Source organism: Comamonas sp. MYb69, assembly GCF_037479315.1.
Classification (GTDB): domain Bacteria; phylum Pseudomonadota; class Gammaproteobacteria; order Burkholderiales; family Burkholderiaceae_C; genus Comamonas.
In genome coordinates this window covers 1-55,622 of the sequence record NZ_JBBGZG010000020.1, presented here as the reverse complement: position 1 = coordinate 55,622, position 55,622 = coordinate 1, and the positions used below count along the sequence as shown (strand labels likewise).

Annotated in this window: 56 protein-coding genes (1 of these 56 running past the window's edge); 23 read left to right on the top strand and 33 right to left on the bottom strand. The window is 64.7% G+C overall.

What is annotated here, in order from left to right; all coding sequences use genetic code 11:
* Window positions 1–702, bottom strand: partial view of an IclR family transcriptional regulator gene (locus WH303_RS22095; protein WP_116926261.1) — the 5' portion only. It extends 81 nt beyond the left edge of the window; 702 of the gene's 783 nt are visible here — the first part of the coding sequence; its start codon is at window positions 700–702; its stop codon lies off the left edge, out of view.
* Window positions 703–845: 143 nt separating this feature from the next.
* Here WH303_RS22095 and WH303_RS22090 point away from each other — a divergent pair, with 143 nt between their 5' ends.
* Both WH303_RS22090 and WH303_RS22085 read left to right on the top strand, forming a co-directional pair.
* Entirely contained in the window at window positions 846–1,244 is a 399-nt protein-coding gene (locus WH303_RS22090; RefSeq protein WP_339521113.1) for a hypothetical protein, read from the top strand.
* A complete protein-coding gene (locus tag WH303_RS22085; RefSeq protein WP_021025043.1) occupies window positions 1,244–1,576 on the top strand; it encodes a YnfA family protein in 333 nt (110 codons plus the stop codon). The genes WH303_RS22090 and WH303_RS22085 overlap by 1 nt, the downstream gene beginning before the upstream one ends.
* Before the next feature lie 18 nt (window positions 1,577–1,594).
* On the opposite strand, the gene WH303_RS22080 is transcribed toward WH303_RS22085, so the two are convergent.
* The 4 genes from WH303_RS22080 to WH303_RS22065 all read right to left on the bottom strand — a co-directional run bounded on the left by WH303_RS22080 (window position 1,595) and on the right by WH303_RS22065 (window position 5,105).
* The gene (locus WH303_RS22080) at window positions 1,595–2,725 is read right to left on the bottom strand and encodes a 3-deoxy-7-phosphoheptulonate synthase (protein WP_339521112.1); all 1,131 of its coding nucleotides are present in this window, start codon (window positions 2,723–2,725) and stop codon (window positions 1,595–1,597) included.
* 73 nt (window positions 2,726–2,798) lie between these two features.
* On the bottom strand, window positions 2,799–3,116 hold the full coding sequence (locus tag WH303_RS22075) for a DMT family transporter (RefSeq protein ID WP_027010449.1): 318 nt from the start codon (window positions 3,114–3,116) through the stop codon (window positions 2,799–2,801).
* A gap of 220 nt (window positions 3,117–3,336) precedes the next feature.
* A complete protein-coding gene (locus WH303_RS22070; RefSeq protein WP_339521111.1) occupies window positions 3,337–3,831 on the bottom strand; it encodes a putative toxin-antitoxin system toxin component, PIN family in 495 nt (164 codons plus the stop codon).
* Window positions 3,828–5,105, bottom strand: coding sequence for a THUMP domain-containing class I SAM-dependent RNA methyltransferase (locus tag WH303_RS22065; protein ID WP_312986201.1), 1,278 nt, complete (start codon window positions 5,103–5,105; stop codon window positions 3,828–3,830). The genes WH303_RS22070 and WH303_RS22065 overlap by 4 nt, the downstream gene beginning before the upstream one ends.
* 197 nt (window positions 5,106–5,302) lie before the next feature.
* On the opposite strand from WH303_RS22065, the gene WH303_RS22060 reads away from it, so the two are divergent.
* Together WH303_RS22060 and WH303_RS22055 are read left to right on the top strand one after the other, a co-directional pair.
* A complete protein-coding gene (locus tag WH303_RS22060; RefSeq protein ID WP_021025048.1) occupies window positions 5,303–6,055 on the top strand; it encodes a hypothetical protein in 753 nt (250 codons plus the stop codon).
* 147 nt (window positions 6,056–6,202) lie between these two features.
* On the top strand, window positions 6,203–7,117 hold the full coding sequence (locus tag WH303_RS22055; protein WP_027010450.1) for an aspartyl/asparaginyl beta-hydroxylase domain-containing protein: 915 nt from the start codon (window positions 6,203–6,205) through the stop codon (window positions 7,115–7,117).
* 73 nt (window positions 7,118–7,190) lie between these two features.
* On the opposite strand, the gene WH303_RS22050 is transcribed toward WH303_RS22055, so the two are convergent.
* The 8 genes from WH303_RS22050 to WH303_RS22015 all read right to left on the bottom strand — a co-directional run bounded on the left by WH303_RS22050 (window position 7,191) and on the right by WH303_RS22015 (window position 15,043).
* Window positions 7,191–8,798, bottom strand: a complete 1,608-nt coding sequence (locus WH303_RS22050; protein WP_339521110.1) for an RNA polymerase factor sigma-54 — start codon at window positions 8,796–8,798, stop codon at window positions 7,191–7,193.
* Between the two features lie 105 nt (window positions 8,799–8,903).
* The gene (gene lptB, locus WH303_RS22045; protein ID WP_116926389.1) at window positions 8,904–9,680 is read right to left on the bottom strand and encodes an LPS export ABC transporter ATP-binding protein; all 777 of its coding nucleotides are present in this window, start codon (window positions 9,678–9,680) and stop codon (window positions 8,904–8,906) included.
* A 23-nt stretch (window positions 9,681–9,703) separates the two neighbouring features.
* Window positions 9,704–10,372 (bottom strand): lipopolysaccharide transport periplasmic protein LptA, encoded by a 669-nt coding sequence (lptA, locus tag WH303_RS22040; RefSeq protein ID WP_021025052.1) that lies wholly within the window; start codon window positions 10,370–10,372, stop codon window positions 9,704–9,706.
* Window positions 10,373–10,482: 110 nt separating this feature from the next.
* Window positions 10,483–11,127 (bottom strand): thiol:disulfide interchange protein DsbA/DsbL, encoded by a 645-nt coding sequence (locus WH303_RS22035; protein WP_021025053.1) that lies wholly within the window; start codon window positions 11,125–11,127, stop codon window positions 10,483–10,485.
* 56 nt (window positions 11,128–11,183) lie between these two features.
* Window positions 11,184–11,888, bottom strand: coding sequence for an SPOR domain-containing protein (locus WH303_RS22030; protein ID WP_021025054.1), 705 nt, complete (start codon window positions 11,886–11,888; stop codon window positions 11,184–11,186).
* Window positions 11,889–11,914: 26 nt separating this feature from the next.
* On the bottom strand, window positions 11,915–13,624 hold the full coding sequence (gene argS, locus WH303_RS22025; protein WP_339521109.1) for an arginine--tRNA ligase: 1,710 nt from the start codon (window positions 13,622–13,624) through the stop codon (window positions 11,915–11,917).
* A gap of 41 nt (window positions 13,625–13,665) precedes the next feature.
* Window positions 13,666–14,112 carry a DUF2214 family protein gene (locus WH303_RS22020; protein WP_021025056.1) on the bottom strand — a complete coding sequence of 149 codons (447 nt, stop codon included), beginning with the start codon at window positions 14,110–14,112 and terminating at the stop codon, window positions 13,666–13,668.
* A gap of 4 nt (window positions 14,113–14,116) precedes the next feature.
* A complete protein-coding gene (locus WH303_RS22015) occupies window positions 14,117–15,043 on the bottom strand; it encodes a LysR family transcriptional regulator (RefSeq protein WP_021025057.1) in 927 nt (308 codons plus the stop codon).
* A 168-nt stretch (window positions 15,044–15,211) separates the two neighbouring features.
* Here WH303_RS22015 and WH303_RS22010 point away from each other — a divergent pair, with 168 nt between their 5' ends.
* Window positions 15,212–16,462, top strand: coding sequence for a sensor histidine kinase (locus WH303_RS22010; protein WP_339521108.1), 1,251 nt, complete (start codon window positions 15,212–15,214; stop codon window positions 16,460–16,462).
* 96 nt (window positions 16,463–16,558) lie between these two features.
* A complete protein-coding gene (locus WH303_RS22005) occupies window positions 16,559–17,245 on the top strand; it encodes a response regulator transcription factor (protein WP_339521107.1) in 687 nt (228 codons plus the stop codon).
* A gap of 83 nt (window positions 17,246–17,328) precedes the next feature.
* On the opposite strand, the gene WH303_RS22000 is transcribed toward WH303_RS22005, so the two are convergent.
* Together WH303_RS22000 and WH303_RS21995 are read right to left on the bottom strand one after the other, a co-directional pair.
* On the bottom strand, window positions 17,329–17,688 hold the full coding sequence (locus tag WH303_RS22000; RefSeq protein ID WP_027010452.1) for a hypothetical protein: 360 nt from the start codon (window positions 17,686–17,688) through the stop codon (window positions 17,329–17,331).
* A 345-nt stretch (window positions 17,689–18,033) separates the two neighbouring features.
* A complete protein-coding gene (locus WH303_RS21995) occupies window positions 18,034–18,393 on the bottom strand; it encodes a hypothetical protein (RefSeq protein WP_021025061.1) in 360 nt (119 codons plus the stop codon).
* Window positions 18,394–18,789: 396 nt separating this feature from the next.
* Between WH303_RS21995 and WH303_RS21990 the strand changes: the two genes are divergently transcribed.
* From WH303_RS21990 to WH303_RS21955, 8 genes are all read left to right on the top strand, one after another.
* Entirely contained in the window at window positions 18,790–20,982 is a 2,193-nt protein-coding gene (locus WH303_RS21990) for a malate synthase G (RefSeq protein ID WP_339521106.1), read from the top strand.
* 432 nt (window positions 20,983–21,414) lie between these two features.
* Window positions 21,415–21,828 (top strand): hypothetical protein, encoded by a 414-nt coding sequence (locus WH303_RS21985; protein ID WP_148293011.1) that lies wholly within the window; start codon window positions 21,415–21,417, stop codon window positions 21,826–21,828.
* 117 nt (window positions 21,829–21,945) lie between these two features.
* The gene (locus WH303_RS21980; protein ID WP_021025064.1) at window positions 21,946–22,245 is read left to right on the top strand and encodes a hypothetical protein; all 300 of its coding nucleotides are present in this window, start codon (window positions 21,946–21,948) and stop codon (window positions 22,243–22,245) included.
* 166 nt (window positions 22,246–22,411) lie between these two features.
* Window positions 22,412–22,747, top strand: coding sequence for a hypothetical protein (locus WH303_RS21975; protein WP_021025065.1), 336 nt, complete (start codon window positions 22,412–22,414; stop codon window positions 22,745–22,747).
* A gap of 117 nt (window positions 22,748–22,864) precedes the next feature.
* Window positions 22,865–24,541, top strand: coding sequence for a DUF4384 domain-containing protein (locus tag WH303_RS21970; protein WP_339521105.1), 1,677 nt, complete (start codon window positions 22,865–22,867; stop codon window positions 24,539–24,541).
* Complete coding sequence (locus WH303_RS21965; RefSeq protein ID WP_339521104.1) at window positions 24,538–25,782, top strand: tetratricopeptide repeat protein; 1,245 nt, start codon at window positions 24,538–24,540, stop codon at window positions 25,780–25,782. Before WH303_RS21970 ends, WH303_RS21965 begins: the two co-directional genes overlap by 4 nt.
* Window positions 25,783–25,799: 17 nt before the next feature.
* The gene (locus tag WH303_RS21960) at window positions 25,800–26,369 is read left to right on the top strand and encodes a pentapeptide repeat-containing protein (RefSeq protein ID WP_339521103.1); all 570 of its coding nucleotides are present in this window, start codon (window positions 25,800–25,802) and stop codon (window positions 26,367–26,369) included.
* A 60-nt stretch (window positions 26,370–26,429) separates the two neighbouring features.
* A complete protein-coding gene (locus tag WH303_RS21955; protein WP_339521102.1) occupies window positions 26,430–27,272 on the top strand; it encodes a ChaN family lipoprotein in 843 nt (280 codons plus the stop codon).
* Between the two features lie 19 nt (window positions 27,273–27,291).
* Here WH303_RS21955 and garD read toward each other — a convergent pair whose 3' ends face one another.
* The 10 genes from garD to WH303_RS21905 all read right to left on the bottom strand — a co-directional run bounded on the left by garD (window position 27,292) and on the right by WH303_RS21905 (window position 38,225).
* Entirely contained in the window at window positions 27,292–28,863 is a 1,572-nt protein-coding gene (gene garD, locus WH303_RS21950; RefSeq protein WP_339521101.1) for a galactarate dehydratase, read from the bottom strand.
* Window positions 28,864–28,964: 101 nt separating this feature from the next.
* Complete coding sequence (locus WH303_RS21945) at window positions 28,965–29,966, bottom strand: Bug family tripartite tricarboxylate transporter substrate binding protein (RefSeq protein WP_339521100.1); 1,002 nt, start codon at window positions 29,964–29,966, stop codon at window positions 28,965–28,967.
* Window positions 29,967–30,017: 51 nt separating this feature from the next.
* Window positions 30,018–31,313 carry a glucarate dehydratase family protein gene (locus WH303_RS21940; protein WP_339521099.1) on the bottom strand — a complete coding sequence of 432 codons (1,296 nt, stop codon included), beginning with the start codon at window positions 31,311–31,313 and terminating at the stop codon, window positions 30,018–30,020.
* A 55-nt stretch (window positions 31,314–31,368) separates the two neighbouring features.
* Window positions 31,369–32,664 (bottom strand): TRAP transporter large permease, encoded by a 1,296-nt coding sequence (locus tag WH303_RS21935; RefSeq protein ID WP_116926236.1) that lies wholly within the window; start codon window positions 32,662–32,664, stop codon window positions 31,369–31,371.
* Window positions 32,665–32,674: 10 nt separating this feature from the next.
* Complete coding sequence (locus WH303_RS21930; protein ID WP_312528680.1) at window positions 32,675–33,157, bottom strand: TRAP transporter small permease; 483 nt, start codon at window positions 33,155–33,157, stop codon at window positions 32,675–32,677.
* 101 nt (window positions 33,158–33,258) lie between these two features.
* Window positions 33,259–34,224 (bottom strand): TRAP transporter substrate-binding protein, encoded by a 966-nt coding sequence (locus tag WH303_RS21925; RefSeq protein ID WP_339521098.1) that lies wholly within the window; start codon window positions 34,222–34,224, stop codon window positions 33,259–33,261.
* A gap of 80 nt (window positions 34,225–34,304) precedes the next feature.
* The gene (locus WH303_RS21920; RefSeq protein ID WP_339521097.1) at window positions 34,305–35,213 is read right to left on the bottom strand and encodes an SMP-30/gluconolactonase/LRE family protein; all 909 of its coding nucleotides are present in this window, start codon (window positions 35,211–35,213) and stop codon (window positions 34,305–34,307) included.
* Complete coding sequence (locus tag WH303_RS21915) at window positions 35,210–36,043, bottom strand: NAD-dependent epimerase/dehydratase family protein (RefSeq protein WP_312989389.1); 834 nt, start codon at window positions 36,041–36,043, stop codon at window positions 35,210–35,212. The genes WH303_RS21920 and WH303_RS21915 overlap by 4 nt, the downstream gene beginning before the upstream one ends.
* A gap of 52 nt (window positions 36,044–36,095) precedes the next feature.
* Window positions 36,096–37,259, bottom strand: coding sequence for a pyridoxal phosphate-dependent aminotransferase (locus tag WH303_RS21910; protein WP_339521096.1), 1,164 nt, complete (start codon window positions 37,257–37,259; stop codon window positions 36,096–36,098).
* A gap of 72 nt (window positions 37,260–37,331) precedes the next feature.
* Window positions 37,332–38,225 carry an amino acid ABC transporter substrate-binding protein gene (locus tag WH303_RS21905; protein WP_339521095.1) on the bottom strand — a complete coding sequence of 298 codons (894 nt, stop codon included), beginning with the start codon at window positions 38,223–38,225 and terminating at the stop codon, window positions 37,332–37,334.
* A 608-nt stretch (window positions 38,226–38,833) separates the two neighbouring features.
* Between WH303_RS21905 and WH303_RS21900 the strand changes: the two genes are divergently transcribed.
* The 9 genes from WH303_RS21900 to WH303_RS21860 all read left to right on the top strand — a co-directional run bounded on the left by WH303_RS21900 (window position 38,834) and on the right by WH303_RS21860 (window position 48,113).
* Window positions 38,834–39,616, top strand: a complete 783-nt coding sequence (locus WH303_RS21900) for a FadR/GntR family transcriptional regulator (protein WP_339521141.1) — start codon at window positions 38,834–38,836, stop codon at window positions 39,614–39,616.
* 241 nt (window positions 39,617–39,857) lie between these two features.
* A complete protein-coding gene (locus tag WH303_RS21895) occupies window positions 39,858–40,835 on the top strand; it encodes a Bug family tripartite tricarboxylate transporter substrate binding protein (protein ID WP_133855934.1) in 978 nt (325 codons plus the stop codon).
* Window positions 40,836–40,896: 61 nt separating this feature from the next.
* Window positions 40,897–41,805, top strand: coding sequence for a 5-dehydro-4-deoxyglucarate dehydratase (gene kdgD, locus WH303_RS21890; protein ID WP_027010435.1), 909 nt, complete (start codon window positions 40,897–40,899; stop codon window positions 41,803–41,805).
* Window positions 41,806–41,890: 85 nt separating this feature from the next.
* A complete protein-coding gene (locus WH303_RS21885) occupies window positions 41,891–42,877 on the top strand; it encodes a 2-hydroxyacid dehydrogenase (protein WP_339521094.1) in 987 nt (328 codons plus the stop codon).
* 69 nt (window positions 42,878–42,946) lie between these two features.
* On the top strand, window positions 42,947–44,395 hold the full coding sequence (locus WH303_RS21880) for an aldehyde dehydrogenase family protein (RefSeq protein ID WP_339521093.1): 1,449 nt from the start codon (window positions 42,947–42,949) through the stop codon (window positions 44,393–44,395).
* A gap of 108 nt (window positions 44,396–44,503) precedes the next feature.
* Window positions 44,504–45,478 (top strand): DHH family phosphoesterase, encoded by a 975-nt coding sequence (locus tag WH303_RS21875; RefSeq protein WP_339521092.1) that lies wholly within the window; start codon window positions 44,504–44,506, stop codon window positions 45,476–45,478.
* Window positions 45,475–45,717, top strand: coding sequence for a cysteine-rich CWC family protein (locus WH303_RS21870; protein ID WP_339521091.1), 243 nt, complete (start codon window positions 45,475–45,477; stop codon window positions 45,715–45,717). Before WH303_RS21875 ends, WH303_RS21870 begins: the two co-directional genes overlap by 4 nt.
* A 105-nt stretch (window positions 45,718–45,822) precedes the next feature.
* Window positions 45,823–47,289, top strand: coding sequence for a DHA2 family efflux MFS transporter permease subunit (locus WH303_RS21865; RefSeq protein ID WP_339521090.1), 1,467 nt, complete (start codon window positions 45,823–45,825; stop codon window positions 47,287–47,289).
* 56 nt (window positions 47,290–47,345) lie between these two features.
* On the top strand, window positions 47,346–48,113 hold the full coding sequence (locus tag WH303_RS21860) for a class II glutamine amidotransferase (RefSeq protein WP_339521089.1): 768 nt from the start codon (window positions 47,346–47,348) through the stop codon (window positions 48,111–48,113).
* Between the two features lie 66 nt (window positions 48,114–48,179).
* Here WH303_RS21860 and WH303_RS21855 read toward each other — a convergent pair whose 3' ends face one another.
* The 8 genes from WH303_RS21855 to WH303_RS21820 all read right to left on the bottom strand — a co-directional run bounded on the left by WH303_RS21855 (window position 48,180) and on the right by WH303_RS21820 (window position 55,469).
* Complete coding sequence (locus WH303_RS21855) at window positions 48,180–49,310, bottom strand: acyl-CoA dehydrogenase family protein (protein ID WP_021024988.1); 1,131 nt, start codon at window positions 49,308–49,310, stop codon at window positions 48,180–48,182.
* A 49-nt stretch (window positions 49,311–49,359) separates the two neighbouring features.
* On the bottom strand, window positions 49,360–50,028 hold the full coding sequence (locus WH303_RS21850) for an SDR family oxidoreductase (RefSeq protein ID WP_339521088.1): 669 nt from the start codon (window positions 50,026–50,028) through the stop codon (window positions 49,360–49,362).
* A gap of 26 nt (window positions 50,029–50,054) precedes the next feature.
* The gene (locus WH303_RS21845) at window positions 50,055–50,678 is read right to left on the bottom strand and encodes an MSMEG_1061 family FMN-dependent PPOX-type flavoprotein (RefSeq protein WP_021024986.1); all 624 of its coding nucleotides are present in this window, start codon (window positions 50,676–50,678) and stop codon (window positions 50,055–50,057) included.
* Window positions 50,675–51,775 carry a hypothetical protein gene (locus WH303_RS21840; RefSeq protein WP_339521087.1) on the bottom strand — a complete coding sequence of 367 codons (1,101 nt, stop codon included), beginning with the start codon at window positions 51,773–51,775 and terminating at the stop codon, window positions 50,675–50,677. Before WH303_RS21840 ends, WH303_RS21845 begins: the two co-directional genes overlap by 4 nt.
* 27 nt (window positions 51,776–51,802) lie before the next feature.
* Window positions 51,803–52,984, bottom strand: a complete 1,182-nt coding sequence (locus tag WH303_RS21835; protein WP_339521086.1) for an acetyl-CoA C-acyltransferase — start codon at window positions 52,982–52,984, stop codon at window positions 51,803–51,805.
* Window positions 52,985–53,083: 99 nt separating this feature from the next.
* The gene (gene can / locus WH303_RS21830) at window positions 53,084–53,746 is read right to left on the bottom strand and encodes a carbonate dehydratase (protein WP_021024983.1); all 663 of its coding nucleotides are present in this window, start codon (window positions 53,744–53,746) and stop codon (window positions 53,084–53,086) included.
* 48 nt (window positions 53,747–53,794) lie between these two features.
* Window positions 53,795–54,976 (bottom strand): isovaleryl-CoA dehydrogenase, encoded by a 1,182-nt coding sequence (locus WH303_RS21825; protein ID WP_021024982.1) that lies wholly within the window; start codon window positions 54,974–54,976, stop codon window positions 53,795–53,797.
* A gap of 97 nt (window positions 54,977–55,073) precedes the next feature.
* On the bottom strand, window positions 55,074–55,469 hold the full coding sequence (locus tag WH303_RS21820) for a MerR family transcriptional regulator (protein ID WP_021024981.1): 396 nt from the start codon (window positions 55,467–55,469) through the stop codon (window positions 55,074–55,076).
* Window positions 55,470–55,622: the final 153 nt, after the last annotated feature.

Below are 55,622 nucleotides of genomic sequence, written 5' to 3'. Positions count from 1 at the left end.
CTCGCGGCTCTTGGGGTTGTAGGTGGGGACCGAGGCGCCAAACACCCAGCGCTCGCCATCGATAGGCTGCGACAGCGGCACGGCGATCGACAGAATCTCGCGGTGCAGATCGCCATGGCTGCGGCAAAAGCCGTGCAAGGCCAGGTCCTGGCGCGCATCGTCCAGGCGCTCGCGCAGCAGCGCAGCACGCTCGGGCGCGCGGCCATCGAGTTCGTCCAGATAGGCCTGGCGCTCGGCTTCGCTCTGGCCCAGCAGGTAGGCGCGGCCAGTGGCAGTGCGCACCAAGGACACGGCCACGCCGATCTCTGGCGTGAAGACCTTGTTGTCCATGCCATTGGCCAGCTCGGCCAGCACCAGGCGCCGGCCTTCGCCGACGGCCAGCTGGATCTGGCCGCCCATGTAGTTGGCCAGCTCCTGCATCTGCGGGCGGGCAAACTGGCGCACCGTCATGCGCGAGAGCAGCGGCGAGGCCAGGTTCAGCACGCCAATGCCCAGCACGTATTTGGACAGGCGCTCCGAATAGCGCAGCAGGCCCAGCTCGCACAGGGTCTCGGTCAGGCGGAACAAGGTCGGTTTGGGCAAACCCGTCAGGTCCATCAGCTCTTTGCCACTGAGTTCTTGCTGCTTGTTGTTAAAGCACTGCAAAATACTGACGCCGCGCACCAAGGCGCTGACTAGTTTTCCATCCGCTTCAGAATTCATATTTCAGTATATAAGTTACTTATTACGAGACTAATGTCTCAATTTATGAAATTCTAATCGGGATTGATCCGCTATGGGCAGCTTGCATGCCCGCTTGCTGCCCCCAGCCGCCTACGTGGCGGTTATCTGCAACACTCCCACCGATGAGCCTGAACCAATACGGCATGCCCTCGCGCGTACCCGCCATTGCCGAAATCGGCCGCCTGCTGGCCGAGCAGCAGCTGTCTGCCGCTGAGCAGCAGCGGGCGCTGGATCTGCTGGTGCAAGACCATGCCGATCTGGACGAGGTCGAAAGCCAAGCCGCGCTCTGGGCGATTGCCCAGCTGGGGCGCAGCGAGGCCGCATGCGCAGCGCTGCTGGCCTGCGCCGATACCTGGTTGCACAGCGCCGAGCTGGCGTCCTCTTTTCTGGATGGCTATAGCCAGGTCTGCGGCAACCGCATCGTGCCCGCTGCAGCGCCGGCCTTTGCCCAGCTGCAGCAACTGGCGCAGTACGACGCTGAACTGGCCGCCCGCCTGCCTCTGTTTGAGAAAGCCCCTTGATGTCCCTGCTGACCACCACCGCCTTGTTTGTGCTGACGGCGATTGCCGAGATTGTGGGCTGCTACCTGCCCTATCTCTGGCTCAAGGACAAGGCGCCGGCCTGGGTGCTGTTGCCAGCGGCGCTGGCGCTGCTGGCCTTTGTCTGGCTGCTGAGCCTGCACCCGACCGCATCGGGCCGGGTCTATGCCGCGTATGGCGGGGTCTATGTGACGACGGCGATTGCCTGGCTGTGGCTGGTCGACGGCATCCGCCCCAGCAGCTGGGACATCGCCGGCGTGCTGCTGTGCCTGGCCGGCATGGGCGTGATCATGCTGGGCGCGGCGCAGCGTTAAACCTGCGCCTGCCTTGTTTTAGCCTTGGTTGGCAGCGCGGCGCGCCTGCACCGCTTGCGCCAGCTGGGCCAGCACCGGCACGGTCTGCTCCATGCTGATGCAGGCATCGGTGAGCGAGACGCCATAGGCCAGCGGCTGGCCTTCAACGATGTCCTGGCGGCCTTCGTGGATATGGCTCTCGATCATCACGCCGGTGATGCGGCGGTCGCCCCCTGCCACCTGCTGGGCCACATCGGCGGCCGCCTCGATCTGGCGGCGGTGCTGCTTGCTGCTGTTGGCATGCGACAGGTCGATCATCACCTGCTCGTGCAGGCCGGCCTTGGCCAGCACCTCGCAGGCGGCCTGCACATCGGCCGCGCTGTAGTTGGGCTGCTTGCCGCCGCGCAGGATGATGTGGCAGTCCTGGTTGCCCCGGGTCTCGAAGATGGCGCTCTGGCCCATCTTGGTCATGCCCATGAAGGCATGCTCGGACTGCGCCGCCAAAATCGCGTCGCTCGCCACCTTGACGCCGCCATCGGTGCCGTTCTTGAAGCCCACCGGGCAGGACAGGCCGCTGGCCAGCTGGCGGTGGCTCTGGCTCTCGGTGGTGCGCGCGCCAATGGCGCCCCAGCTGACCAGGTCGCTGATGAACTGCGGCGACAGCAGGTCCAGAAACTCGGTGCCGGCTGGCAGGCCCAGCGCCAGAATATCGAGCAGCAGGCGGCGCGCCAGCTCCAGCCCCTCGTTGACGGCAAAGCTGCCATCGAGGTGCGGGTCGTTGATATAGCCCTTCCAGCCCACCGTCGTGCGCGGCTTCTCAAAATACACGCGCATCACCACCAGCAGGTCATCCTTCAAAGCCTCGGCCTGCACCTTGAGCTGGCGGGCATAGTCCATCGCCAGGTCATGGTCGTGGATGGAGCAAGGGCCCACCACGACGACCAGGCGGTCGTCCTGGCCGTGCAGGATCTTGGAGATGGCCGCGCGGCTCGATTCCACCAGCTGGTAGGCCTCGTCGGTGATCGGCAGCCACTCCTCGAGCAGGGCGGGCGTGATCAGCGGCCGCACCACCTTGATGCGGGTGTCATCGATGCGGGTCTTGTCAACCGTGGAAAGCCGGGACGGGGACTTGCGAGGCACGGTGCCTGCAGCGGTAGAGGAATCGGTCATCCCGCTATTGTCGCAGGGCCTGCAAACACGTTCACAGGCCTAAGGCATCCCCGCTGCAGCCGCCCGCAGGCCATTAGGAAGAGGACAGCTTCATCAGTACCAGACCGCTGACGATCAGCAAGGCCGCTACCACACGCATCGGCGTCAGCGCCTCGCCCAGCACGGTGATGCCCACGATAAAGGCACCCACGGCGCCAATGCCCGTCCAGATGGTGTAGGCCGTGCCCAGCGGCAGGCTGCGCATCGCGACCGACAGCAGGCCAAAGCTGGCGATCATCGCCACCAGCGTGATCGCGCTGTATTTGATGTTAGTAAAACCATGGGACTGCTTCATCGTGAACGCCCACACCACCTCCAGCACACCGGCAACCAGCAAATACACCCAGGCCATATCGAACTCCTTGAACAAACGGAATATTGGAATGGCCAGGCCGTCCTGGCGGAGGTGCGCGCCGCTGCTGCAGCGCCATGCAGGGCCGTCCCTGCGCAATGGGTCCCATGATAGCGATGCGCGCCCAGACGGGCTGCACAGGCCGCGCATCGCCCGCCAGGCCATGGGTGGTTGGGGCGCAACAGTTGAAGCCGCGTCCGCCCTGTGCTGGCGCGGGCGCTCAGGCCAGCGCTTGGGCCTCGGCAGGCTCCATCTGCAGCAGGTTGCCCACGGTGGCGCCATAGTAGGTGGCCACCCTTTTGCGCTGCTTGAGCACCGCCTTGTCCTTGCTCACCAGCAAGGCCTGGTGCTGGCTGGCCAGGTCCAGAAAATGCTGGTCGTCCGGGTCGGTGCAGCTAAAGCGGATCTTGGGCGCGGCATCGACATACTGCACGGCCGCATCGAAGGCGGCCATCACACCCTCGGGTGTCTTGCCGTAGAAGCTCACGCGCGGAGCGATCTGGCTGTAGTGCAGCACGCGTTCGAGCTCGATGCGCTGGGCCTCATCGGCAATCCAGCGCAGCGCGCCTTGGGCCACCAGCGTGCGGATCGGCGGGATATGCGGGTCATCAAAGATCAGCATGTCGAGCACCACATTGGTGTCCAGCACCACCGGCCGGGGCAGTGGTCCAGTGTAGCCTTCATTGCACGATGGCCACTTGAGCACCACCTTCATGGTTGACCGCCTGGCGCGGGCTGCTCTCCCCGGGGCTTGAGCGCCCCCTTGATCATGTCAAAGCGGAACAAGCGGCACTCGATGGGGCCATTCCACATGGGGGTGCGGCGCGATTCCTTGAGGCGCATCTTGCCGGGCAGTTTAAGGTCAGGCGTCAGCATCCAGGCGCTCCAGCCGCTGTAGTTCTTTTTCCAGTGGCTGGCCAGCTGGGTGAAGAACTCGCCGCCATCTTCGGTCTGCGCCGTCTCGCGCCCTGCGCGCTCGACATGGCCCATGCGCTCGGCCGCATTGCGGCCCGCAGAGCCCGCCGCCGCGATACGCTCGCCGTACGGCGGGTTGAGCAGCATCATGCCGGGCTGCTCGCAGGGGGGCATGCGCTGCAACGCATCGCCGCCGCGCAGCTCGATGGTCTCGGCCACACCGGCGCGCTCGGCATTGCGCTGGGCAAAATCGACCATGCGGAACGAGATGTCCGAGCCATAGATGCCCACGGGGCTCTGGGGCAGGATCTGGCGCTCGGCCTCGTCCAGCATCGCTTCCCAGACATGGCGCTGGAAGGGCACGAGCTTTTCAAACGCAAAGCGGCGCAGAATGCCGGCCGGGATCTTGCGCGCGATCTGGGCCGCTTCAATCAGCACCGTGCCGCTGCCGCAGCAGGGGTCGTAGAGCGGCTGCGGGTCGTCACCGTGCGGGTCCCAGCCGCTCGCGGCAATCATCGCCGCGGCCAGCGTTTCCTTGAGCGGCGCATCGCCCTTGTCCTCGCGCCAGCCGCGCTTGAACAGCGCCTCGCCCGAGGTGTCGATATAGATGGTGGCGCCATCGGTGGTCAGGTGCAGGTGCACGCGCACATCGGGGTGGTGCGTCTCCACACTGGGGCGCACGCCGTGGCGCCGCTCGCGGAAGCGGTCGGCAATCGCATCCTTGACGCGCAGCGCGGCAAAGTTCAGGCTGGTCAGCGGGCTGTGCTGGGAGGTGACCTCGATCTTGAAGGTCTCCTTGGGCGAGAACCAGATCTCCCAGGCCACCTCGCTGGCGGCGCGGTAAAGGTCGTTCTCGTTGCGGTACATGCTGTGCGAGAGCTCGACCAGCACGCGCTGGGCCAGGCGGCTGTGCAGGTTCAGCAGCAGCGCATCGCGCCACATGCCGCGCAGCATGACGCCGCCGCGCGCCACCAGGAGGTCCTGGCCGCTGGCGCCGGTGATGGCATGGACTTCGTCCGCCAAAAGGCCCTCGACGCCGGCGGCGCAGGGCAAAAACAAATGCAGTTGGTTCATAAGCAGGGGGGCAAGCATACGCGCTTGCCCCATTGTCTGCCAAGCGCACGGGAATGTGGACTGTGCCAGTGGCATTCGCCAGCCCGGCTCCCATAGCGCAGGCGTAACGGGTGGCTGGCTGCTATAGTCTGGCCCCAGAGCGGGCCGCAGCCCTCGGTGCAGCCGCCCTTCCCCTCCATCACTCAGAGAGAATGCGGATGCCCTACCTCGGAGCCGGCGTACACGTCATCATTGCGCTGTTTTTTGCGGTCCACGCCGTGCGCAGCGGCCAGAACAACTACTGGCTGTTTGTGCTGCTGGCCTTCCCCTTCCTGGGCAGCGTGGTGTATTTCTTTGCCATCTACCTGCCCAACTCGCGCCTGCAGCGCCATGCCCGCAGCCTGGCGAGCAATGCCGTCAAGGCGCTGGACCCGACCCGCGAAGTGCGCGAAGCCCAGGCCGCCTACGACTACAGCCCCACCGCGCAGAACCAGATCCGCCTGGCCCAGGCCCTGCTGGCCAATGGCCAGGCCGAGCAGGCCTTTGGCCACTTCGAGGCCAGCATGAAGGGCCCGTTTGCCAACGACCTCGATATCCGCTGGGGCGCCGCGCAAGCGGCCTACCAGGCCGGCCATCCGCAGCAGGCGCTGCAGCAGCTGCGCGTGATTGCCCAGGCCGATGTGCATTTCCGCGCCGAGGCCGTGGGCCTGCTGGTGGCCAAGGCCTATGCCCAGCTGGGCGACCAGGCGATGGCGCGCAAGAGCTTTGACTTTGCGCGCCAGCACTCGGGCAGCTTTGATGTGATGGCCGAATACGCGATCTGGGCCGCAGGCCAAGGCGACTGGCAGACCGCCAATGCGCTGCAGGCCGAGCTGAACAAGGCGATGACGCACTGGAGCGGCCAGCAGCGCCAGCTCAACCGCGAGATGCTGCAGCGCCTCAAGACCGCCTTTGCCGCCCAGCCCAGGTAAGCCCACCCGGCCTGCCGTTGACAAAACCGCAATAGGCCTGCTGGCAGCAGGCCATCCCACCGCCCCGCAGCCCTTGCCGCGCGCCAGTTTGCGCTTGCGCAGACCGCCGCCACAGCGCAGTCGCTAAAATCGCTGTCTATGGCAAAAATCATCGTTCTGGCCCTGGTGCTGCTTTTCTTTGGCTGCGGCCTCTACATGCACCTGCGCGGCAAGGTGCGGCACAAGCTGCTGCGCCAGCTGTTTGACCACTCCACCTTCACGGCGCCGTTCAATGTGTTCATGCTGATGTTCAGCAAGGTACCGCGCACGCCCTACCTGCCCACCAGCACCTTCCCCGACCTGGCCCCCTTGCAGGCCCACTGGCGCGAGATCCGCGAAGAGGCCATCGGCCTGCACCAGGCCATGCAGATCAAGGCGGCGGCCAACAACGACGATGCGGGCTTCAACTCCTTCTTCAAGACCGGCTGGAAGCGCTTCTACCTGAAGTGGTATGGCCAGGCCCACCCATCTGCGATGGAGCTCTGCCCCAAGACCACGGCGCTGGTGCAGTCCATCCCCGGCATCAAGGCGGCCATGTTTGCCGAGCTGCCGCCCGGCGCCAAGCTCAACCTGCACCGCGACCCCTATGCCGGCTCGCTGCGCTACCACCTGGCTGTGCTGGCGCCCAATGACGACCGCTGCATGATCGAGGTCGATGGCACGCCCTACAGCTGGCGCGAGGGCGAAGGCGTGATCTTTGACGAGACCTTCATGCACTGGGCCGAGAACCGCTCCGAAGGCAACCGCATCGTGCTGTTCTGCGATGTCGAGCGCCCGATGACCAATGGCTTTGCACAGTGGCTCAACCGCTGGCTGGGCACGCATGTGGTGGCTGCTGCCAGCTCGCCCAACAACGAAGGCGATCCGCGCGGCTTCATCAGCCGCATCTTCAAGATCTCGTTCTACATGGGCCAGTACCGCCGCCGCTTCAAGGCCTGGAACAAGACGGCCTACAAGTTCACCAAGTTCGGCCTGATGCTCGCCGCTCTGGCCTTGTTCATCTGGTGGCTGTGGCCGAAGTAAATCGGCAGCTTCCACAAGCGAAAACCGCAGTGCCCAGGCAGCTGCGGTTTTTTTATGGTGGCTGAGACTTTGGCTACAGCGCCTTGCGCAAGCTGGCGGGCGGGATGCGCATGGCCTCGCGGTACTTGGCCACCGTGCGGCGCGCGCATTCAATGCCCTGGGCCTGCAGCAGATCGGCGATCTTTGCATCCGACAGCGGCTTCTTGGCGCTTTCCTCATCCAGCAGCTGCTTGATCAGCGCCTTGACGGCCGTGCTCGACGCACTGCCCCCGGTCTCGGTGCCCAGGCCCGAGCCAAAGAAGTACTTGAGCTCAAACGTGCCCTGCGGCGTGGCCATGTACTTGGCCGTGGTCACGCGGCTGATGGTGGATTCGTGCAGGCCCAGCTCATCGGCAATCTCGCGCAGCACCATGGGGCGCATCGCCAGCTCGCCATGCACAAAGAAATTGCGCTGGCGTTCGACGATGGCCTGCGAGACGCGCAAGATGGTGTCAAAGCGCTGCTGGATGTTCTTGATGAACCAGCGCGCCTCCTGCAGCCGCTGCTGCAGCGCGCCATGGCCTTCGCTGCCCTTGTGGCTGCGCAAGGCATTGGCGTAGACATCCTGCACGCGCAGGCGCGGCATCACCTCGGCATTGAGCTGCACGCTGAAACCGGGCACCGGCAGGCCGCGCTCATTGCTGGGTCGCACGATGACATCGGGGATGATGGTGTTGCGGTCCACATCGGCATAGGGCCGGCCGGGGCGGGGTTCGAGCTTGGCGATCAGCGCCAGCGCGCTGCGCACCGCCGCCTCGTTGCAACCGGTCAGCTGCACCAGCTTGCGCACATCACGGCGCGCCAGCAGATCAAGGGACTCCTGGCAGACCAGCAAGGCGGTCTCCAGCGCCAGCGCATCGGCCTCGGGCGTGTCCGAGCCCTCTTCATCCAACAGGCGCTGCTGGGCCTTGATCTGCAGCTGCATGCACTCGGACAGGTTGCGCGCGCCCACACCAATCGGATCCAGGCTTTGCAGCAAGCGCAGCGCCACGGTCAGGTGGTGCAGCAGCGCCTCGTAGCGCTCGGGGTCCGAAGCATCGCCAAAGCTTTGCGCGAGCTCGGCCAGCGTTTCTTCGAGGTAGCCGTCGTCGTTCAGCGATTCGATCAGAAAGTAGAGCGCGGCCCGGTCTTCCTGGCACAGGCGCAGCGACAAGGCCTGGCGGTGCAGCACATCCTGCAGGCTCAGGTGCTCGCTGCGCCGGTCGGACATCGGCGTCTCGTCGTCGTCATCGCCTGCGCTGGAGCGGGCGGGCAGATCGCCGCCCCACTCTTCCCAGTCCGATGCCGAATCGCCGGTAGCGGCCTCGGCATCGACGCCGGTTTCCTTGCCCGCAGCAAAATCCAGCGGCAGGTCGGAGGTTCCGGGCTCGAAATCGCTGCTGTTGCTGGTGTCGGCGCTGGCAGCAGTATCGGCAGCCTTGTCGGCTGCTTCTGCAGCTTCGGCAGATTCAGCGGCTTCTTTACCGGCTTCGGCCTCGGGGGCCTCATCGCCCTCGCGCTCCAGAAACGGGTTTTCGTCGAGCATCTGCTCGACTTCCTGCGTCAGCTCCTGCGTGGACAGCTGCAGCAGGCGGATCGACTGCTGCAGCTGGGGCGTCAGGGTCAGGTTCTGCGATACGCGCAGCGACAGCGACGGCATCATGGCTGCGCCTTTGCAGCGGCTGCGGCAGTTGGCAACAGATCAGCCCTACCGGGCCCGCAGCGCAGGTCGGTAGCTTGGCTGGCACGCCCGCCAAGGCGTGCGGTGTCACATACGGAAATGTTCACCCAGATACACCCTCCGGACCTCTGCGTTCTCCACAATCTCTTGCGGCGTCCCGGCGGCCAGCACCTTGCCATCGCTGATGATGCAGGCATGGTCACAGATACCCAGGGTTTCGCGCACATTGTGGTCGGTGATCAGCACACCAATGCCGCGCTCCTTGAGGAAGGCGACAATGCGCTGGATCTCGATCACGGCGATGGGGTCGATGCCGGCGAAGGGCTCATCGAGCAAGATGAAACGGGGCTGGGTGGCCAGCGCACGGGCGATCTCGACGCGGCGGCGCTCGCCCCCGGACAGCGCCACCGACGGTGACTCGCGCAGGTGCTCGACCCGCAGCTCCTGCAGCAGCGCGGTGAGCTGGCGCTCGACCTCGGCACGCGAGAGCGGCTTGCCATGCTCATCCTTTTGCAGCTCCAGCACGGCGCGCACATTGTCCTGCACGCTGAGCTTGCGAAAGATCGAGGCTTCCTGCGGCAGGTAGGACAGGCCCAGCTGCGAGCGCTGGTGGATCGGCATATTGGCTACCGACTGCCCATCGATGCGGATATCCCCGCCATCGCTGCGTACCAGGCCCACGATCATGTAGAACGAGGTGGTCTTGCCCGCGCCATTAGGGCCGAGCAAACCCACCACTTCGCCCTTGCGCACCGACAGCGATACATCCTTGACCACCTTGCGGCTGCCGTAGGACTTCTCCAGGTGCAAGACCTCCAGCTGGCTGCGGTGGTCGCTGTTGGCGACCCGGGCATTGACGGAAATGGTCGACGAGTTTTCTGCCACGGTTACTTGGCTCCGTCGTTCAGTTGGGTGCTGGGGCGCAATGGCGTCTTGTCATCGGCAGCGGGCTTGGCCGGGGCGCTGGCCTTGTCGTCCGCCTTGCCGTCGGCCTTGGGCGTCAGGATCACGCGCACGCGGTCCTTCTTGGGCGCGCCGGGCTTGGGATCGGCCGCCGCCTGGGCACCCTTCTGGCCGGAGACAGTGAAGGTGTCGCTCAGGTTGTTGTAGACGATCAGCGGGCCACTGACCTGGTCGGTCAACGTGGTCTCGCGGTAGCGGCGCAGCTCGCCGCGGCGCTCAAAGTGCACGGTGTCGTCGCGGCCGTTATAGGTGATGACCTCGCCTTCGCCTTCGACGAACTCGTCGGGCGCGCCAGGGGCGGAATCCCGCTTTTGGCGGAAGAACGCGAGCTTGCCCGGCGCAGCGGTGACCACGCCGTGCTGGAAGCCGTCGCGGTCCTGGCTCACGGTCAGCTGCGCGCCACGGATGATGATGGTGCCCTTGGTCACCACCACATTGCCCGTGAAGACACTGGTCTGCTTGAGTTCATCGTGGCGGCCATCGTCCGCCTCGATGTTCATGGGCTTGGTGCGGTCTGCACGCTCGGCGTGCGACAGCAGCGGCACGGCCAGGGCCACTGCCACCAACAAAGTGTTAAAAATACGGTGTCTCATAAGGCATGAATCTTGCTCTGCCCCATTGTAGCCATGCTGGAGCGTTGGGCCGTTTTTGGCACAAAAAAGCCCGCGCGTGCGGGCTTTGTCTAAAGCGTTGGGGAGGCCGCTCAGCCTTGTGCCGCCAGGAACTCTACCACTTGCAGCACGTTGCTCATCGAGCCGGCACGGGTGCCGTCGGTGTAGTACTTGCCCGCCACGCCCAGCGATGGAACGCCTTCGACGCCGTAGGACTCTTGCAGCTGGGTGGCCTTGCGCACCTGGCCTGCGACGCTGAAGGAGTTGTAGGCTTCCTTGAACTTGGCCAGGTCCACGCCGTTCTTGTCCATCCAGGCAAAGATCTCGTCGTCCTTGTTCAGGCGTTGGCGCTCCACGTGGATGGCACGGAAAACCTTGACATGCACGTCAGGGATCAGGCCCATCGACTCCAGCGCAAAGTAGATCTTTTGCTGGGGCACAAAGGTGTTGTTGAAGGCCACGGGCACGCGGCGGATCTGCAGGTTCTTGGGGGCAGTCTTGGCCCAGGCTTCAAACTGCGGCTCGAAGGCATTGCAGTGGGGGCAGCTGTACCAGAAGAATTCGATCACCTCGACCTTGCCAGCGGGCGCATCGGGGGTGACGGGCTTGGCCAGCTTCAGGTAGTCCTTGCCTTCCTTGAACTTGGCCTGTGCGTTGGCGCCAGTAGCGAAAGGCAGGCTCAGCGCGGAAGCGGCAGTAGCGGAAGCCGCCAAAGTGGAAAACTCACGACGTTTCATGTTTTGTTAACTCCAGTGACAAGTTGCGGTTAGGAGTGTCCTGCACCGCCAAAAGTTCAACGCTGTACGCGGACGATTTGCGCATCCACGCCGGCGCCATCGAGCTTGCCTTTGAGGCCATCGGCATCATCGCGCTTGTTGAATGGGCCCACGCGCACCCGGTAAACCGTGCGGCCATTGACTTCGCGCTCGCTCACACGCGCTTCCCAGCCCATCATCGCCAGCTTGGCGCGTTGTGCATCGCCATCGGACTGGCTGCGAAAAGCGCCTGCCTGCACAAAGTACTGGAAGCCGTCGGTGCCATCGGCACTGCGCGACTTGGCCAGATCGCCCAGCGGATCGGCGCCCTGGCCGGCCTTGGGGTCGAGCTTGGCAACCTGGGTCTTGTCCGCTGGCTTGTCGGCGGGCTTGGCTGGATCGGGCAGCACCACCTCGGGCTTGGCGGGCTTGTTTTCCACCGGCGGGGTGGCGTTGTCAGCCACGGTGCGCGGCGGCTCTGGCACCACCACGCCCTGCGCGGCCGGCGCCACAGCCGCTGGCGCTCGCGCGGGGTTCTTGCCATAGAGCGGCGAGTTCGGGTCCCAGTTCTGGTTGCGCTGCGCCTCGGCCTTGTCCTTGGCCTCGCCCTTGACGCCACCTTTGTTGACAAACGGCACCGGCACATTGGTGACGTACACGGCCACGGCCAAGGCCGCGCCCACGCCCACCAGCAGCCCCAGGATCAGGCCCAGGATGGTTCCACCACGTTGATGTCGTCGCATTGCAGTTATTACCTTTGTTCGCAAAATCACATGCGCTCTGGTGCACTCACACCCAGCACGGCCAGGCCATTGCGCAGCACCTGCGCGACCGCTGCCACGAGTGCCAGACGGGCCAGTTTGGTGGCTTCGTCATCCACCAAGATACGCTCTGCATCATAGTAGCTGTGGTAGGCCGAGGCCAGGTCACGCAGATAGAACGTAACATCGTGCGGCGCATTGCCAGCGGCGGCGTTGCTCAGCATCTCGGGGTACTGGGCCAGCATCTGCATCAGCGCCTGGGCCTGCGGGCCTTGCAGCGCGCCCAGGTCAATGCCGCTCAGCGCAGGCAGGCCAGCGCCGCCCTGCTCCTGCCAGCCGCGCAGCACCGAGCAGATGCGCGCATGGGCGTACTGCACGTAGAACACCGGGTTGTCGTTGTTCTGGGCCACGGCCAGGTCGACATCGAAGGTGTACTCGGTATCGGGCTTGCGCGAGAGCAGGAAAAAGCGCACCGCATCCTTGCTGGTCCACTCGATCAGGTCGCGCAAGGTGACATAGCTGCCGGCGCGCTTGCTGATCTTGACTTCTTCACCACCGCGCACCACGCGCACCATGGTGTGCAGCACATAGTCCGGGTAGCCCTGGGGGATGCCGACATTGACCGCCTGCAGACCGGCGCGCACGCGGGCGATGGTGCCGTGGTGGTCCGTGCCCTGGATGTTGACGGCCTTGCCGTAGCCGCGCAGGAACTTCTGCGTGTGGTAGGCCACATCGGGCAGGAAGTAGGTGTAGGTGCCATCGGACTTGCGCATCACGCGGTCCTTGTCGTCACCGAAGTCGGTGGTGCGCAGCCACAGCGCGCCATCCTGCTCATAGGTGTGGCCGCTGGCGATCAGGCGCTTGACGGTTTCTTCCACATGGCCGTTCTGGTACAGGCTCGATTCGAGGTAGTACTCGTCAAACTTGAGGTTGAAGGCCTGCAGGTCCTTGTCCTGCTCGTTGCGCAGGTAGGCCACCGCAAAGTTGCGGATGTTGTCGTAGTCCTCGACATCGCCATTGGCGGTGAACGCACGGTCGTCGGCCTCGATGGTCTGCTTGGCGAGGAAGGCCTGGGCAATGTCGCCAATGTAGTCGCCGTTGTAGAAGTTCTTGGCCAGCGGGTTCTCGCTGTCGGTGGGCCAGCAGTCGTCACCGGGCTTGAAGCCCTTGGCACGCAGCTGGGTGCTCTTGGTCAAGGTGTCGATCTGCACGCCCGCGTCGTTGTAGTAGAACTCGCGGTGCACGGACCAGCCCTGGCTGCCGTAGAGGTTGCAGATCGCATCGCCCAGCGCGGCCTGGCGGCCGTGGCCCACGTGCAGCGGACCAGTGGGGTTGGCCGAGACAAACTCTACGATGATCTTTTCATCGCGCTGGGGCTGCATGCCAAAGCGCTCGCCCTGGGCCAGCACTTCCTGCACCACCTGCTGCTTGACAGCGGGCTTGAGGCGCAGGTTCAAAAAGCCGGGGCCGGCGATCTCTACCGCATCCACCCATTGCGCAAAGGCGGGCGTGGCCTCCAGTGCAGCCTTGAGCTGCTCGCCCAGTGCGCGGGGGTTGGCCTTGAGCGGCTTGGCCAGCTGCATCGCGGCGGTCACGGCATAGTCGCCGTGGGCGGCCACCTTGGGCGTTTCAAAGGCCGCACGGCTACCTGCGCCAGGCGACAATTTCTCGAGCTCGGCAGCAAGCACTGCGAGCAAATCTTTTTTGACTTGCAACATATTTGAAACTTAGACGAAGCAGTTACCAGCGCCAGGCCGGTTTACCAGCCCCGGGCATAAAACACGGCGACGGCGGCGATCACGGGAATCAGATGGGCTTGCCACATGACCCATTTACGCGTGGCGCGCACCTCGGCGTCCCCGGGCAAAGCGCCATTGTCGCGCAATTGCCGTAACCAGCGGCGGAACACGGCTGTCGGCTTGAACGACAGCACCACGCCGACGACGACCAAGGTCATCTTCAGGTGAAACAGCGGCTGGCTGACATACCAGGTCACGCCCTTGGCGCCCAGAAACAGGCGCAGCAGGCCGGTGGCCAGCACCGCCAGCGCAGCAAAGGCGTAGATCAGATCGAGGCGCGCCAGGCGCTGCACCACGGCCCCATTCATCCACTCGGCGCGGCACAGCGCCGCCTCGCTGGAGAGAAAAACCACCATGGTCAACAAGGCCAGCAGGTGCAGGCAGGCCAGAACAGCTTCCAAAGTCATCGTGTTACTCCATCTTTTTCCAGAAATCGGCTCGTTCGTAGTGCTGCTTGACGAAATCGATCCACAAGCGCACCCGCAGCGGCAGGTGCTTGCGCTGCTGGAACATCACATAGATGCCGTTGGGCGGCGCGGCAAAGTCCTCCAGCACCTCGACCAGGCGGCCGGCGGCAATCTCGGACTCGACCTCCCAGGTACTGCGCCAGGCAATGCCCCAGCCTTGCTGGCACCAGTCGTGCAGCACCTGGCCGTCCGAGCAATCGAGCGGGCCGCCGGGCTTGAGGTAGACCACCTCGCTGGCGCCAGTGGCTGCCGGCATGCGAAACGCCCAGCCCCGCGTCTGCGAGGCCTCGCTCGACAAGGTCAGGCAGTCATGCTGGCTCAGCTCGCTGGGGTGGCGGGGAATGCCGCGGCGGCGCAGGTACTCGGGCGTGGCCACGCACAGGCGCCGGTTGTCCGCCACGCGCACGCTGACCAGCGAGGAGTCGGGCAGGTCGCCCACGCGGATCGCGCAGTCATAGCCCTCACCGGCCAGGTCGACCAGGCGGTCGCTCAGGTTCAGCGAGATCGTCACGTCGGGGTGGCGCGCATGGTAGAGCGGCAGCAGCGGCGCCACATGGCGGCGCCCAAAGCCGGCCGGCGCGGTCACGCGCAGATGGCCTGTGGCCTTGATGCCGCCGGCGCTGACGCTGGCCTCGACACTGGCCAGCTCGGCCAGCAGGCGCTGGCAGTCTTCCAGAAAGGCCGCGCCCTCGTAGGTCAGGGTGAGCTTGCGGGTGGTGCGCACCAGCAGCTTGACGCCCAGGCGCTCCTCCAGCGCATCGAGCCTGCGGCCCATGATGGCCGGGGCCACGCCTTCGGCCTTGGCAGCGGCCGTGAGGCTGCCGCGCGAGGCGATGGCGACAAATGATTCGAGCTGCTTGAGGCGATCCATACCAGACAGAACACAGAAAATACGCAAAGCCCGCTGGCCGCCGCTTGTGCGACGCGCTGGCAGGGCCACAGCCTATTATCATCGGGGCTCCGGCCTGGCGGGCGCATGAAAGCGCACATCCCGCTGCGACATCATTGACAGCCGCTCTTTTCCTGCGCCCCCGCTCCTATGCCGCCAGCTTCAACGCCGCCCACCAGCACCCCCTCCAGCGCCGACGCCCTCTGGTACGCCCCCGCCCAGCTACTGCGCCTGTTTGGCAGCAGCCCCGTCGCCATGGCCTACTGGGGCCGTGACCAGCGCCTGCGCCTGGCCACGCCGCAGTGGTGCGAATGGTTTGGCGTGCCCACCACCGGCATCGTCGGCCAACTGCTCGACGAAGCGCTGCCCCCCGACTTTGCCCAGCAGCACCACGACGCGCTGCAGGCCGCCGCCCAGGGCATGCGCCAGCAGTTCGACACGCGCAAGACCAATGCCCGTGGCCAGGTCGCCTGGCGCCGCGTCAGCCTGTCACCCCACCTCTGGCCCGGGCCGGCCGGCACCAAAACCGCCCAGGGCGTGCTGATGCTGATGCAGGACTGCAGCGCCGAATACGCCAACGCGGCGCAAACCGACGACCTGCGCGCGCAGCTGGCCGCGCTCTCCTCCACCGATCTGGAGCGCACCGAGGAGAAAAGCGAGCTGCTCAAGCTGCGCACCTTGCTGGACTGGCGCACCGCCATGCTCACCGAGCACAGCGAAATGCTGCAGCTGCTCTCGCATGAGATCCGCCAGCCACTCAACAACGCCTCGGCCGCGATGCAGGCCACCATGTCGGCCATTGCCGAGCTGCAGCTGAGCCAGACCACCCCGGCCACCAAGGCCTTGCTGCGCGCCGAGCATGTGCTCCAGCAGGTCATCGGCACCCTGGACAACACCCTGGCCGCAGGCACCATTCTTGCCGTGGGCGGGCGCGCTGGCGCCTCGTCCGATACCGACCTGCCGACCCTCGTCAACCTGGTGCTGCACGACATCGCTGCCGATGCCCGCCCGCGCATCCAGGTGGTCTGGGATGCCGAGGCGCGCACGGTGCAGCTGCACCCGGCGCTGATGCGGCTGACCATCCGCAACCTGCTCAACAATGCGCTCAACTACGCCCCGGCTGACAGCCCGGTGCTGCTGCGCCTGGCCGATTCGGACGACCCGTTGGCGCTGATCATCGAGGTGATCGACGAAGGCCCGGGCATCCCCGACAGCCTGCGCCCGCGCCTGTTCGAGAAAGGCACGCGCGGCACCGAACACCGCCACCGGGCGGGCGCGGGCCTGGGTCTGTTCATCGTGCGCTCGGTGGTGCAGTTGCACCAGGGCACCGTGCAGGCCTTGCCGCGCCAGCCAAACGGCACCATCATGCGCATTGAGTTGCCCCAAGGGCTGGACGATTAGCCAGCCAGGCGATGGCCACCGGCCGCTTGCCCCTGCAGAAGCTGGCACCGCGCTTCTCAGGACTTTTCACCGACTGCACCATTTCACGGAACCACCATGCTCCCCGCCACGCTCGCCCTGGTCGACGACGACCCCGAATACAGCGAATTTCTGGCCCAGCACTTGCGCAACCAGGGCGTTCAGGTACAGGTTTACAACGACAGCAGCGACCTGCTGGCCGACATCGAGCCCTACCGTTTTGACTTCTATGTGCTGGACCTGATGCTGCCCGGCGTCAACGGCACCGAGCTGCTGCGCATTCTGCGCAAGCGCAACCAGGCGGGCGTGCTGATCGTCTCGGGCCGGCTGGGCCCCGAAGTGTTTGCCGAGGTCATCAATGCCGGCGCCGACATGTACCTGACCAAGCCGGTGACCTTCGAGCAGGTGGAGCTGGCCGTGCGCGCCGTGCACCGCCGCATCATGACCACCGCCCAGGTCGCCACGGCCTGGAAGCTCGACAGCCACCGCAGCCTGCTGCTGACCCCCGATGGCCAGAGCGTGGACCTGAGCCCCACCGACCTGATGCTGGTGCAGTGTTTTCTAAAAGCCCAGGGCGCCGTCGTAGGCCGCGACCAGATCCGTGAGCTGCTGGGCTACCCGACGGCCAGCGACTCCGACAACAGCCTGCACGCCACCATCTACCGCCTGCGCCGCCGCATCGAAAAGGCCACGCCGCTGGCGGTGCCGCTGCAATCGCAGCAAAAAGTGGGCTACCAGTTCCGCGCGCCGCTGGTCTCGGCCTAGCCTGCGCAGCACGGGCGCTGCAAAAGCCAACGGGCCCATCGGGGCCCGTTGTGCGGTGGCGGCCAACGCCGCCTAGCGCGTATTTACATGCTCATGTTCGACTCGACATCGGCCACCTTGCGGCGGGCCAGCGCCAGGTTGGAGCGGGCCTTGTCCAGCACGTAGTAGACGAAGATGCCAGCCAGCTTCTGCGATGGGCGGATGAGGTGGTACTGCTTGCCCAAGGTGATGAGGATGTCGTCGATGTTGTCGTTCAGGCCCAGGGCCTTCATCGTCTTCATCTTGGCGCGCACCACTTCGGTGTTGCCAGCCGCTGCCAGCTCCATGTCCACACCGCTGCCGATGCTGCCCAGCATCATGCCGCTGCTGTAGTCCACCACGGCAGCGCACAGCGCGCCGTCCATCGTCATCAAGTCGCTCAAGCTGTCGTTCAGATTTGCCATGTCGATCTCCAATCCATGTGATCTATATCAAGCACTACCACCTTATTAAGGTATAGATGATTCTAATAAGTCACTTCTGATCAGAGCAATCATTCTCTGCATGCGGCTGTCACCCAGGCAGGTGCAGCCGGCGCAGGAATCTGACATTTGGATAGCAGCCGCGCATGGGCTGGCTTGTGCCCACCGGCAAAAACAGCGGGCAGCAGCGCAGCCCGCAACTCGTAACAAAGCGTATGTTATTTGCGACGCGGCGGCGCCATGGTGGTACGCCAGGTAACAACCATGGCCGCTCAGCAGCGCTGGCGCGGCCTAGCGCAGCCCGGCCTAGCGCGGCGCGGCCCACCCTTACATGGTCATCGCGCTTTCGACGTCGGTCACCTTGCGGCGTGCGAGCGCCAGGTTGGCGCGCTTGTTGTCGAGCACGTAGTACACAAAGATGCCGGCCAGGCGCGAGCAAGGACGGATGATGTGGTACTGCTTGCCCAGGGTGATGAGGATGTCGTCGATGTTCTCGTTCAGGCCCAGGGCCTTGATGGTCTTCATCTTGGCGCGCACCACTTCGGTGTTACCGGCAGCTGCCAGTTCCATGTCCACGCCGGTGCCGGCGCTGGCCAGCATCATGCCGCTGTTGTAGTCGACAACCGCTGCGCACAAAGCGCCTTCCAGAGACATCAGATCATTCAAGCTGTCGGTCAAATTCGCCATGGAAACACTCCTGAAAAGCGAAGGCGCGTGGGAAATTACCGCCTCCTGATGAAAATGATTGTATCTGATCATTTCTGATTTTCATCAAGCTTTGCGCGCTTTTTCTGATCGCTTGCTACTTTTGGGCAACAGCTGTGCTAGGGCGCTGCAGCGAGCCAGCGCCTACGCCGGCAGCAGCCCTGACAGAGGCTTGATATATAAATCCGTCGGATCGGATCATTCAAACCATCACATCCACACCCACCTAACGAGGCGTTAGCAACCGTTGATTACATCCATAAAAGTCATATATCAAAGTGTTTTTAATGGATTGATTGCCATGGTGGGTATGGAATAAAGTGTGCTGATGGGTGCTCCCGCGCACCTGCAGTTGTTAAGTATTGAAAGGTAGACACCATGACTGAACGCACCACCGTCCACGGCCTGCAAGTGGCCCAGGTTCTGTATGACTTTGTGAACACCCAGGTGCTGCCAGGCACGGGCGTGGAGCCCGCTGCGTTCTGGCAAGGTTTTGATGCCATCGTCTCTGACCTGGCGCCCAAGAACGCGGCCCTGCTGGCCGAGCGCGACCGCCTGCAGGCCGAGCTGGACAGCTGGCACAAGGCCCACCCCGGCCCGATCACCGACATGCCGGCCTACCGCCAGTTTCTGACCCAGATCGGCTACCTGGTCGAGCAGCCCCAAGACGTAAAGGCCAGCACCGAGAACGTGGACTCCGAATTGGCCGTGCAAGCCGGCCCCCAGCTGGTGGTGCCCATTCTCAATGCCCGCTATGCACTGAATGCCGCCAACGCCCGTTGGGGTTCGCTGTATGACGCGCTCTACGGCACCGATGCCATCAGCGAAGACGGTGGCGCAGAAAAGGGCAAGGGCTACAACCCCGTGCGCGGTGCCAAGGTCGTGGCCTATGCCCGCCAGTTCCTGGACCAGGCCGCATCACTGGCCCAAGGCTCGCATGCCGATGCCACCGGCTACGCTGTTGAAGGCGGCCAACTGGCCATCTCCCTGAAGGACGGCAGCAAGACCGGCTTGAAGGACGCCGCCAAGTTTGTCGGCTACCAAGGTGATGCCGCCGCACCCCAATCGGTGCTGCTGAAGAACAACGGCATCCACATCGACATCATCATCAACAAGGCCACGCCCATTGGCAGCAGCGATGCCGCCGGCGTCTCCGACGTGGTGGTGGAAGCGGCGCTGTCGACGATTCTCGATCTGGAAGACTCGGTGGCGGCGGTGGATGCCGAAGACAAGGTCAACGGCTATGCCAACTGGCTGGGCATTCTCAAGGGCAGCCTGACCGAGTCCTTCGACAAGGGCGGCAAGACGGTGACCCGGGGTCTGAACGCCGACCGCGAGTACACGGGCGCCAATGGCGACCGCCTCAAGCTCCATGGCCGCTCGCTGATGTTCCTGCGCAATGTCGGCCACCTGATGACCAACCCGGCCATCCTCTGGGGCGCGGACCAGAAAGAGATCCCCGAAGGCATCATGGACGCGGTGGTGACCACGGCGATTGCCATGCACGACCTGCAGGGCAAGGGCGCCCAGGGCATCCGCAACAGCCGCACCGGCAGTGTCTATATCGTCAAGCCCAAGATGCACGGCCCGGCCGAAGCGGCCTTTGCCAACGAGCTGTTTGGCCGCGTCGAGCAGATGCTGGGGCTGCCCGCCAACACCGTCAAGCTCGGCATCATGGACGAAGAGCGCCGCACCACGGTGAACCTGAAGGCCGCGATTGCCGCAGCGCCTGCGCGCGTGGCCTTCATCAACACCGGCTTCCTGGACCGCACCGGCGATGAAATGCACACCGCCATGTACGCCGGCCCCATGGTGCGCAAGGCCGACATGAAGACCTGCGCCTGGCTGCCCGCCTATGAGAAGAGCAATGTGCTGGTGGGCCTGACCATGGGCCTGCGCGGCCGCGCCCAGATCGGCAAGGGCATGTGGGCCATGCCCGACCTGATGAAGGCCATGCTCGAGCAGAAGATTGCCCAGCCCAAGGCCGGCGCCAACACCGCCTGGGTGCCCTCGCCCACCGGCGCCACCCTGCATGCGCTGCATTACCACCAGGTCAATGTGGCCGAGGTGCAAAAGGAGCTGGAAAAGACCAGCGCCGATGCCGAGCGCGACAACCTGCTCAATGCCATCTTGCAGGTGCCCGTGGCCGCCAACCCGAACTGGAGCGACGCCGACAAGCAGCAGGAAGTGGACAACAACGTGCAGGGCATCCTGGGCTATGTGGTGCGCTGGATCGACCAGGGCGTGGGCTGCTCCAAGGTGCCCGACATCCACAACGTGGGCCTGATGGAAGACCGCGCCACCTTGCGCATCTCCAGCCAGCACATCGCCAACTGGCTGCAGCACGGCATCGTGACCGAGGCGATGGTGCGCGACAGCTTTGCCCGCATGGCCAAGGTGGTCGATGGCCAGAACGCCGGCGACGCGGCTTACAAGAGCCTGGTGGCCAACTCCCAGGGCGCCGCCTTCCAGGCCGCTCTGGACCTGGTGTTCAAGGGCAAGGAGCAGCCCTCGGGTTACACCGAGCCTTTGCTGCACGCCTGGCGCCTGAAGGTCAAGGCCGGTGCCTGAATAGAGCTTGTGGCGCTCAGCGCCAGCGCCCAAGGTGTACCCCAGGGTAAACACCAAGAGCAGCCCCTGTGGCTGCTTTTTTTATAGCAACTCAGCTAATCCTCTTCTAAGCCTGCCCAGTTGGAGCAGGCTTTTTTACGTATTCGTAAAAACAAAGCTCAAAAGTAAAGCGAGTTGCCAATTTGCAGATCTTTGTAAAGAAATTGCCTATGCATCTATTCAACTTATAGCCTCATATGTAATCCACTTGTTACCTGCATATTTGTTTTCTATAGGCAGTTTCAAAAAACAAAATCTGATTGCTACTAGATATTTCTTATGTCATGAAATATTCATGAATCACCCGGTTTCAACTCGTCATTTCTCCGTGCCGGACTGCAGTTAAAAACACGCCTTAGCAAGTTTTCGTCTATCGGCAAGGAGCTATTGACCATGGGCCATCAATCCATTACAGGCGCCAAGCAGGCATTCATCCAGGCACTGGCAAAACAGCGGCATCTGCTGCTGTGCGCAGGCCTGGGGCTGAGCGCCTCGGTATTCGCCCAGAACAACCAGCAGGTGGTGGTCAATGGCGGCATCGTCAATATCTCCGGCCCAGCGGCCCAGGCGGTGATGAATATCTCGTCAAACAAGAACATTCGCCAGATCCGCGGCAACAACCAGGTGACCTCGGTCAATGGCGTGGTCGCGAACATGGCCAGTTTCGGGGCCTATAGCGAATTGAATATTGCGTCGCGCAATGGCGGTGTTGGCAGTGGCAGCCAGGTGGTTTCCGTCGGTGGCCCCGTGGTCAACCAGGCCACCGGCACCGGCATGCGCAGCGTAGTGAACATTGGCGGACGGTAGCAGGGCGCCCTGCGGCCGCACGCCGATGAACGGTTCGGTTTCTCCGACAGGGGAGCTGACTGCAGAGGTGCATCACAAGGATGTGCACCATATTCTTTCAGTAACGAGGAGATTTTTATGAAGAAGTTTTTCGCAATTCTGGTGTCGGTTTCGGCTATCGCCATGTCTGCCCAGGCAGAAGTGAAGATCAAAGGCAACAACGACCAGAAGGTCACCGTGAAAAACGGCGCTGTCGCCAATATGGCCATTGGCGCTGGTGCCACTGCCACGCAAAACCTGGCGTCCAACAAGGGCAACGTCAATATCGGCGGCAATAACAAGCAGGAAGTCTCGGTCACCAATGGTGCCGTGGCCAATATGGCGATCGGCGCGATGACCAAGGCCGAGCAAAACCTCGCATCCAACGACGGCAAGTAATCCCCGCCCCTTCATCCCCGCTGGCCACCGATTGCGTCTGGAGACCGTTCGCTGGCCGGCCCCTATCAAAAAGATCTTCTGCAGAGCATTCGTCAGCGCTATAGGATGCGGCCGCATTTCTTAGCCTGCCGACCGCTGTGCAGAGGGTCCCTCCAGGAGACTGCGCATGAAAGCCAGCTATGCCGGGGTATGGGTTCTCGCCCTGTTGTGCGCCGCCGCGCAGGCGCAGCAAAAGCCACCCGCAGGCCGCACCGGGCTCGACCCCGCCTCACGCAACAAGGTGAGCAATGCCATGGCCCGCAACTACCTGACGGAGCAGGACTCCAGATCCGCCATCGAGCGTGAAATGGTCACTGGCCCCTCGGGCAAGAACTGCAATACCAATGTGGGTGCCGCCCCCCAGATCAACGAAGGCACGGCCGGTATCGGTAACCGCTATGGGGCGGGCAATGCCGACCAGGTGACCGTCGTACGTGGCTCCGTCATCAATATCTGCAAATAAACACGATGGCTTCTGCGCCAGAGCCAGAAAACTCTGCGCAGCCACCCCGGGACGAGGGAGCCCGGCAGGACGCTGACCCCAGCGGCAGCCCCACCATCGCCATAACGAACAACCACCATGCATCTTTCATCGATTCGCCGCCTGGCGCTTGCGCCCTGCGTGCTGGCCATGTCTGCCTGCAGCATCCAGCCCACCTTGTCCGACCGCAAGGACATCATTGAAAAGGGCATCACCGAGCAGTCGCCGCTGGTCACGCCCACCAAATCCGCATCGGCGATGCGCGAAGGCCTGGCCTGCATGGACCGCATGCTGGCGGCCGAGCAGGTGCCCTCGACCCTGGTGGCGGTCAAGAGCATCCCCGATCCCTCGGGCCTCTTTTCCACCGGCACCAAGGAGATGGTGATCACGGCGCTGTCGCGCATGTCGCGCACCAGCCAGGCCTTCCGCGTGGTGGACTATGAGGTCGATGCGCTCAAGCAGGACACCGTGCAGACGATGACCAGCCTGCTGCTCAACAACGGCCAGATCGAGCTGCGCAAGCCGCAGATCTATGTCTCGGGCGCCATCAGCTTTGGCGACAAGACGGTGGTCTCCAAGCGCAGCAGCCTGGGCGTCTCCACCGCCAATACCGACACCGGCTACAGCTGGGACTTGCTGGGCACGGTCGTGGGGCTCGACCTGCATCTGGGCGACATGAACTCCCGCACGCTCTACCCCGGTCTGGATTCGGCCAACGAGCTGGTCGTCGCCACCGGCGGCCGCTCGGTCGAGATCGGCGGACGCGCCACCGGCCTGCCCAAGCACATCTACCGCCTGGGCGTGCAGTATGAAGTGGCTGCCGATGTGAACCAGGGCGCAGGCGCGGCCGTGCGCCTGCTGGTCGACCTGGCCACCATCGAGCTGGTGGGCAAATGGGCCAAGGTGCCGTACTGGGAATGCATCGACTACGAGCAGAACCACCCCGAATTCAAACGCCAGATGCGCACCTGGTTTGACGAGCAAGGCGCGGCCGACCGCATCACCCTGGCCCAGCGCGTGCTGCAGGCCGAAGGCGCCTGGAGTGGCCCCATCGATGGCAACGACTCCACCGCGCTGCGCAATGCGCTGGCGCTCTACCAGGCATCGCTGGACCTGACCCCGGTTGGCGTCGTCAACTTCGAGACCTATATGGGCCTGCTGCGCCTGTATGCCGGCATGTCGGCCGATGACAAGATCGCCTCCAGCTACTCGCCGCAAAGCGATGAGCTGAAGCCGCGCCCGCATGGCCTGCCGGACAACGAGCCGACCACCGACGCGCTGGCGCTGTCCCTGCTCGGCCACAAGGAGCTGGCATCGCAGCTGCCCATCGGCAGCTCGGTGGTGCTGCGCGTGGCACCGGCCCGCACCGGCTTCCTCTACTGCTACTACCAGGATGCCGCCCAGGTGGTCACCCAGGTCTATCCCAACCCGCAGCAGCAGGCGGTGGTGGCCCAGGGTCGCATCGGCTTGATGGTGCCCGATGTGTCGCAGGCCAACTCCTTCCTGATCGAGACCGCCCGCCCCGGCGTGGAGCAGGTGTACTGCGCCCAGACCACCAAGCCGCTGACCGGCCGCGTGCCGGTGGCCCTGACCCAGGCCCAGCTCGCACCGATCGAGGGCCTGACCACAATCGAGGCCGTGCAGCAGCAGATTGCTGCGCAGACCGGCGTCATTGCCCAGTCGCAGCTGCGCTGGGAAGTGGAAGGCCCCGTGGCCGCTGTTCCCGCCCAACCGGCCCCTGCCGCCGCCCCCGCACGCCGCGGCAAAACGCGATGAGGCGCCTCGCAGCAACCGGCCGCCGTGCCGGCCTCCTGGCGCTGACCGGCGGGCTGCTGCTGCAGGCCTGCGCCAGCTGGGCCGCCATCGTGCTGCCATCAGCCGGCGGTGGCGATGCCGGCGCAGCCACCAGCAGCAGCCAGGCCCCGGCAGCGCCCGCCGCGCCGGGCGCCGCGTCGTCCATCCGCATGCCGGCCCCGCGCAGCGATGCCAGCCTGCAGGCGCTGCGCAGACAGGCGCAGGAAGGCGATGTCAGCGCCCAGTTCGAGCTGGGCATGTACTACTACCAGAACGCCGGCCTGCCGCAAGCGGGCGCCCAGGCCCGCCAGTGGCTGGGCCAGGCCGCCGCCCAAGGCGATGCCCGGGCCATGGCGGCGCTGGGCTACATGCTGGGCACGGGCACCGGCGGAGTGCGGGATGTGCCCACCGGCCGCCAGTGGCTGCAGCGCGCAGCCGATGCGCGCCTGGCCAAGGCCACCTACCTGCTGTCCCTGGTCGAGCTCCGGGTGACCGGCCCCAAGGCCATGCAGCAGTCGCGCTTGCTGCTGGAGCAGGCCGCGCGCGATGGCGATGCGATGGCGCTCAATGACCTGGCCGTCGAGCGCGAGCTTGAAGGGCGCATGAACGAGGCCAAGGAGCTGTACGCCCAGGCCCAGGCCGGCAGCAGCCAGACGGCGGCGCAAAACCTGGGCCGCATCGCCAGCTACCAGCGCGCCAGCACTGCCGAGCAGCTGGGCCGCCTGCGCGCCCGTGCCGACGAGGGCAATGCCAATGCGCTGCTGGAGCTGGCCTACCGCTACCACCTGGGGCGCGGTGTGCAGCGCAATTTCGCCACCGCCATCCAGTACTACCGGCGCGCTGCCGATGCTGGCTCGCCCAAGGCGCGTGAGTTTCTGGCGCTGATCTTCAGCCGCAGCAACGACAAGCAACCGGTGATCGACGAAGCCTGGATGCAGGAGCTGGCCGCGCGCATCAATGCCGTGGCCTTGCAGGTCGAAGAAAAACACCCCAGCGCGCCGCCCGATCGCCCCCAGCGCGTGGCCGACCCGCTCTCGCAGCTGAGCCAGCAGCCCTTTGCCTGGCCAGAGCCGCCTGCCGCCGATGGCGATGCGGCGGCAGATACCAACACCCCGCCGCTCTCGCAGGAGCAGGTGGTGCCGACCGAGGGGCCTCCCTCTGCCGCGCATGCCCCAGGCATGCAGCCCTCCAACCTGAGTCACAACGCGCCACTCACCGAGTAGCGCAAGAAAGGACAAGCATGCAACAACCCACAATCAAGCAGGCCCTGGCCGTGCTGACCCTGAGCCTGGCCGCTGGCGGCGTCTGGGCGCAAGGCGCCGTCATCTCGGCCCCCGGCGTCGATGTGCGCGGCGGCAGCCAGGGTGCCTCGGTCACCGTCAATGGCTCCGTCGTCAATGCGGCCTCGGGCCGTGGCGCCGTGGCCGAGACCAATATCCCCGGCCGCAGCAGCACCGTGCACGGCGGTGCCGGTGGCGCAGCCGTCGTCGTCGAAGGCCAGGGCAAAACGTCGGCCACCATGCGCAGCCAAAAGCGCAGCAGCGGCGGCAGCAACCAAGCCCATGTGAACGCCAATATGTCGGGCTCCAACCTGCCACAGGCCAACTTTGCCGGCCATAGCTTCACCAATGTGGACCTGTCCAACTCCAACCTGCAGGGCGCCAACTTCCAGGGCGCCGAGCTGGTCAATGTCAGCCTGGACAACTCCAACCTGGCCGGCGCCAACCTGACGGGCGCCACCCTGGTCAATGTGTCGATGGAAGGTGCATTGACCACCGGCGCGATCTGGACCAACGGCCAGCGCCGTTAAGAAAACACGGCAACCCTTCAAGCCCCCAGGCCGCCGGCCAGCCATTACCATGCGCGAATGATGCAAATAAATGTCATTCGCACTGGCGGCTGGCTGCCCGGCCTGTTGGGCTTGGCGCTGCTGGCCGGTTGCGCCAGCCAGGCGCCGCAAAACTCCGCCTCGGCCAACGCCGAGTTGGACCGGTCGACCATGTCACTGGCCGAAGCGCCCGATGTGCTGCTGCTGGGCGAGCAGCATGATGCCGCCGCGCACCAAGCCTGGCAGCAGGCCACGGTGGCCCATTGGGCGGCACGGCGGCAATTGGCCGCTGTCGTGCTGGAGATGGCCGACGCCGGCCACAGCACCCAGGGCCTGGCCCCCAGCGCCAGCGAAGCCCAGGTGCAGCAGGCGCTGGCCTGGAATGACAAGGGCTGGCCTTGGCGCCACTACGGCCCGGCGGTGATGACGGCGGTGCAGGCGGGGGTGCCCGTGCTGGGCGGCAATCTGCCGCGTGCGCAGATGCGCGATGTGATGCAGCAAACGCGCTGGGACAGCCACCTGCCCGCTGCTGCATGGCAGCGCCAGCTCGATGCGATAGCCGACGGCCACTGCGGCCTGCTGCCCGAGGGCCAGCTGGCCCCGATGGCGCGCATCCAGCTGGCCAAGGACGACAGCATGGCCCAGGCCGCCACCGCCCAGCTGCAGCCAGGCAAGACGGTGCTGCTGATCGCCGGGCGCGGCCATGTGCTGCGCAGCATCGGCATTCCGACCTGGCTGCCTGCGGGCACCCGATCGGTGGTGGCCATTGGCCAGGCGGGCAGCCAGGCCCAGGCCGATACGGCCGACCGCGACTGGGTACACAGCACCCCGGCGCTGCCGGCCCAGGACCACTGCGCCGCGCTGCGCGAGAAGTGGAAGAAGTAGAGGCCAAGCCTCTGCGTGCTCAGGTCACCGGGGCGGGGTTGAACAGCACCAGCGCATTGTGCAGCTGCCACTCTTCCGCCCAGGTCTTCTTGCGGCCACTGGCCACCTCCAGCATCAGGCGAAACATCTCCCAGCCCATCTCCTCGATGGTCGCTTCGCCATCGGCAATGCGCCCGGCGTTCACATCCATCAGGTCATGCCAGCGGCGCGCCAGATCGCTGCGCGTGGCCACCTTGATCACAGGCACCTGCGCCAGGCCATAGGGCGTACCGCGCCCGGTGGTGAACACATGCAGGTTCATGCCAGCGGCCAGCTGCAAGGTGCCGCAGATGAAGTCGCTCGCGGGCGTCGCCGCATAGACCAAGCCGCGCTCGATGCCGCGATCGGCGAGTCTCTGGCCAGGCGAGAGCACGCCGGTGATGGGCGCTGTGCCGCTCTTGATGATCGAGCCCATCGCCTTTTCCACGATGTTGGACAGGCCGCCCTTCTTGTTGCCCGGCGTGGTGTTGGCGCTGCGGTCCACCTTGCCCTTGTCCAGGTAGGCGTCGTACCAGGCCATCTCGTCGATCATCGCCTGCGCCACCTCAGGGGTTGAGGCGCGCGAGGTGAGTTGGTCAATGCCATCGCGCACCTCGGTCACTTCGCTGAACATCACGGTCGCCCCTGCGCGCACCAGCAGATCGGTGCAAAAGCCGACGGCCGGGTTGGCGGTGACGCCGCTGAAGGCATCACTGCCGCCGCACTGCACGCCCACGACCAGCGCACTGGCTGGCACGGTCTCGCGCCGGCGCTGGTTCAGCCGTGCCAGGTGCGCCTCGGCCCGCGTCATGATGGACTGCACCATCGACATAAAGCCCACATGTGCCTCGTCCTGCAGGCAGACCACATCGAGCTCGGGCGCGCGCTCATCGGTGATGGGGAAAGAGCCCGGTGGCAGCAGGCGCTCGGGCTGCAGCTTTTCGCAGCCCAGGCTGACGACCATCACCTCGCCGCCAAAGTTCGGGTTGTGGCTGATGTTGCGCAAGGTGCGCTGCGGGATCTCGGCGCCCACCGCATCAATCGCCACACCGCAGCCATAGCTGTGCTCCAGCCCGACGACATCGTCGACCTGCGGGTAGCGCGGCAGCAGCTCGGCCTTGATGCGGCGCACCGCAAAATCCAGCACGCCCGCCACGCACTGCACCGTGGTGGTGATGGCCAGGATATTGCGGGTGCCCACCGTGCCATCGGCATTGCGGTAGCCCTCAAAGGTATAGCCCTCCAGTGGCGGCAGATCGGGCGCGGGCACCGTGGCAATCGGCAGGCCTTCGAGCGAGCGGGCCTCGGGCATCTGCAGCAGGCGCTCATGCACCCAGCTGCCCGCGGCAATGGCCTGGCGCGCATAGCCGATCACCACGTTGTAGCGGCGCACGGCCTCGCCCTGCGCAATGTCCAGCAAGGCCACCTTGTGCGCCTGCGGCACCTGCTCGACCAGGCGCAGGCCCGAGGGCAGCACCGTGCCGGCCGGCAGCCCGCCGTCATTGGCGATGATCGCGACGTTGTCCGCCGCATGCATGGAAATCGAAAGTGGGGTCGTTCTGGCTTGTGTCATGGCAAATACTCTCTACGGCGGTGCTCCGGCAGCGTAGCGCATGCGCGCTGCCGGCCCGCCTGGCACCTGTCGCTTTGCGCGACAGGGCCGCACGCAAACGCTCAATCGGCCTTGATGCCGGCGGCCTGGATCACCTGCGCCCATTTGGCCACCTCGGCCTTCTGGAACTCGGCCAGCTCGGCCGGCGTCATCGTCGACGGCTGCATGCCAAAGGCCTTCAAACGCGTCTGCACTTCGGGCGTGGCGACGATCTTCATGATCTCGGCATGCAGGCGGTCCACCACGGGCTTGGGTGTACCCGCAGGTGCAAACACCGCTTGCCAGGATCCCATGTCAAAGCCCTTTTCACCAGCCTCGGCAATGGTCGGCACATCGGGCAGCGATTCCAGGCGCTTGGAGCTGGTCACCGCGATCGGGCGCAGCTTGCCGGCCTGGATATGCGGGCCCACGACCAGGGCGGTGTCAAACATCATGTCGACCTGGCCGCCGATGACATCCTGCACCGCCGGGCCGCTGCCCTTGTAGGGCACATGGGTGAACTTGACGCCCGTCTGGTAGGCCAGCAGCTCCAGCGCCATGTGGTTGGAGGTGCCGCTACCGGGCGAGGCCGAGGTCAGCCCGCCGCTGGAGGACTTGGCCTTGCTGCCGGCCATCACATCGACCAGGGTCTTGAAGGGGCTGGAGGCGGGCACCACCAACACCAGCGGGCCCGAGCCCAGCATCGCGACCGGCGTGAAGGATTTGACCGGGTCGTAGTCGAGCTTGGAATACAGACTGATATTGATCGCATGCGAGCTGATGGTGCCGCCCAGGATGGTGTAGCCATCGGGCGCTGCGCGCGCGGCCAGTGCCGAGCCCACGCTGCCGCCGGCCCCGCCTTTGTTCTCGATGATCATCGGCGTGCCCAGCGCCTTGCCCAGCGGCTGGGCGATCACACGTGCCAAGGTATCGGTATTGCCGCCGGGCGGAAACGGCACCAGGTAGGTGATGGATTTACCGGTGGGCCAGCTGCTTTGTGCCAGCGCGGAGCTGCTGGCCAGGCCGGCGCCCAGCATCAGGGCGCTGGCCGCGAGCGAGCTTTGGATCAGGGTTCTGCGTTGCATGGATGTCTCCTTGGTTTGTAATCGTCGAAAGGTCAATGAACTCGTTGGGGATCAGAAGCGCGGCTGCTTGCCGTCGAAGCTCGGGTCGTACTTGCGCATCTGGCCCAGGTCATCGCGGTTGCGAATGCCGCAGTGCAGGTAGTTGTCATGCAGGCGTGCCAGCGCATTGCGGTCCAGGCGCACGCCCAGGCCTGGCGTGCTGGGCACGCGCAGGCTGCCCGCTTCAAACTGCAGACGCCCGCCTTCGATGACCTCCTCGTCCTGCCAGGGGTAGTGGGTGTCGCAGGCATAGGTGAGCAAGGGCACGCTGGCACAGAGATGCGTCATCGCCACCAGGCTGATGCCCAGGTGCGAATTGCTGTGCATCGACAGGCCCAAATCGAAGGTACGGCACAGGGTGGACAGGCGCTGCGTGGCGCGCAGGCCGCCCCAGTAGTGGTGGTCGCTCAGCACAATCTTCACCGGGCAGCCCATCTCGGCATTGCGCCGGAACTCGGCAAAATCGGTCACCACCATATTGGTGGCCAGCGGCACCTCGCAGGCGCGGGCCACAGCGGCCATGCCGTCCAGCCCGGGGGCCGGGTCTTCGTAGTACTCCAGCACACCGCGCAGCTTGTCGACAATGCGCAGGCTGGTCTCCACCGTCCAGTTGGCATTCGGATCGATGCGCAAAGGCAGGCCGGGAAAGGCCTCGGCCAGGGCGAGAATGCCGGCGGCCTCCTCGTCAGGCGGCAAGGCCCCGGCCTTGAGCTTGATGCTCTGGAAGCCGTACTGGCCAATCATGCGCTGGGCCTGCGCCACCAGCTGCTGCGGTGTCAGCGCCTCGCCCCAGGCATCGGGGGCATAGGGCTGGCCGGCATGCTCGGCGTACTTGTAGAACAGGTAGGCCGAGAACGGCACACTGGAGCGCGCCGCGCCACCCAGCAGATCGACCACCGGCGCATTCGCCATCTGGCCTTGCAGATCGAGCATGGCCACCTCAAATGCACTGACCACCTTGGCCACCGTTTTGGATACATGGGTGCCCGGCGCGAGCGACACCTGCTGGCCCAGAAACTCCGAGGCCGTCTGCGCTGGTGGCGCCACCAGCGCGGCCACCCGCTGCTCCATCTCGTTGAGCGCCCAGGGCGACAGCCCCACCAAGGCCGGTGCCGCCTTGGCCAGTGCATCGAGCATGGGCTGGTCGCCATAGCTCTCGTTGATCCCCACCAGGCCCGAGGCGGTCTCGATCTCGATGATGGAGCGCAGCGCCCAGGGCTCGTGGATGCCGGCAGCGTTGAGCAGCGGCGGATCGCGGAAGGCAATCGGCGTGATGCGGAGTTGGCGAATGGCGTGTGAGGTACTCATCGTGAAAACGCAGAAGAAAGCAGAGGGGGTGAAGGAGTTGGGAGACAGTGAAGGCTTAGCGCACGGTCATGAAGATCTGCGGCAGCCAGGTGGTGAAGGCCGGCACAAAGGTCACCAGGCCCAGCGCAAAGATCAGCGCGCCATAGAAAGGCCAGATGGTGCGCATGACGGTGCCCACCGACACACCGCCAATGGCACAGCCGACAAACTGGGTGGTGCCCACTGGCGGGGTGTTCAGCCCCAGCGCGCAGTTGATCAGCAGCACAATGCCGAACTGCACCGAGCTCATGCCGTAGTGCTGGGCAATCGGCAGGAAGATGGGCGTGCACAGCAAGATGGTGGCGGCCATGTCGAGGAAGGTGCCGAGCAGGAACAGGATGATGTTGATCAGCAGGAACACCATCCAGGGCGTGGTGGTGACCTGGGCCAGCATCTGGCCGGTGAGCTCGGCCACACCATAGAGGCTGATCAGGTAGCCAAAGGTGCTGGAGATGCCGATCAGCAGCAAGATGATGCCGGTGTTGCGCACCGCCTTGGAGGCGGCCTTGACAAAGTGCGACCAGCTCAGCGACCGGTAGACAAACACCGTGAGCGCCAGCGCATAGAGCACGGCGACCACGGCCGACTCGGTCGCGGTGAACACACCCGACAGAATGCCGCCCAGAATCAGCACCACGACAAACAGACCCGGCAGCGCCGCGGCCAGGCTGCGGCCCACGACCTGCCAGCCGGGAAAGGTGCCGGCCGGGTAGCCGCGCCGGCGTGCCACCCAGTAGGCCGCGCCCAGGTTGCTCAGGGTCAGGATCAGCGCCGGGATGATGGCCGCCAGAATCAGCGCCGCAATCGACACCTTGCCGCTGGCCGCCAGCGCATAGATGATGATGTTGTGGCTGGTGGGCATCAGTGCGCCCACCAGGGCCGCATGCGTGGTCACGTTGACGGCGTAGTCGGCGTGGTAGCCCTCTTTCTTCATCATCGGGATCATCACCGCGCCCATGGCCGAGACATCGGCCACCGGCGAGCCCGAGACGCCGCCAAACAAGGTGCAGGCCACCACATTGGACATGCCCAGGCCGCCGCGCACATGGCCGATCAGCGCCCGCGCAAAGTTGACGATGCGGTCGGCAATGCCGCCGTGCAGCATCAGCTCACCGGCAAAGATGAAGAACGGAATCGCCAGAAAGGAGAACACCCCCATGCCGGCGGTCATCTGTTGAAAACCCACCTCCAGCGGCAGCCCCTCGTAGGCCAAGGTGGCCAGCGCAGACAGGCCAATGGAGAAGGCCACCGGCACGCCCAGCAGCAGCAGGACGGCAAAGCTCAGGCTCAGGATCAGCAAGGCTGTGGTCATCGCCGCGCTCCTAGTTGGGCTGCACTTCGCGGCCTTGCGCGAGTGCGATCAGGTGTTCGATGGAAAACAGCACGATCAGGCTGCCGGCAATGATGGCGGGCACGTATTTCCAGCCTTCGGACACACCCAGGGTCGGCAGGCGGTAGTCCCAGACCGATTCGGCCAGCGACGCGCAGCCATAGGCCATGGCCGCGCCAAACAGCAGGATCAGCGCATGGATCAGAAACTCCATCTTGGTGCGCAGCCAGTCCGGTGCCAGCACCAGCAGCGACTCCAGCCCGATATGGCCGCTGTCGCGCACACCGACGGCCACGCCGAACATGGTCACATAGAGCACCAGCAACAGCGACAGGCTCTCGGCCCAGGTCGGCGTGTTGTTGAGCACATAGCGGCCAAACACCTGCCAGCTGACGGCGGCAATCAGCAGCATCAGGCCGGCAATACCCAGCCACATGCACAAGCGCGACAAGGCGCTGCAAATCTTGGTAAACATCGTGGTGCCCGTGCAGACCCGGGGCGTACAGCCTCCGGGCAAAGAGTTGCAAGGAGCCAGCCCCATCTGAGGGCTGGCGGTGGCGTTCACTCAGCCAGCGCTCAAGGGGTGTCTTGCGCGCGCTTGACCAGGTCTTTCAACTTGGCATCGGTGATGAACTTGTCGTAGACCGGCCGCATCGCCGCCTGGAACGGGGCCTTGTCCACCTCGATGATCTCGGCGCCGCCCGCCTTCACGACCTCGAGCGACTTGGCCTCACGCTCGGCCCACTGCTTGCGCATATAGGGCACCGACTCCTTGGCGGCCTGGCGCACCCAGCGCTGCTCCTCGGGCGAGAGCTTGTCAAAGGTGCGTTTGGAGAACAGCAAAATCTCCGGCGCCATCGAGTGCTCGGTCTTGCTGAAGTACTTGGCGACTTCGAACGAGCGCGAGCTCTCGAAGGTCGGGTAGTTGTTTTCGGCCGCATCGATGAGGCCGGTTTTCAGCCCGGTGTAGACCTCGCCCATCGGCATCGGCGTCGCATTGGCGCCCATGGCTTCGAGCATGCTCACCCAGAGATCGGACTGCTGCACGCGCACCTTCATGCCCTTCATGTCGGCCAGGCTCTTGACCGGCCGCTTGGCAGTGAACATCGAGCGCGCACCACTGTCGTAAAAGCCCAGGCCGATGAAGCCCTGCTTCTCACAGGCTTTGAGGATCTCCTCGCCCACGGGGCCATCGAGCACCTTGTGCATATGCTCCACCGAGCGGAACAGGAAGGGCATGGTGGGCACCACGGTCTCGTTGCAGACATTGTTCATCGCGCCCACATTGACACGCACCATCGCCAGCGCACCAATCTTGGCCTGCTCGATGGTTTCCTTCTCGCCCCCCAGCGCCCCGTTCGGGTAGACGCGGATGCTGTGCTTGCCGCCTGATAGCGCCTTGAGGCGCTCGCCCATGAACTTCACCGCCTGCACGGTCGGGTATTCGTCCGGGTGGATATCCGATGAACGAAATTCAGTGGCCTGCGCGCTGAGCGCCAGCAGACCGGCAGCCAGCGCTGCACTGAGAGTGGAAAGTCGCATTTGTCTACCTCGTTATCTCTGTGGTTGGGGAACATGCCCGGATGGTTTCCGGGTCTCTGGGTCACACACACCTCGCCTGTTTACAGGGGCCGAAATTCCGTCTCCTCCATTCCTGAAACGCCTGGGCGCAGCGCAAACACGCCACCGGCCAGCGGTTGGTCCGACAGATCGATACCGTCGGGCCGAATCGATGTGACATAGAGCACATCCAGCGCAGGTCCGCCAAAGGCGCACATCGCCGGCTTTTTGACCGGCAGCGCCAGCGAGCGGTCCAGCTGCCCATCGGGCCGGAAGCGGTGCACCAGGCCGGCGTCATTGCCGCAGATCCAGTAGCAGCCGTCCACATCGATGGCCGCGCCATCGGGCCGGCCCGGCAGAATTTTCATATCGACAAACAGGCGGCGGTTGTGGGGCGTGCCGCTGCCCGTGTCGTAGTCAAAGGCCCAGATCTGCTGGCTACTGGGGTGCGAATCCGACAGGTACATGGTCCGGCCATCGGGGCTGAAGGCCAGGCCGTTGGGCGTGATCAGCGGGCCCAGCTGCAGGTCCTGCGCGCCGCCTGCCGCCATGTCCTCTGCCCCCAAGCGGTAGAGCTTGCCCACCGGCTGCGCAGCCGCCATGTCCATCAGCATGGTGCCGGCCACAAAGCGGCCCTGGCGGTCGCAGCGGCCATCGTTAAAGCGCATGCCCGGCATCGCGTGGTCGACGGCAGCCAGTGGTTGGGTGTGCGCCTCACCATCGCCCAAGGTCACCTGGTAAATGCCGTCTTCCAAGCCGGCAATCCAGCTGCGCGGCTCGCCCTGCCAGGCGGCCATGCAGGCCAGCATCTGCGGCAGCTGCCACTGCGTGGCGCTGCGCTGCCCGGGCTGCCAGCGCTGCAGCAGGCCGCACGGTATGTCGGCCCAGTACAGCGCAGCCTCCTGCGCACGCCACACAGGGCTTTCGCCGGTGGCGTTGCGGGCGTCGAGCACCAGCTCAGCGGCTGTCATGCAGGCTGCTCCGGCGCATCGCCAAAGGGGCCTTGGGCGGTGAAGGCGCCGCCCTGGTAGACGGCGACCGGGTCGTTGGCCGCAGGGGCGGGTTGTGCCTCCACCTGGGCGCGCCAGGGCTCGGAGCTGTCCTTGGGCACAAAGCCCAGGTGGGCGGCGGCATGGTTGTCCCACCAGAGATCGCGGTTGGCCGATGCGCCGTAGACGACGGTATGGCCGACGTTCGGGGTGAACAGGCTTTTCTCGACCAGCTGCACCAGGTCGTCATAGCTCAGCCAGCTGTGCATCATGCGCCGGTCCTTGGGCGCGGGGAAGGACGAGCCAATGCGTATGCTCACCGTCTCGATGCCATAGCGGTCAAAGTAGAAACTCGCCATGTCCTCGCCAAAGGACTTGGACAGGCCGTAGTAGCCATCGGGTCGGCGGCGCGCGTTGGCGTCGATCTTCTCGCTTTGCTGGTAAAAGCCGATCACATGGTTGGAGCTGGCAAACACAATGCGCTTCACGCCGTGGCGGCGCGCGGCCTCGTAGAGGTGGAAGATGCCTTTGATATTGGCCTCCAGCACCTCTTCAAAAGGCCGCTCCACCGACACACCGCCCAGGTGCACGATGGCGTCGCAACCGGCCACCATCGCATCGACCGCCTGCTTGTCGGCCAGGTCGCAGGTGTTGACTTCTTCTTGTGCATCCCGTGGCGCGCCCATGCCGGCGATGTCGGACACGCGCAAGACGGGCGCCAGGCCACGCAGACGCTGGCGCAGCACCTGGCCCAGGCCGCCGGCAGCACCAGTCAACAGCAAGCGTTGCAGTGGGGGAGTTTGTGCCTGCATCTGCTGCTCCTTTTCCATAAAAAAAGGCGCTTATGAAAAGCGCCTTGGGTGCTCAGCCTTGTGCCAGGCCGTCAATGGCAGAACGGATGTTCTTCAGTGCCTTCACCACCAGCGCGGGGTCGGTGGCGAACGACAGACGAACATAAGGCGACATGCCAAAGGCAGCGCCCGGCACGGTCGCCACCTTGGCGGCGTTGAGCAGGAAGCCCGACACGGCAGCATCGCTGTCCAGCACCTTGCCGTCGGCCGTGCGGCGGCCGATCAGGCTCTGGCAGCCGAGGAACAGGTAGAAGGCGCCATCGGGCACCGACGACAGGGTCAGCTCAGGCACGATGGCCAGCTCGCGGCGGATTGTCTCGAGCCGGTCCACAAAGGTCTGGCGCGCCTGGCGCACGCAGTCCTGGTCGCCCAGCAAGGCTGCTTGCGCAGCGGCCTGTGCCACCGAGGTGGCGCTGGTGCAGCTTTGCGATTCGAGCTTGTTCATGCCGCCAATCAACTTCTCGGGGCCTGCCGCATAGCCAATGCGCCAGCCGGTCATCGCGTACGACTTGGAGACGCCGTTGATGATCAGCATGCGGTCCTTCAGATAAGGACAGGCCTGGGCGAACGAGACAAAGGGCACACCGGTCAGGATGATGTGCTCGTAGATCTCGTCGGACATGACCAGCACATCGGGGAAGTCCTTGAGCACCTCGCCCAGCGCCTGCAGCTCGGCGCGGCTGTAGACCGCGCCGGTGGGGTTGCCAGGGCTGTTGATGATCAACCAGCGGGTCTTAGCTGTGATGCTCTGGCGCAGGGCCTCGGGCGTGAGCTTGAAGCCCACTGCCTCGGAGCAAGGCACATAGACCGGCACGCCGCCATGCAGCGCCACGATGTCGCCATAGGACACCCAGCAAGGCGTGGGCACCACGACCTCATCGCCGCTCTCCAGGGTTGCCATGAAGGCATTGAAGATCAGCTGCTTGGCGCCGACACCGGTGGTGATCTCGGCCACGGAGTAGTCGAGTTCGTTGTCCTGCTTGAACTTCTGCGCAATCGCCTTGCGCAGGCTCTCGGTGCCGGCCGGCACCGTGTACTTGGTGGCACCGGCCTTGGCCGCCGCCATCGCTGCATCGATGATGTGCTCGGGCGTATTGAAATCGGGCTCACCAATGCTCAGGTCGATGACATCGATGCCTTCGGACTTCATCTTCTTGGCCTGCGAGGAAATCGCCATGCTCGGCGACGATGGCAGGCTCTCGACTTTTTGACTTAGCTTCAACATAAATTCGCAATCGCTCGGTGTCTCTTAGATGCCCTTGTCATTGGGGTTGGCGTAGAGCGCCTTGATCGAATCGCTGAGCGGGAAGTTGATGTTCACGTTGCGCGGTGGGATCGTGGTCATGAACCACTTCTGGTAGAGCGCTTCCATCTCGCCGGACTTGATCATCGCGTAGACGGTGTCATCGACCAGCTTCTTGAACGTCGGGTCATCCTTGCGCAGCATCACGCCATAGGGCTCGGTGCGCAGCGGCTCGTTCAGGATCACGTACTGGTCGCGCTGGGGCGAGGTGGCGATAAAGCTGGCCAGTTGCACGTCATCGAGCACAAAGGCGTCCGCCTTGCCCGATTCAAACATCACAAAGGCTTCGGACGGGTCCTTGCCATAGACCTCGTTGAACTTCACGTTCTGGGCCTTCTTGTAGGCGCGCAGCAGCTGGATCGAGGTGGTGCCGGTCACCGTGGCCACATTGCGGTTTTGCAGATCGGCAATGCCCTTGACTGCCGAGTCCTTGCGCACGGCCAGGGTCACGTTGGCCGAGAAGTAGCTCGGCGAGAAGGAGACCTGCTCCTGGCGCGCGACGGTGTTGGTCACCGGCGTGCAGTCCAGATCGACAGTGTTGTTCTGGATCAGCGGAATGCGGCTGGTGGGCGTGGTGATCAGGTACTTGATTTCCATCTTCTGCAAGCCGGCCGCCTTTTGCGCCGCCTCTGCGACCTTCAGGCAGATGTCATTGATCATGCCGATGGGGTCCGCATTGCCATTGACCTTGTAGCTGAAGGGCACGGACATGTCGCGCGCACCGATGGTGATCGCGCCGTTTTGCTTGATCTTCTCCAGCGTGGAGGTCTGTGCTTGCGCCAGGGAAGCAGCCAGCAGAGTGACGGCACATACGGTGGTTTTCGAGAAAAGCTTGAGCATGATTGGAAAGTAGGTTACAACAAGGCATCAGTCATGTGTTGTCTGACGACAGGTGTGAATTATGATCACAGCTATGCTTAAAAGCCCCTCGGAATTACCCGCATCCCCGTCAATGGCATCCGCCCCGGATGCCATTTGCTACGGTTGCCGTGCCGCGAATGCCAACGGCCAGACCCACGTTCTGCCGGATCACAGCCATGCTTAAAAGCCCCTCGGAATCACCTGCATCCCCGTCAATGGCATCCGCCCCAGATGCCATTTGCTACGGTTGCCGTGCCGCGAATGCCAACGGCCAGACCCACGTTCTGCCGGATCACAGCCATGCTTAAAAGCCCCTCGGAATCACCTGCATCCCCGTCAATGGCATCCGCCCCAGATGCCATTTGCTACGGTTGCCGTGCCGCAAAAGCCAAAGGCCAGGCCCACGTTCTGCCGGATCACAGCCATGCTTAAAAGCCCCTCGGAATCAACCGCATCCCCGTCAATGGCATCCAGCCAGGATGCCACTTTGCACGGTTGCCACACCCCGCAAGGCAGCTGCTTGACCCACCTTCAGCCGGATCACAGCCATGCTTAAAAGCCCTTCGGAACTCTCCGCCACCCCATCGATGGCTGCCGACTCCGCCGCCAGCCTGCGCGGCAGCCGCGCCGCCAAAGGCAGCCGCAGCCTGGCCAACTTGCTGTCGGAAGAGTTTGAAAACAAGATCCGCCAAGGCCTGTTGCAAGAGGGCGACAAGCTGCCCACCGAGACCGAACTGGTGCGCAGCTATGACGTCAGCCGCACGGTGGTGCGCGAGGCGCTGTCCAAGCTGCAAGCCTCGGGCCTAGTCGAGACCAAGCACGGCATCGGCACCTTTGTGCTGCCCGCGCGCAGCACACCGGGCATGGTGCTGAGCGCCCATGAGCTGAGTGAATCGGTCGACGTGCTGGCGGTGCTGGAGCTGCGCATCAGCCTGGAGACCGAGGCGGCGGGCCTGGCAGCGACCCGGCGCCAGGAGCCGCATCTGCGCGCGATGCGCACTGCGCTGCAGGCCTTTGAGCAGAACTTTGCGCTGGGCCGCGAGACGGTGAGCCATGACCTGGACTTTCACCTCAGCATTGCCAAGGCGACGGGCAACCGCTACTTCCAGGAGATCCTGCAGCACTTTGGCTCCATGTTGATTCCGCGCAACCGGATTGCCTCGATCCACATCCCCACGCGCGACCCGGACTACCTCAAGCGCGTGAACCGCGAGCATGAAGAAATCTTCTCTGCGATCGAGCGCCAGGATGCGGACTCAGCCCGCGCCGCCATGCGCATCCACCTGACCAACTCGCGCGAACGACTGCGCCTGGCCCAGCGCCTGGCCCAGGAGCAGCAAGCAGCCGGCACGCCGGACAGCAAGCGCTAAGCCGCGCAGCAGCCCTGCGCCGGGCTGCTGCCATCACCCGCTCAACACCGCCCACAAAAGCGCCAGCCACGCCGCCCTGGCGCATCACCGGGCCTGCCAAAGCACCCGCGCCAAGGCCGCGAAAAACAGCCTGAATCCCGGCCCCAACTCCCAGCCAAGCGTTTCCCCTAGTCAAGCAATACTTGGCGATCTGCATTTTGAGTTGTATGATGTCTTATATCTAAAAAGGAGACAGAGACATATGCATCGCCGTTCGCACCTGATCTATTCAGCGCTGGCCCTGGCTGCCGGTAGCTTGTTATCGACTCCGCTGTTGGCGGCCGATGCCTGGCCGAGCAAGCCGATCCGGCTGATCGTTCCCTACCCACCCGGCGGCAGCTCGGACATCATTGCCCGCTCGATTGGCCAGCTGATCTCGCAAGAGCTCAAGCAGACGGTGGTGATCGACAACAAGCCCGGTGCCAACGGCAATCTGGGGGCAGAGTTTGTCGCCCGCGCCCAGCCCGATGGCTATACCTGGCTGCTCTGCGACCTGGGAGCGCTCGCGATCTCGCCATCCATCTATACCAAGCTGAGTTTTGACCCGAGCAAGGACCTGCGTGGCGCCGCCATGCTGGCCTACTCGCCGCACATGCTGGTGGTGCACCCCTCGGTGCAGGCCAACAACCTGCAAGAGCTGGTGGCGCTGTCCAAGAAGCAGGACCTGAACTTTGCCGTCACGGCCACCGGCAGCGCGCCGCACCTGGCCGGTGTGGAACTGGCCCGGCTGACGGGCGCCAAGTGGGTCTATGTGCCCTACAAGGGTGGCGTGCAATCGGTGCAGGACACGGTGGCCGGCCAGACCCAGGTGCTGATGAACGGCATGCTGGCCACCTACCCCCATGTGCAAAGCGGCAAGTTGAAGCTGCTGGGCATTTCCAAGAACACCCGCATGCCGCTGATCGCCGATGTGCCGACCCTGGCCGAACAAGGCGCAGCCGGCTTTGCTTCGGGCACCTGGCAAGGCGTGGTCCTGCCGGCAAAGACACCCGAAGCGATCATTCAGAAGGTCAACCAGGCTTTGCTGACCGCCATCCGCTCGCCCGAGGTGCGCTCGCGCCTGACCGGCCAGGGCGCCGAGGTGGTCACGATGACGCCGGTCGAGACCGACCAATTTTTCAAGGCCGAACGCCAGCGCTGGCGCACGGTCGTTCAAACCGCCAATCTGCAGCTCGATTGAGCCGCCCGGATTTGGCACTGTCGATTCCCTCTCTTTTCTTTGAAAGTTTGATATGAGCACCATGAGCCCCCAGGATGTGAAGAACGTGATGAGTTCCGGACTGCTGTCCTTCCCCGTCACCGACTTCGATGCACAAGGCAACTTCAATGCCAAGGGCTATGCCGAGCGCCTGGAATGGCTGGCCCCGTTTGGCGCCAGCGCACTGTTCGCCGCCGGCGGCACCGGTGAGTTCTTCTCGTTGACCGCCGAAGAGTACCCCGCCATCATCAAGACCGCCGTGGACACCTGCAAGGGCAAGGTGCCGATCATCGCCGGTGCAGGCGGCCCGACCCGCTTTGCGATCCAGTGCGCACAGGCTGCTGAAGCCGCTGGCGCCCACGGCATCCTGCTGATGCCCCACTACATGACCGAAGCCAGCCAGGAAGGCCTGGCCGCCCACGTCGAAGCCGTGTGCAAGAGCGTGAAGTTCGGCGTCATCATCTACAACCGGGGCGTGAGCCGCTTTACCCCCGAGACCGTTGCCAAGCTCTGCGAACGCAACCCCAACCTGGTGGGCTTCAAGGACGGCGTGGGCGACATCGAAGCCATGTCGGCCATGTACCTGACCATGGGTGACCGCCTGGCCTACCTGGGTGGCCTGCCGACCGCCGAAGTCTATGCCGCCGCCTACAAGGCACTGGGCACGCCCGTGTACTCATCTGCCGTGTTCAACTTCATCCCCAAGACCGCCATCCGCTTCTACGAAGCCGTGCGCACCGATGACCACGCCACCCAGCACCAGCTGCTCAAGGACTTCTTCATGCCCTACCTGAAAATCCGCAACCGCAGCGCTGGCTACGCCGTGTCCATCATCAAGGCCGGCGCCAAGCTGGTGGGCCACGATGCCGGTCCGGTGCGCGCACCGCTGGCTGACCTCAAGCCCGAGGAAGTCGATATGCTGGCAGCACTGATCAAGAAGGTTGAAGCCTGATCGACCTCGCCTAACCAGCCCGGCTCCCCAGCTGCACTACGCCGCTGGGGCGCCGGGCTCCTTCCGTTTAAAGCCCCCTCCACACATGACTGCCACCCAACGCCCGCGCGTGCTGCAAATGGGCAAGATGCCGCTGCCCGCGCTTGATGCCGATCTGGCCCAGGAATTCGATACCACCGTGCTGAGCGCACAAGCGGACCCGCAGCAGTTCCTGGCTGACCACGGTTCGGAGTTTGCCTACCTGGTCACATCAGCCAGCATGGGCGCATCGGCCTCGGTGATCCAGGCCTTGCCGGCACTGCGCGGCATCAGCAGTTTTGGTGTGGGCTTTGATGCGCTGGACCAGCAGTCCATCCTCGCCCAGTCCGCGCGCGTGGGCTACACGCCCGGCGTGCTGGACGACTGCGTGGCCGACCTGGCCTTTGCGCTGCTGCTGGACAGCGCCCGCCGCCTGGCAGCGGCCGACCGCTTTGTGCGCGCGGGCCTGTGGCCTACCGAACGCTTTGGCGTCTACACCCGTGCCTCGGGCAAGCGTCTGGGCATCCTGGGCATGGGCCGCATTGGCCGCCAGGTGGCGCGCCGCGCCAGCGGTTTTGACATGGAGGTGGCCTACCACAACCGCCGCCCGGTCAGCGATTCGCCGCACCGTTACATGGCATCGCTGCAGGATCTGGCCCAGTGGTGCGACTTTCTGGTCATCACCGCCGCCGGTGGCGACGACACCCGCCACCTGGTCAATGCCCAGGTGCTGCAAGCGCTGGGCCCGCAGGGCTTTCTGATCAATGTGGCGCGCGGCAGCGTGGTCGATGAAGCGGCCTTGCTGGACGCGCTGCAGCACCAACGCATTGCCGGCGCCGGCCTCGATGTGTTCGAAGACGAGCCCCGTCCCCTGCCCGGCCTGCTGCAGCAAGACAACGTGGTGCTGGCACCGCATATCGCCAGCGGCACGCAGGAGACTCGCCGCGCCATGGCCGATCTGGTACTGGCCAACCTGCGCAGCCTGATCGCCAATGGCCAGCCGCTGCAGGAAGTGCCCTGGTCCCAGGCGGCAGCCCTGGCCCGCGCTGCTTGAGAACGTTTTGAAGACCACCTCACCATCCACCCATTTTTAGAGACCAGGCCCCAACCGCCTGGCAAGCCTATGACGACACACAACAACCTTATCAACGGCAGCTGGACACCCGGCAAGACCACCTCGCCCAACACCAACCCCAGCGACCTGTCCGACGTGATCGGCCAGTATGCGCAGGGCGATGCCAGCGATGTGGATGCCGCAGTGGCAGCGGCCACGGCGGCCTTCCCGGCCTGGAGCGTCTCGGGCATCCAGGCGCGCCATGATGCGCTCGACAAGATCGGCAATGAGATCCTGGCGCGCAAGGACGAACTGGGCGACCTGCTGGCGCGCGAAGAAGGCAAGACCCGGCCCGAGGCCATTGGCGAAGTGGCCCGCGCCGGCCAGATCTTCAAGTTCTTTGCCGGTGAATGCCTGCGCCTGGCTGGTGAGAGCCTGCCGTCGGTGCGCCCCGGCATTGGCGTGGAAATTACGCGCGAGCCCATCGGTGTGGTGGGCCTGATCACCCCCTGGAACTTCCCCATCGCGATTCCGGCCTGGAAGATTGCACCGGCGCTCGCCTTTGGCAACTGCGTGGTGATCAAGCCCGCCGACCTGGTGCCCGGCAGCGCCTGGGCGCTGGCCGACATCATCCACCGCAGCGGCATCCCCGCTGGCGTCTTCAACCTGGTGATGGGCAGGGGCCGCATCATTGGCGATGCATTAGTACAGCACCCCGATGTGGCCGCGATCAGCTTTACCGGCTCGGTCGGTGTGGGCCGGGGCATTGCCGAGGCCTGCGTCAAATCGGGCAAAAAGGTACAGCTGGAGATGGGTGGCAAGAACCCGCAGGTGGTGCTGGACGATGCCGACCTGGCCCAGGCCGTGGAGCTGTCGGCCCAGAGCTGCTTTTATTCGACCGGCCAGCGTTGCACCGCATCGAGCCGCCTGATCGTCACCGACAAGATCTACCCCGCCTTTGTGCAGGCGCTGCAAGAGCGCATGGCCAAGATCAAGGTGGGCGATGCGCGCGCCGCCGGCACCGATATCGGCCCCGTCGTAAGCCAGGCCCAGCTGGAGCAGGACCTGAGCTATGTGGAAATCGCCAAGGCCGAAGGCGCCGTGCTGGCCACCGGCGGCAGCCGCATTGCCTGCCACACCGGCAGCGGCAAGGAAGGCTTTTTCATGCAACCCGCCTTGCTGGTGGACAGCACGCCGCAGATGCGCATCAACCGCGAAGAGGTGTTTGGACCCGTCGCCAGCGTGATCCGTGTGCAGGACTATGAAGAGGCGCTGGCCGTCGCCAACGACACCGCCTTTGGCCTGTCTGCCGGCATTGCCACCACCAGCCTGAAGTACGCCAGCCACTTCAAGCGCCATGCCCAGGCCGGCATGGTGATGGTGAACCTGCCCACCGCCGGCGTGGACTACCATGTGCCGTTTGGCGGCCGCAAGGGATCGAGCTACGGCCCGCGCGAGCAAGGCCGCTATGCGCAGGAGTTCTACACCACGGTGAAGACCGCCTATACGCTGGCTTGAACGTCTGCGCCTGCAACGGGCGCTTTGCGGGCATCCAGCGGTACTCCCCTGGATGCCCGCGCAGTACTTGGTCGCTCTCAGGTAATACGCTTGGCGGAAAATGGCAGGATGAAACTTCTGCCTGACCTCTCGCTGCCGGTGACGGCCGACATCCACGATCCCCAGCCCCTCATCCTCTACCACGGCCGCAACTGCCCCGATGGCTATGGCGCGGCGCTGGCGGCCTGGCTGTTCTTCTCCGGCAATGCAGAGTTTCGCGGCCTGGACCATGGCGAAATCCAGACCGTGGACGACCTGGGCCCACTGGCTGGCCGCACGATCTACATCCTGGACTTTGCCTTTGGCCCCGAGCTGCTGGCAGCCATCGAGGCCCAGGCGCACAAGCTGGTGCTGCTGGACCACCACAAGAGCGCGGCCGAGAAGCTCAATGGCTACCAATGCACCTGCGGCGTCGTGCATTTCGACATGAACAAGTCCGGCGCGCGCCTGGCCTGGGAGTTCTTCTTCCCCAAAGACCCGATCCCCGCGCTGGTGCTGCACATCGAAGACCGCGACATCTGGCGCTGGCAGTACCCCGAGAGTGGGGCCTTTTTGGCCGCGCTGGACATGGAGCCGCGCAGCTTTGAGCGCTGGGCCGAGATTGCGGCCTTCAGCCCCGAGCAGCTGAGCGCCTTCATGGCCCGTGGCGGCGCGATGGATGAGAAATACCTCAAGCTCTGCAGCGATATCGCCGAAGGCGCGCAGCCGCTGGTGTTCAACGGCGTGGCCGGCCTGATGGTCAATGCCCCGGGCATGTTCCACAGCCAGGTGGGCGACATCCTCGCCAAGCAAAGCGGCAGCTTTGCGCTGATGTGGAGCGCCAGCCCCAAGGGCGCCAAATGCGGCCTGCGCTCGCGCTCGGATTTCAACTGCATCCCGCTGGCCGAAAGCATGGGCGGCGGCGGCCATGCCCAGGCCTGCGGTTTCCGCATGGGGGTGGAGCGCATCCCCGAGCTGCTGGCAGGCACGCTGACCGCCCGGCCTGAAGACGCACTGCCGCCATCGCGCCCCGCCCCTACACCGGCGCCAACCGGCACGCCATGATGCCTGCCACCCGCACAGGCAGCAGCACCTGGGCGCAGCAATGCCCCCTGTGCGGCCAGAGCAATGGCTGCGCGGTGGCCCAGGGCCTGCCCGCTGCCCAGTGCTGGTGCATGACCGCCGATATTGATCCCCAGGCCTTGCAGCGCCTGGCCCCTGCCGAGCGCGGCCAGCGCTGCATCTGCCCGGCCTGTGGCCGTGCGCAGCCTGATCCCGGCGCCCGCCCCCACCGGGGTGACTGACAAGCCCCAGCGCTACCGATCATCATCAAACGCCCGGGGTCGGCCTGCCTGCAGCCGCCCCACCAGGCCCCTCGCCACACGCGCCCCATCCGCCCAGCCCACGCCATGCAGATAAGACACCACACCTCCCAGGATCTGCGCAGCCTCTATGGGGACCGCTTTCGCTGGTACCTGCTGTTCAGCGTCATGGTGGGCACGATGGCCTCGATCATCTCCTCGACCATCTTCAATGTCGCCATCCCGGCGATGAGCCTGCACTTCCAGCTGGGCCAGTCGCGCGCGCAATGGGTGACCTCGTCCTTCATGGTGGCCACGACGGTGGCGATGCTGACCACGCCCTGGCTGCTGTCGCGCTACGGCTACCGCAACACCTACCTGGGCGCCGTGCTGCTGCTGATGCTGGGGGGCATTGGCGGGGGTTTTAGCAGCGACTACAACCTGGTGCTGGTGGCGCGCGTCGTCGAAGGCCTGGCGGCCGGCGTGATCCAGCCGATTCCGGCCATCATCATCCTGCATGCCTTTGCCGCCCATGAGCAGGGCCGCGCCAATGGCCTGTTTGGCATGGGCATCGTGCTGGCGCCGGCCATCGGCCCCAGCGTGGGCGGCCTGCTGGTCGACTGGATGGGCTGGCGTTCGGTGTTCTTCATGGTGGTGCCGCTGTGCCTGGCCTCGGTCTGGCTGGGGCTGAAGTTTGTGCCCGTCAATGCGCCGGGTGGCGCAGCCGCCGACCGCCATGGCAAAAGCCTGGACTGGCTGGGCCTGGCCATTGCGACCACCGGCACCGTCTGCCTGCTCAATGGCCTGGTGGCGCTGCATGGCACGGGCTGGCAGCAAAGCGCCGTGCTGCTGGCCATTGCACTGGTCTGCCTGCCCGCGTTCATCGCCTGGCAGCGGCGCCTGCTGGCCCAGGGCGGCAAGCCGCTGATGGACCTGCGCCTGTTTGCCTGCAAGCCTTTTGCGGCCGGCTGCATTGTGGCCTTTATCTATGGCGTGGCCTTGTTTGTCTCCACCTACTTGCTGCCGGTGTTCATGCAGCTGGGGCTGTCCTACTCGGCCTCGGTGGTCGGCACCACGATGCTGCCCGCCGGCCTGGTGCTGGGCGGCGTCATCGCGCTGGCTGGCCGCATGGCCGACCGCACCCCCGTGCACTGGCTGGTGATCGGCGGCCTGTCGCTGCTCGCGCTGTCCTTTGTGCTCACGGGTGTGCTACAGCCGGGCTCGCCGCTGTGGCTGCTGATCGGCTACACGGTGCTGGGCCGCGTCGGCCTGGGCTTTATCCTCCCCTCGCTCACGCTGGGCAGCATGCGGCCGCTGGACAAGAGCCTGATCTCGCAGGGATCGAGCAGCTTCAGCTTTCTGCGCATGCTCGGCGGCGCCGCCGGGGTCAGCCTCTGCGGCATCTTTCTGGAGTGGCGCGTGGCCTTCTATGCCAACCAGTCGCCCGCGATCGACATTGCGCTGGCAGAGCGGGTGGCGGGCTTTCGCGACACCTTTTTGATGCTGGCCGTGGTCTGCGTGCTGGCCGGCATTGCCGCGCGCCAGTTGCAGCCGCCTGCAGCCCCCAAGCCCTGAGCGGCTGGCGAATGGTCTACACTGGGCCATCCAACGGTTTTCAAAGAGTTTTTGCCATGTGCCAACTGCTGGGGATGAACTGCAACACCCCCACCGACATCAACTTCAGCTTCAGCGGCTTTTCGCAGCGGGCGGGCAATACCGACCACCACAGCGATGGCTGGGGCATTGCCTTTTTTGAAGAAGGCGGCCTGCGCCTGCTGGTGGACCACCAACCGGCCGTCCAGTCGCCCGTGGCCGAGCTGGTGCGCCGCTACCCCATCCACAGCCGCAATGTGATTGCGCATATCCGCAAGGCCACCCAGGGCCGGGTGCTGCTGCAAAACTGCCACCCCTTTGTGCGCGAGCTCTGGGGCAAGAACTGGGTGTTTGCCCACAATGGCGACCTCAAGGACTTCCGCCCCCGCCTGCACAGCCACTTTCACCCGGTGGGCGACACCGACAGCGAGCATGTGTTTTGCTGGCTGATGCAGGAGCTGTGGAAATCCCATGCCGGCACGCCCAGCATTGCCGAGCTGACCCACACCTTGCGCGAGCTGGCCGCGCAGATCGCGCCCCAGGGCACCTTCAACTTTCTGCTCTCCAACGGCGAGGCGCTCTGGGCCCATGCCAATACCTTTCTGTGCTACACCGAGCGCGCGCATCCCTTTGCCCAGGCCCAGCTGAGCGATGAGGACCTGAGCATCGACTTTGCCACCTGCACCACGCCGCAGGACCGGGTGGCCGTGGTGGTGACCGCGCCGCTGACCACCAACGAGCGGTGGACGCCCTTCCAGCCCGGCGAGCTGATGGTGTTTGCCGACGGCCGGCGCCTGGCGCTTTAAGAACCTGTTCAAACCAACAAACCCGGCAGCGCCGGGTTTGTTTTTGGTACGTCTGCGCGAAAGTCTTCAGGCCAGCGCGCGGGTGATCAGAATCTTCTGCACATCGCTGGTGCCTTCATAGATCTGGCAGACCCGCACATCGCGGTAGATGCGCTCGACCGGAAAATCATTGACGACGCCATAGCCGCCCAGGGTCTGGATGGCGGCGCTGCAGACGCGCTCGGCCATCTCGCTGGCAAACAGCTTGGCCATGGCCGCTTCCTTGAGGCAAGGCTGGCCGGCATCGCGCAGGCTGGCGGCATGCCAGATCAGCTGGCGCGCGGCCTCGATCTGCGTGGCACACTCGGCCAGGCGAAAGCCAACGGCCTGGTGGTTGATGATGGCGGTGCCAAAGCTCTCGCGCTCCTTGGCGTACTGCACGGCCACGTCAAAGGCGCTGCGCGCCATACCCACGCTTTGCGCGGCAATGCCGATGCGCCCGCCTTCGAGCGCGCCCAGCGCAATCTTGTAGCCCTCGCCTTCGGCACCGATCAGGTTCTCGGCCGGCACCACGCAGTGCTCAAAATTGATCTGCGCGGTATCGCTGCTGTGCTGGCCGAGCTTGTCTTCCAGCCGTGCGACCTGGTAGCCCGGGTTGTCGGTGGGCACAATAAAGGCGCTCATGCCCTTTTTGCCGGCGCCCTTGTCGGTCACCGCAATGACGATCGCCATCTGCCCGTTCTTGCCGCTGGTGATGAACTGCTTGACGCCATTGATCACATAGGCATCGCCCTGCCTGGTGGCGGTGGTGCGCAGCGCGCTGGCATCCGAGCCCACATGGGGCTCGGTCAGGCAGAAGGCGCCCAGCATCTCGCCCCTCGCCAGAGGGGCCAGCCATTGCTTCTTTTGCGCATCACTGCCGTAGCGCATCAAGATCGCATTGACGGGGCAGTTGGTCACGCTGATGGCGGTGCTGGTGCCGCCGTCGCCAGCGGCGATTTCTTCCAGCACCAGAGCCAGGCTGATGTAGTCCAGCCCTGCGCCCCCCAGTGCATCGGGCACGCAGATGCCGTAGGCACCCAGCTGGGCCAGACCCTGGTGGGCCGCCTTGGGGAACACATGGTCGCGGTCCCACTGCGCAGCGTGCGGCCACAGCTCGGCCTGGGCAAATTCACGCACCGCATCGCGGATCATCGTCTGGTCGTCGTTCAAAAGCATGGGTTGGTCTCCGGATTTTCTAGTTCTGGCGCGGTCTGGCAGGCTGGGCTTACCAATGCTTGGCGCGGCGGCCATCGTGGTGCAGCAGGCGCCCCTTGTCCGCCTCCGTGACCGAGGCCAGGGTCTGGCGCATGTCGCTCACGCTTTGCTGCACGGTCAGGGGCGCTTCTTGCCCACCCATGTCGGTCTGCACCCAGCCCGGGTCCAAGGTAATCAGGCGCGCGCCTGGGTAGTCATGCTGGGCCGAGGCCACCGCCATGTTCAGCGCCGTCTTGCTGACGCGGTACAGCCAGGAGTAGCTGTCGTCCACGCCTTCGATCTGCGACATCGACGACGAGATAAAGGCAAACACGCCGCCGCTGGCCTCCACGATCGGGCCGATCTGCGGCAGCAGCTGCATGGCGCCCAGCACATTGGTGTGCATCACCGCATCAAAATCGGCCTGCGTCGGCACCTCGCGGGCATTGGGCCGGCGGATGACCCCAGCCACATACATCGCCACATCGATCTGCTGGCCGGCCAACGCAGTTGCCAGCGCGGTCACGCTCTCGGGCTGGAGCACATCGACCAGGAACGCCTGCGCGCCCAGCGCCTGCAGGCGCGCCTGGGCCTCGGTATCCCGCACCGTGGCCAGCACGGTCCAGCCGGCCTGCGCATATTCCCGCACCAGCTCCAGGCCGATGCCGCGCGAGGCGCCAATCACCAAAATCACAGCCATTCCCACGCCCTCCTTGGCGGTTGTTGTCACTGTCCCTGCTCTTGCAGAATCTGCTGCTGGTAGCGCGCCACCATATCCGCCTGCGGCTCGGGCGCCGCAGTCAGGCCCATCTGGTCATGGATCATCTGGTTGAGCGTCGGCAGGGTGCTGCGCGCAATCTGTGCCTCGGCCTGCCACAGGCGCGAGCGCATCAAGGCCTTGGCGCAGTGCAGATAGGCTTCGCGCACCTCGATCTCGATCACCAGCTTGGGCCGTTGGCGCTCGCCGTCAAACACATCGATAAAGCGGGCCTCATCGCGCAGCTTTGCGGTGCCGTTGACGCGCAAGGTCTCATCCACACCGGGCAGCAGGAACAGCAGCGCAATACGCGCATCGGTCAGCAGGTTGCTGAGCGAATCGAGCCGGTTGTTACCGCCGGCATCGGGCAGCAGCAGATGCTGCGCGCCCTGGCATTTGACAAAGCCCGGCGGCCCGCCCCGGGGCGAGGCATCGAGCATCTCGGCCGCCTGCCCGGCCGTGGCCACCACGCACAGCGGCGACAGCGCAATAAAGCGCTGGCAGTGGGCATCGAGGTGGCCAAGCTGCTTGGCCAGCGCGCGCTCGGCGGGCTGGGCGTAGAGGGCGCGCAGTTGCTCCGTCGTTTCGATCATGCGGCCTCCGGGTCGTCACCGTCCGCATCGGCCGCCGCAGCGCCGGCTGCCGCATACACGGCCAGGTAGGCATCCCAGGACGGATCGAATGACACCTCGACGCGCCCGGGCAGGGCCACCGCCTGCTGCTGCAGCAGCTGCTGGGCGGCAGCGGCATCATCGACGTAGTAGCAGGCGCTGCGCTCGCGCATGCCTTCAATACGGGTGTAGGCCAGAATGCCGGTCTCCATGCGCTCGAGCGCTGCTTGCAGGCCTTCTTGCGCATCGCGCGCCTGGTCCAGGCTCTCGCCGTCTTCAAACGCCAAGGTCCATTGCAGGCAGTAGGGCAGATCGGCGCGCGTGGCCACGGCATTGGCCGACAGGCGCAGGCCCAGCAGATCGGGCACGGCATCGGCCGCCGCATCGCGGCGGCGTGCTTCGAGCATTTTCCAGCGGTCGTCGTCTGCCGTGGGGAAGCGGTAGCTGCGCCCCAGGCTGTCGCGCAAAAAGGCATCGAACAGCGCAGGAAAAGCGGACAGCGGGCCGACACCTGCGACCTCGGGCGCAAAGCCATCGACCACCTCGACCGGGCCCACACGCACGGCGAAATCCCATTCACCCAGCGCATGGTCCAGCATGATAAAGGCCATGTGCTGGGCCAGCTCGCGCTGCTCGGGCGCAATGATCTTCTCAAAGCCCAGCTCCAGGCCGACGATGCCGCCGGCATCGTAGTGGGCCACCAGCACGTCCGAGCAGGAGAGCTCCAGGCCCTCCATCGCCATGCTGAAATCCTGGATCGGGCTGCGGTTGCGGAAGGCCTGCACCTTGTAGCCCGGCAGGCTGGGGGCGGCACGCACCAGGGCCATCAGGTTCTCGAACTGGTCGACATTGCCGTGGGCACTGAACACCAGGCGCGAAAACAGGCTGCCTTCGGAGCGCTCCAGCTCCAGCGCCAAATCGGGGGCAACGCGGGCCAGCATCTCATTGGCCTGTGCCACAAAGGCCTGGTTGGGCAACAGCGCTAGGTGGCGCTCTTGGTAGACCAGCTCCTGCCAGAAGGACTCGATGTCCTGCGCTTGCAGCTGCCCCGGGCCGGGGCCCACCGATTCGTTCGTCATAGTTTCTCCTCTTTCAGGATGACTAGACTACATGATTTCAATCGCCATCGCAGTGGCCTCACCTCCGCCGATGCACAGGGTGGCCAGGCCACGGCGCTTGCCACGGGCCTGCAGCGCGTGCAGCAAGGTCACCAGAATGCGCGCACCACTGGCACCAATGGGGTGGCCCAGCGCGCAGGCGCCGCCGTTGACGTTGACGATGTCGTGCGAGACCTTCATGTCGGCCATCAGCGCCATCGGCACCACGGCAAAGGCTTCGTTGATTTCCCAGAGGTCCACATCCTCGACCTTCCAGCCGGCTTTTTTCAGCGCTTTCTCGGTCGCGCCGATCGGTGCGGTGGTGAACCACTCGGGCTCTTGCGCATAGCTGGCATGGGCCACGATCTTGGCCAGCGGCTTGCAGCCCAGCTCCTTGGCGGTGGATGCGCGCATCAGCACCAGGGCCGCTGCGCCATCGTTGATGCTGGAGCTCGACGCCGCCGTGATCGTGCCATCCTTCTTGAACGCGGGCTTGAGCGCGGCGATCTTGTCCAGCCGCGCCTTGCCGGGGCCCTCGTCTTCGGTCACGGTGATATCGCCCTTGCGGGTGGACACGGTCACCGGCGTGATCTCGGCCTTGAAGGCGCCGGACGCGGTGGCGGCCTGCGCGCGCTGCACGCTGGCAATGGCAAACTGGTCCTGCTGCTCGCGGCTGAACTGGTACTTGGCGGCACAGTCCTCGCCAAAGGTGCCCATCGAGCGGCCGGGTTCATAGGCGTCTTCCAGGCCATCGAGCATCATGTGGTCGAACACCTTGTCATGGCCCATGCGGTAGCCGCCACGGCCCTTTTTGAGCAGGTAGGGGGCGTTGGTCATGCTTTCCATGCCACCGGCCACCATCACATCGCGGCTGCCAGCCACCAGCTGGTCATGGGCCAGGATGGTGGCTTCCATGCCGGCGCCGCACATCTTCGACAGGGTCACGGCGCCGGTGCTCTTGGGCAGGCCGCCCTTGAACAAGGCCTGGCGCGCCGGGGCCTGGCCCTGGCCGGCCATCAGGCAGTTGCCAAACAGCACTTCTTCCACTTTTTCAGGGGCGACACCCGCGCGCTCCACCGCAGCCTTGATGGCCGCGCCACCCAGGTCATTGGCCGAGAGCTCGGCAAAATCGCCCATGAAAGCACCCATGGGGGTACGGGCTGCGCCAACGATAACGACGGGATCATGCATCGGGTGTCTCCTGATTGAATTGGGGTCTTGCGGCAGGCATCTCAGGGCCCGCTCGCGCTGTAAAAAAGGCAGCCCTGGGCCCAGGGCTGCCTTGCGGGTTTAATCGCGCTTGCGTTCGGCCACCAAGGCCACGGCGCGCTGGTGGACTTCGGCCAGTCCGCCAATGCCTGGTACGGTCATCTCCAGGTCGGTGATCAGGCCGTTCTTGAGGCTGTAGCACCAGCCGTGCAAGGTCACCTTCTGGCCGCGCGTCCAGGCGTCCTGCAAGATGGTGCTCTGCGCCACATTCACCACCTGCTCGATGGCGTTGAGCTCGCACAGCGCATCATGGCGGTGCTGGGGCGAGAGGCTTTGCAGCAGGTCCAGGTGCTTGTCGCGCACATCGCGCACGTGGCGTGTCCAGTTGTCGACCAGGCCCAGGCGCAGGCCTTCGAGCGCCGCCAGCACACCGCCGCAGCCGTAGTGGCCCACGACCATCAGGTCCTGGATCTTGAGCTGGTCGACCGAATACTGGATGGTCGACAGGCAGTTCAGATCGCTCGGAACCACCACATTGGCCACATTGCGGTGCACAAACACTTCACCGGGTTCCAGACCGGTGATCTGGTTGGCGGGCACGCGGCTGTCCGAACAACCGATCCACATGTACTTGGGGTGCTGCTGCGACATCAGGCCCGTGAAGAACCCGGGGCGGTCACGCTCCATCTGCTCTGCCCACAAACGGTTGTGGTCAAACAGGTCTTTGATGGAGGTCGTAGTCATAAGGCTATCCTTTGTTGTGTGGGTATCAGGATGGCGCAGCGCAGCCGGTCAGCAGGTTTCTGCGAACAGCTCACGCCCAATCAACATGCGGCGAATCTCGCTGGTGCCGGCGCCAATTTCATAGAGTTTCGCATCTCTCCAGAGGCGGCCGAGGGGATACTCGTTGATATACCCATTGCCGCCATAGATTTGCACGCCTTCGCCGGCCATCCAGGTGGCCTTCTCGGCGCACCACAGAATGACGCTGGCGCAGTCCTTGCGCACTTGGCGAACATGGTCTGTTCCGAGCAGATCGAGGTTTTTAGCGACCGTATAGGCAAAAGAGCGGCCTGCTTGCAGCACGGTGTACATATCGGCCACCTTGCCCTGGATGAGCTGGAACTCACCAATGCTCTGGCCAAACTGCTTGCGGTCGTGGATATAGGGCACCACGTTGTCCATTACCGACTGCATGATGCCCAGCGGGCCACCGGTCAGCACAGCGCGTTCGTAGTCCAGCCCGCTCATCAGCACCTTGGCGCCGCCATTGACCTGGCCCAGCACATTCTCGGCCGGTACTTCAACGTTCTGGAACACCAGCTCGCCCGTATGGCTGCCGCGCATGCCCAGCTTGTCCAGCTTCTGCGCAATCGAAAAGCCGGGCATGCCCTTCTCGATCAGGAAGGCGGTCACGCCCCGCGCGCCCATCTCCGGCTCGGTCTTGGCGTACACCACCAGGGTGTCGGCATCCGGGCCGTTGGTGATCCACATCTTGTTGCCGTTGAGCAGGTAGTAGCCGCCCTTGTCTTCGGCCTTGAGCTTCATGCTGATGACGTCGGAGCCGGCACCCGGCTCGCTCATCGCCAACGCGCCCACATGCTCACCGCTGATCAGCTTGGGCAGGTACTTGGCCTTCTGGGCCTCATTGCCATTGCGGTTGATCTGGTTCACGCAGAGGTTGCTGTGCGCGCCATAGGACAGGCCCACTGATGCGCTGGCGCGGGAGATCTCCTCCATCGCCACCATATGAGCCAGGTAGCCCATGTCCGCGCCGCCGTATTGCTCGGACACCGTGATGCCCAGGACGCCCAGGTCGCCAAACTTGCGCCACAGGTCCATCGGGAACTGGTCATTGCGGTCGATCTCGGCGGCACGCGGCGCGATTTCGGCCTGCGCGAACTCGCGCACGGCGTCGCGCAGGGCGTCGATATCCTCACCCAACTGGAAATTCAGGCCTGGTAATCCGGACATGGTCTTGTCTCCTATCTATATGGCGCACCCGATGCCGCCGGCGCGCGCCAAGGCGCTAGAGCGGCATCATTACGTTTACGTTCACGTCAACTATATATTATTTTTTTGACGGCTGCTTTGCGAGCAAAGCATGGGCTTCTTGCATATGCCCATCAATTTCTGCCAAGTTGGCCTGCAAATCTGCCAACTGCGTCTGCAGGCGCTGGCGATGCGCCGTCAGCACCTCGATAAAGCGGCTCAGCTGCACACCGGTATCGCGCGGTGACTCATAGAGGTCAATGATTTCCTTGGCTTCCTGCAAGCTCAGCCCCAGGCGCTTGGCGCGCAAGGTCAGGCGCAGACGCGTGCGCTCCTTGGCCGAGTAGACGCGCTGCTTGCCGCCGGCGCCGGTGCGCTCGGGGTGCAACAGGCCCATGTCCTCATAGAAGCGGATGGCCCGGGTGGTCAGATCAAATTCTGCAGCCAGCTGCCCGATGGAATAAGTCGGTGTCATGGTCCCCCTGCACGCCCTTGTTGTTCTGGATGGACCATTATGCGGCATGCGCCGCTCTCCACCGCCAGGTGCCGGCCAAAAGAAAAACCCCTCTACTCGGGAAGAGCAGAGGGGTTGATCAGTATAAAAGCCTGACGATGACCTACTTTCACA

Bases quoted from the DNA above. Each gene is read 5' to 3' on its own strand.
- WH303_RS22090 (WP_339521113.1), top strand. From the start codon at position 846: ATGAGCCTGAACCAATACGGCATGCCCTCGCGCGTACCCGCCATTGCC.
- WH303_RS22085 (WP_021025043.1), top strand. From the start codon at position 1,244: ATGTCCCTGCTGACCACCACCGCCTTGTTTGTGCTGACGGCGATTGCC.
- WH303_RS22080 (WP_339521112.1), bottom strand. From the start codon at position 2,725: ATGACCGATTCCTCTACCGCTGCAGGCACCGTGCCTCGCAAGTCCCCG.
- WH303_RS22075 (WP_027010449.1), bottom strand. From the start codon at position 3,116: ATGGCCTGGGTGTATTTGCTGGTTGCCGGTGTGCTGGAGGTGGTGTGG.
- WH303_RS22070 (WP_339521111.1), bottom strand. From the start codon at position 3,831: ATGAAGGTGGTGCTCAAGTGGCCATCGTGCAATGAAGGCTACACTGGA.
- WH303_RS22065 (WP_312986201.1), bottom strand. From the start codon at position 5,105: ATGAACCAACTGCATTTGTTTTTGCCCTGCGCCGCCGGCGTCGAGGGC.
- WH303_RS22060 (WP_021025048.1), top strand. From the start codon at position 5,303: ATGCCCTACCTCGGAGCCGGCGTACACGTCATCATTGCGCTGTTTTTT.
- WH303_RS22050 (WP_339521110.1), bottom strand. From the start codon at position 8,798: ATGATGCCGTCGCTGTCGCTGCGCGTATCGCAGAACCTGACCCTGACG.
- lptA (WP_021025052.1), bottom strand. From the start codon at position 10,372: ATGAGACACCGTATTTTTAACACTTTGTTGGTGGCAGTGGCCCTGGCC.
- WH303_RS22035 (WP_021025053.1), bottom strand. From the start codon at position 11,127: ATGAAACGTCGTGAGTTTTCCACTTTGGCGGCTTCCGCTACTGCCGCT.
- WH303_RS22030 (WP_021025054.1), bottom strand. From the start codon at position 11,888: ATGCGACGACATCAACGTGGTGGAACCATCCTGGGCCTGATCCTGGGG.
- argS (WP_339521109.1), bottom strand. From the start codon at position 13,624: ATGTTGCAAGTCAAAAAAGATTTGCTCGCAGTGCTTGCTGCCGAGCTC.
- WH303_RS22020 (WP_021025056.1), bottom strand. From the start codon at position 14,112: ATGACTTTGGAAGCTGTTCTGGCCTGCCTGCACCTGCTGGCCTTGTTG.
- WH303_RS22015 (WP_021025057.1), bottom strand. From the start codon at position 15,043: ATGGATCGCCTCAAGCAGCTCGAATCATTTGTCGCCATCGCCTCGCGC.
- WH303_RS22010 (WP_339521108.1), top strand. From the start codon at position 15,212: ATGCCGCCAGCTTCAACGCCGCCCACCAGCACCCCCTCCAGCGCCGAC.
- WH303_RS22005 (WP_339521107.1), top strand. From the start codon at position 16,559: ATGCTCCCCGCCACGCTCGCCCTGGTCGACGACGACCCCGAATACAGC.
- WH303_RS22000 (WP_027010452.1), bottom strand. From the start codon at position 17,688: ATGGCAAATCTGAACGACAGCTTGAGCGACTTGATGACGATGGACGGC.
- WH303_RS21995 (WP_021025061.1), bottom strand. From the start codon at position 18,393: ATGGCGAATTTGACCGACAGCTTGAATGATCTGATGTCTCTGGAAGGC.
- WH303_RS21990 (WP_339521106.1), top strand. From the start codon at position 18,790: ATGACTGAACGCACCACCGTCCACGGCCTGCAAGTGGCCCAGGTTCTG.
- WH303_RS21985 (WP_148293011.1), top strand. From the start codon at position 21,415: ATGGGCCATCAATCCATTACAGGCGCCAAGCAGGCATTCATCCAGGCA.
- WH303_RS21980 (WP_021025064.1), top strand. From the start codon at position 21,946: ATGAAGAAGTTTTTCGCAATTCTGGTGTCGGTTTCGGCTATCGCCATG.
- WH303_RS21975 (WP_021025065.1), top strand. From the start codon at position 22,412: ATGAAAGCCAGCTATGCCGGGGTATGGGTTCTCGCCCTGTTGTGCGCC.
- WH303_RS21970 (WP_339521105.1), top strand. From the start codon at position 22,865: ATGCATCTTTCATCGATTCGCCGCCTGGCGCTTGCGCCCTGCGTGCTG.
- WH303_RS21965 (WP_339521104.1), top strand. From the start codon at position 24,538: ATGAGGCGCCTCGCAGCAACCGGCCGCCGTGCCGGCCTCCTGGCGCTG.
- WH303_RS21960 (WP_339521103.1), top strand. From the start codon at position 25,800: ATGCAACAACCCACAATCAAGCAGGCCCTGGCCGTGCTGACCCTGAGC.
- WH303_RS21955 (WP_339521102.1), top strand. From the start codon at position 26,430: ATGCAAATAAATGTCATTCGCACTGGCGGCTGGCTGCCCGGCCTGTTG.
- garD (WP_339521101.1), bottom strand. From the start codon at position 28,863: ATGACACAAGCCAGAACGACCCCACTTTCGATTTCCATGCATGCGGCG.
- WH303_RS21945 (WP_339521100.1), bottom strand. From the start codon at position 29,966: ATGCAACGCAGAACCCTGATCCAAAGCTCGCTCGCGGCCAGCGCCCTG.
- WH303_RS21940 (WP_339521099.1), bottom strand. From the start codon at position 31,313: ATGAGTACCTCACACGCCATTCGCCAACTCCGCATCACGCCGATTGCC.
- WH303_RS21935 (WP_116926236.1), bottom strand. From the start codon at position 32,664: ATGACCACAGCCTTGCTGATCCTGAGCCTGAGCTTTGCCGTCCTGCTG.
- WH303_RS21930 (WP_312528680.1), bottom strand. From the start codon at position 33,157: ATGTTTACCAAGATTTGCAGCGCCTTGTCGCGCTTGTGCATGTGGCTG.
- WH303_RS21925 (WP_339521098.1), bottom strand. From the start codon at position 34,224: ATGCGACTTTCCACTCTCAGTGCAGCGCTGGCTGCCGGTCTGCTGGCG.
- WH303_RS21920 (WP_339521097.1), bottom strand. From the start codon at position 35,213: ATGACAGCCGCTGAGCTGGTGCTCGACGCCCGCAACGCCACCGGCGAA.
- WH303_RS21915 (WP_312989389.1), bottom strand. From the start codon at position 36,043: ATGCAGGCACAAACTCCCCCACTGCAACGCTTGCTGTTGACTGGTGCT.
- WH303_RS21910 (WP_339521096.1), bottom strand. From the start codon at position 37,259: ATGGCGATTTCCTCGCAGGCCAAGAAGATGAAGTCCGAAGGCATCGAT.
- WH303_RS21905 (WP_339521095.1), bottom strand. From the start codon at position 38,225: ATGCTCAAGCTTTTCTCGAAAACCACCGTATGTGCCGTCACTCTGCTG.
- WH303_RS21900 (WP_339521141.1), top strand. From the start codon at position 38,834: ATGGCTGCCGACTCCGCCGCCAGCCTGCGCGGCAGCCGCGCCGCCAAA.
- WH303_RS21895 (WP_133855934.1), top strand. From the start codon at position 39,858: ATGCATCGCCGTTCGCACCTGATCTATTCAGCGCTGGCCCTGGCTGCC.
- kdgD (WP_027010435.1), top strand. From the start codon at position 40,897: ATGAGCCCCCAGGATGTGAAGAACGTGATGAGTTCCGGACTGCTGTCC.
- WH303_RS21885 (WP_339521094.1), top strand. From the start codon at position 41,891: ATGACTGCCACCCAACGCCCGCGCGTGCTGCAAATGGGCAAGATGCCG.
- WH303_RS21880 (WP_339521093.1), top strand. From the start codon at position 42,947: ATGACGACACACAACAACCTTATCAACGGCAGCTGGACACCCGGCAAG.
- WH303_RS21875 (WP_339521092.1), top strand. From the start codon at position 44,504: ATGAAACTTCTGCCTGACCTCTCGCTGCCGGTGACGGCCGACATCCAC.
- WH303_RS21870 (WP_339521091.1), top strand. From the start codon at position 45,475: ATGATGCCTGCCACCCGCACAGGCAGCAGCACCTGGGCGCAGCAATGC.
- WH303_RS21865 (WP_339521090.1), top strand. From the start codon at position 45,823: ATGCAGATAAGACACCACACCTCCCAGGATCTGCGCAGCCTCTATGGG.
- WH303_RS21860 (WP_339521089.1), top strand. From the start codon at position 47,346: ATGTGCCAACTGCTGGGGATGAACTGCAACACCCCCACCGACATCAAC.
- WH303_RS21855 (WP_021024988.1), bottom strand. From the start codon at position 49,310: ATGCTTTTGAACGACGACCAGACGATGATCCGCGATGCGGTGCGTGAA.
- WH303_RS21850 (WP_339521088.1), bottom strand. From the start codon at position 50,028: ATGGCTGTGATTTTGGTGATTGGCGCCTCGCGCGGCATCGGCCTGGAG.
- WH303_RS21845 (WP_021024986.1), bottom strand. From the start codon at position 50,678: ATGATCGAAACGACGGAGCAACTGCGCGCCCTCTACGCCCAGCCCGCC.
- WH303_RS21840 (WP_339521087.1), bottom strand. From the start codon at position 51,775: ATGACGAACGAATCGGTGGGCCCCGGCCCGGGGCAGCTGCAAGCGCAG.
- WH303_RS21835 (WP_339521086.1), bottom strand. From the start codon at position 52,984: ATGCATGATCCCGTCGTTATCGTTGGCGCAGCCCGTACCCCCATGGGT.
- can (WP_021024983.1), bottom strand. From the start codon at position 53,746: ATGACTACGACCTCCATCAAAGACCTGTTTGACCACAACCGTTTGTGG.
- WH303_RS21825 (WP_021024982.1), bottom strand. From the start codon at position 54,976: ATGTCCGGATTACCAGGCCTGAATTTCCAGTTGGGTGAGGATATCGAC.
- WH303_RS21820 (WP_021024981.1), bottom strand. From the start codon at position 55,469: ATGACACCGACTTATTCCATCGGGCAGCTGGCTGCAGAATTTGATCTG.